This is a genomic window from Pseudomonas sp. MF08875 (assembly GCF_059862525.1).
Genome location: NZ_JCBCUW010000023.1, coordinates 1 through 55826, shown reverse-complemented (window position 1 = coordinate 55826; position 55826 = coordinate 1). Strand labels below are relative to the sequence as shown.

Below are 55826 nucleotides of genomic sequence, written 5' to 3'. Positions count from 1 at the left end.
ATCGACGAAACTCTCGCAATTGTCGCTACCCTGGCGCGGCAATGAGAACTCAAGCGAAGCGCGCGTATTCCAAATCTGTTTAAGAAATAGCCAGCGCAAACTGGACGCAACGCCATTGTGATCAATACTTGAGCTGTCGACGCGGCATCTCCCCCAAGTGTCGCGGCGATGAAGGTACCAACGGACCGCGTGCCTTTGTTTTACTCCTAATGGTCTTAACCCGGATTCACCCCCCAGAACCCGGGTTTTTTTTGCCCGCGATTTACCTTAGAACGGCTTGACCCGAGCCAGCGGGAACAACCGCTGGAAGTTCTCGCTGGTTTGGCGGGCAAACGCATCAAAGGGCTGGCCGCGCAGCATCGCCAGATACTGCGCCACTTCCCGCACGTACTGCGGCAAGTTGGGCTTGCCCCGGTACGGAATGGGGGCCAGGTAAGGCGAGTCGGTCTCTACCAGCAGGCGATCGGCCGGCACCTGGCGCGCCACATCGCGCAAGGCCTCGGCATTCTTGAAGGTGACAATCCCCGACAGCGAGATGTAGAAGCCCAGGTCCAGCGCGGCTTTGGCCATGTCCCAGTCTTCTGTGAAGCAGTGCAGCACGCCCGCTTGGGGCAACGCTGCTTCGCGCAGCAGGGCCAGGGTGTCGGCCCGCGCGCCACGGGTGTGGACGATCACCGGTTTGCCGGTTTGCTGGGCGGCCTCCAGGTGCAGGCGGAATGAGGCTTGCTGCAACTCGGCGGCTTCAGGTTCGTAGTGGTAATCCAGGCCCGTCTCGCCAATGGCCACGACACGCGGGTGGTTGAGCTCACGCAGCAGCCAGTCCAGCGCCGGCGCGGCGCCGGGCTGAACGTCGAGCGGGTGAACACCCACCGAACAATCGACATCGTCATAGCGCTCGGCCAGTGCCTTGACGTCGGCCGCGTTGTCGACACTGACGCCAATGCACAGGAAATGCCCGACGCCACATTGGCGGGCAGCATCCAGTGCTGCGTCCAGGGAGCCGCCGTGGGCAGCCAGGTCGAGGCGGTCGAGGTGGCAGTGGGAATCTACAAGCATAAAAAGTCGCAACTCGGTTCTGTGGATAAAAAAGCGCCGCGGGCGGCGCCGATCAACGGCGGCCGAGCAACCCCACCCATTGCACCAACAGGGCTTCGAGCAACAACACCCGATTGAGGTTGGCCTTACCCAGGACTTTCTGGCGCTGGGCGAGGATCCAGTCCTGGATCTCCAGGACCTTGCCCTGCGGGCTCTTTTGCGCCAGGTACTGCACAACCTTGCGCATGTCGGCCAGGCCCAGGCCAGCCTCGTCGTGGGTCAGTTGATAACGCAGGATCAGGCTCGACCAGTCGCAGAACCAGTCGAACAGCAGTAACAACGGGATGGCATTCCAGCCCTCGGCCAATTGGGTCGGCGATTGCTGTTGTTTGAGCAGTTTCTTCACCCCTTCAACCACCAACGCCCGCTGCTCGCGCACGCCCTGGGCCTGGAGGTTGACCGCCAACAGCGGCGAGCCGGCGGCCAGGGTCAGGAGTTCACCACGCTCATCCGTTGTGCAGTCGGGCAACGCCTGGGCCAGCCATTGCAGGCTCATGGCTGGGCTCGGCAACGGGCACGCCTGCTGCACGCAGCGGCTCTTGACCGTGGGCAGCAAGCGGCTTGGCTGGTGGCTGACCAGCAGCAGCACCGTGTCGCCGGAGGGTTCTTCGAGGCTTTTGAGCAAGGCGTTGGCTGCGTTGTGGTTCATCGCCTCCACCGGCTCGATCAACACCACTTTGCGCCCGCCCATTTGCGCGGTCTGCACCACGAAACTCACCAGGTCACGGACCTGATCGACCTTGATCGCCTTGTCCGCCTCTTCCGGCTCCAGAATGTAGTTGTCCGGATGGCTACCGGCCTTGAGCAGCAGGCAGGATTTGCACTGGCCGCAAGCCTCCAGCCCCTCGGGTCGTTGGCACAACAGGCTGGCCATCAGGCGTTCGGCCAGGGCGCGCTTGCCGATACCCATGGGGCCGTGCAGCAAATAAGCGTGGGCGTGCTGGCTGCGGCCGGCCAATTGCTGCCAGAGGCTGTCCTGCCACGGATAGGCTTCAGCCACGATGGCGCTCCAGCAGGGTCGGCACCAGGGCATCCAGCGCACGTTGAACCTGCGCCAGGGGTTGAGCGGCGTCCACCAGCAGGTAGCGCGCCGGGTCCGCCTTGGCTCGGGCGAGGAACGCGCTGCGAACCGCGTCGAAAAACAGCCGATCTTCCAGCTCGAAGCGGTCCAGCCGCCCACGGGCGCTGGCCCGGGCCATGCCGATTTCCACCGGCAGGTCGAACACCAGCGTCAGGTCCGGGCGCAGATCGCCCTGAACGAACGTTTCCAGCGCCGCGATACGCTCCACGGACAAACCGCGGCCGCCGCCTTGATAGGCGTAAGTGGAGTCAGTAAAGCGATCACACAGCACCACCGCGCCCCGTGCCAGCGCCGGGCGGATCACTTGTGCCAAGTGCTGGGCCCGTGCGGCGAACACCAGCAGCAGCTCGGTGTCCGGGTTCATCACTTCATCGATGGGCGCCAGCAGCACCTCGCGGATGCGTTCGGCCAGCGGTGTGCCGCCCGGTTCGCGGGTCAGTAACACTTCAATGCCGGCGGCGCGCAGGCGCTCGGCCAGGTATTCGCGGTTGGTGCTTTTGCCGGCGCCTTCCGGGCCTTCCAGCGTGATAAACAAACCAGTCACGGGCAGTCCTTAATCAATGTCATTGCGGGCTTTGCGGCGGGTTGGCGTCCAGCGCGGGCTCATCATCCTGGGGCGGCACGACGCCTTCAGGAGCAGCCTGCGGCACCTGCAGTGGCGCCGGACTGGAGCGGTAGTCGGCACGACGCTTGAGCTGATACTCGTGCACGGCGGCGTTGTGCGCATCCAGGTCGTCGGAGAACACATGGCTGCCATCGCCACGGGCGACAAAGTACAGGCTGCTGCCAGCAACCGGGTTGAGCGCGGCGTTGATTGCTTCGCGCCCGACCATAGCAATGGGCGTCGGCGGCAACCCGAAGTTGGTGTAAGTGTTGTACGGCGTTGGTTCGCGCAGGTGGGAGCGGGTCAGCTTGCCGTTGTAGCGCTCGCCGAGGCCGTAGATCACCGTCGGGTCGGTTTGCAGCATCATGCCGGTGCGCATGCGGCGCACGAACACCCCGGCAATCTGCCCGCGCTCCTGGGGCACACCGGTTTCCTTCTCCACCAGCGAGGCCATAATCAGCGCCTGATAGGGCTGGGTGTAGGGCAAGTCGGCAGCGCGCCGGCTCCACTCCTTGGCCAGCACCTCCTCAAGACGCTCGTAGGCTTTTTTCAGCAACTCGGCATCGCTCATGCCGCGCACGAAACTATAGGTGTCGGGAAAGAACCGTCCCTCGGGGAACACCCCGCCATGGCCCAGTTTTTCCATCACTTCGCTGTCGCTCAGCCCCGCCAGGGTCTGCTCCAACTTGTCGTTCTTGCTCAGGGCGGAGCGCACCTGGCGGAAGCTCCAACCCTCAACCAGGGTCAGGCTGTATTGCACCACTTCGCCGCGCTGCCACAGGCCAATCAAGCCCTGGGCGGTCATGCCCGGCAGCATGCGGTACTCACCGCTGTGCAAAGGCTGGCCAGCAAGGTTAAAACGCCAGTACAGGCGCAGCCAGAAAGCATCCTCAAGCACGCCATCGGCTTGCAGGCGATTGAAGGTTCCCGTGGGGGTCGAACCGGCCGGGACTTCCAGCAGTTCTTCGGTAGCCAGGTTCAGCGGCTGCTCCAGTGCCGAATACAGCTTCCAGGCAGAAGCGCCCAGCAGCAAGCCTGCCAGAACCAGTCCGGTTTCCAGCAGCAGCAAAAATTTACGTCTCACGAATCAAACATCCAGTAGCGCGCGGGCAATGCTCTGCAGTTTACGGGTGAGCGGGCCAACCGGCCAGCTCAGCGCTGCATAAGCGCGCACAGGCCAGACGCCATACACGCTATTGCACACAAAGACTTCGTCGGCCCGCTGCAAGTGCTCTAGCCCCAAGTCCGCGACCTGCACGGCGATGCCCAGGGACTCGGCTTGGAACAGTAACTCGGCGCGCATCACACCGGCCACGCCGCAACGGCTCAGGTCCGGCGTCAACAGCACAGCATCACGTACCAGGAACAGATTGCTGAACACCCCTTCGATCAGACGACCCGAAGTGTCGAGCATCAGGCCTTCGGCGTGCTCGGCGTCCTGCCATTCGGCGCGGGCGATGACTTGTTCGAGGCGATTGAGGTGCTTGAGGCCGGCCAGCAAGGGTTGCTCGGCCAACCGGGTGGTACAGGGGAATAGGCGCACGCCGTGCTGCGCGTGAGCAGAGGGATAGACGGCGGGCGGGTTGCCTTGCAGGATCCGCCGAGGCTGGGCGCCGGGCGGCGCGGCATAACCGCGCAGGCTATCGCCGCGGGTGAGGATCAGCTTGAGCACGCCCTCCCCCAGCACCGCCGCGTAGGCCAGCAGTTCACTGCGGATCAGCGCCGCATCGGCGTTGATGCCCAGGCGTGAACAGCCTTCGGCCAACCGCAGCAAGTGCCGCTCCAGCAACACGGGCCGACCGCCCTTGACGGCGACGGTTTCAAACAACCCGTCGCCGTAGGCCAGGCCACGATCCTTGAGTGGCAGAGCGCTTTCGGGCTGACCGTCAACCCAGCTGTGCATCAGTCAACGAACCGGCGGAACACCAGGGAGCCATTGGTGCCGCCAAAGCCGAACGAGTTGGACAACACCACATCAATGGGCATGCGCCGCGCTTCGTGGGGCACGAAGTCGAGGTCGCAACCTTCGTCCGGTTCGTCCAGGTTGATGGTGGGCGGCGCGATCTGGTCGTTGATCGCCTTCACACTGAAGATCGCCTCGATCGCGCCCGCGGCACCAAGCAAATGGCCGGTCATGGACTTGGTCGAGCTGACCGCCAGTTTGTAGGCGTGCTCGCCGAACACCGACTTGATCGCCTGCACTTCCGCCAGGTCACCCGCCGAGGTGGAGGTGCCGTGGGCGTTGATATAGTCCACGTCTTGCGGGGCAATCCCGGCATCGCGCAGTGCATTGCTCATGCAGCGCGCGGCGCCCGCGCCATCGGCCGAAGGCGACGTCATGTGGTACGCGTCGCCGCTCATGCCAAAGCCAATCAACTCGGCATAAATGGTCGCGCCACGCGCCTTGGCGTGCTCCAGCTCTTCGAGTACCAGCGCACCGGCGCCATCGGATAGGACAAAGCCATCACGACCCTTGTCCCAAGGGCGGCTCGCGCGGGCTGGCTCGTCATTGCGGGTCGACAAGGCACGCGCCGCGCCAAAACCGCCCATGCCCAAGCCACAGGCCGCCATCTCAGCGCCGCCGGCGATCATCACATCCGCTTCACCGTAGGCGATGTTGCGTGCAGCCATACCGATGCAATGCGTACCCGTGGTGCAAGCCGTGGAAATAGCGTAGTTCGGCCCCTGAGTGCCCAAGTGGATGGACAGGAAACCGGAGATCATATTGATGATCGAGCCAGGCACGAAGAAAGGAGAGATCCGGCGCGGCCCCTGCTCATGCAGGGTGCGGCTGGTTTCTTCGATATTAGTCAGGCCGCCAATACCCGAGCCCATGGCCACGCCAATGCGCTCGCGGTTAGCGTCGGTAACTTCCAGGCCCGCATGGTTGACTGCCTGGAAACCAGCGGCCAGGCCATACTGGATGAACAGGTCGAGCTTGCGCGCTTCCTTGGCCGACAGGTATTGCTCGACATCGAAGTTCTTTACCGAGCCGCCAAAACGGGTGGAATAGGCAGAAAGGTCCGTGTGTTCGATCGGACCAATGCCACTGCGGCTGGCCAGAATGCCTTGCCAACTGCTCGAAACATCCGTGCCCAATGGCGACAACATACCCATACCGGTGACTACGACGCGTCTACGCGACACAGCACTCTCCTTTTTCTAATGACGACACTTTTGTATCAGGCCTAAAGAAAAAACCGCACGCCGTGATGGCAGTGCGGTTTTTCCATGACAGCTAGCAACGACTACAAACGATTAAGCCTGGTGGCTAGTAACGTAGTCGATGGCCGCTTGAACGGTAGTGATTTTTTCAGCTTCTTCGTCAGGGATTTCGGTCTCGAATTCCTCTTCCAGAGCCATCACCAGCTCAACGGTGTCAAGGGAGTCGGCACCCAGGTCTTCTACGAAGGAAGAATCGTTCTTCACTTCGTCTTCTTTAACGCCCAGTTGCTCGGCAACGATTTTCTTGACGCGCTCTTCGATGGTGCTCATACCTTGTTTTCACTCCTAATGGACAAATTCAGGCAGCTGGCCAGTGGGTAAGTGTATAGAAAGACTTTTCAGCTTTTCAACTGAAAGCTTCACTCCTCAAACCCTGCGACCATCTGCCTATAAATAGATTGCAGCTTTATAACGGATTTTAGACAGCTCGTATGACATTTTTTTGAAGCGATCCGTCACATTTAACTCATGTACATGCCGCCATTCACCGGGATTGTAGCCCCAGTCACGTAAGCAGCACCATCCGAAGCCAGAAAAGCGACCACTTGCGCGATCTCTTGAGCTTGCCCCAGACGGCCCAGGGGGATTTGCGCCTGCAAAGCCTCACGTTGCGCTTCTGGCAGCTCGCGGGTCATATCGGTGTCGATGAACCCCGGAGCCACTGCGTTGACCGTGATCGAACGCGACCCCAACTCCCGCGCCAGCGAGCGCGTGAAACCTTCCAGCCCCGACTTGGCGGCCGCGTAGTTTACTTGGCCCGCGTTGCCCATGGCACCCACAACCGAGCCAATACTGATAATTCGCCCCCAGCGTGCCTTGGTCATACCGCGCAGAACACCCTTGGACAGACGAAAGAGACTGTTCAAGTTGGTATCGATGACATCGTTCCACTCGTCATCTTTCATGCGCATCATCAGGTTATCGCGGGTGATACCGGCATTATTGACCAAGATCTCCGGCGCACCGAACTGCACCTGAATGCTCGCCAACACGGCGGCAACGGACTCATTGCTGGTCACATTCAACTCCAGACCAGTACCTTGGACGCCGTTTTCCTTCAGGGTCTGAGCAATGCGCTCGGCGCCCGAAGCAGTGGTTGCCGTGCCGATCACTACAGCGCCCAGACGCCCCAGCTCAAGCGCAATGGCCTGGCCAATACCACGGCTAGCGCCGGTCACCAATGCAACTTTACCTTGCAGACTCATGCAGGCTTCTCCTGATTCAAGCCAACGCTGCGCGAGCGGCAGCGAAAGCGTCGGGTGTATTGAGGTTTGCAGTCGAAACGCCTTCAGCGCAACGCTTGTTCAAGCCGGCGAGCACTTTGCCTGGACCGCATTCGACCAATTGGGTGGCGCCCTTAGCGGCCAGTGCCTGCACCGATTCCACCCAACGCACAGGCTTGTACAACTGTTCCAGAAGATCGCGCTTGAGGGTGTCCAGGTCTGCGGCAACCGCGGCGCTGACGTTTTGCACCACGGGGATCTGCGGCACCTGCCAATCAATGGCAGCGACGGACTCGGCAAACCGCTCGGCCGCCGGGCGCATCAGTTCGCAATGGGACGGGACGCTGACCGGCAACGGCATCGCGCGCTTGGCACCACGCGCCTTGCAGCCTTCGATGGCGCGCTCGACCGCAGCCTTGGCACCTGCGATGACGACCTGGCCCGGGGAATTGAAGTTGACCGCGCTAACCACTTCGCCCTGCGCCGCTTCGGCACAGGCTGTCAGCACATCGGCGTCTTCCAGGCCCAGAATCGCAGCCATGCCACCCTGCCCGGCCGGTACGGCCTCTTGCATCAACTGGCCGCGACGCTCCACCAACTTGGCAGCTTCGCCAAGGCTCAGGCTACCGGCCGCAACCAATGCACTGTATTCACCCAGGCTGTGGCCGGCGACGTAAGCCGGGCGCGCGCCACCTTCAGCCAACCACAAGCGCCACAAAGCGATGGACGCGGTGAGGATCGCTGGCTGGGTTTTGTCGGTCTGATTGAGCAGTTCTTCCGGCCCCTGCTGGGTCAACGCCCACAGGTCATAGCCCAGAGCATCGGAAGCCTCCTTGAAGGTTTCCAGAACCAGCGGATATTGCGCGCCAAGCTCGGCCAGCATGCCGAGGGATTGCGAACCCTGTCCGGGAAAGACGAATGCGAGGGAGGTAGACATGAAACAAGCCCCTAATGATCTTGTCGTCGAAGAATTGGCGCCACTTACTGTAGGCGCGAGAAACTGACAATTGGATGGCAATTTGAATCCAGCGGTCACATCGCCCCGCTGGCCTACGAAAAGCCGCTAAGGCAACAGCGCCTCCAAACGACCGTGCAAGCGCTCGGGCAGGTTCTCCTGAATCTCGATCAAGGCTCGCTGAATCGCACTTTGGAAACCCTGCACACCGGCCGAACCATGGCTTTTCACCACGATGCCCTGCAACCCCAAGAAACTGGCGCCATTGTGCCGCGCCGGGGCCAAGTCTTGCTGCAAGCGCCGCATCAATGGCATTGCCAAGGCTCCAACCATGCGCGACAGCAAGCCTTGCCTGAACAGCGCCTCGATGCGAGCCGCGATCATGGTGGCCAGGCCTTCGCTGGACTTGAGCAGGATGTTGCCGACAAAACCGTCGCACACCACCACATCGGCCTCGCCACGGTACAAACCGTCGCCTTCGACAAAGCCGATGTAGTTCAGGCCCGGGGCAGCCTGCAACAAGGTCGCGGCCAGCTTGACCTGTTGGTTGCCCTTGATGTCCTCAGTGCCGATGTTCAGCAACGCCACCCGCGGACGCACTACACCTAAAGCTTCGGCTGCCACCGACCCCATGATGGCGAATTGCAGCAGATGCTCGGCACTGCAATCCACATTCGCCCCAAGGTCCAGCAACTGGCAATAACCCGCCTGGGTCGGGATAGCCGCAACCATTGCCGGGCGATCAATGCCCGGCAGGGTCTTGAGCACGTGCCGCGCCAACGCCATCAACGCCCCGGTATTGCCAGCACTGACACAGGCCTGCACCTTGCCATCGCGCAGCAATTGCAACGCCACCCGCATGGAAGAGTCGGGCTTGCCACGCAATGCCTGCGACGGCTTCTCGTCCATGGCAATCACCTGCGTTGCCGGGATGATTTCCAGGCGAGCACGATCCACAGCCGAATGGCCAGCAATCATTTCTTCAAGGAGGGAGGGTTGACCGACGAGGGCCAGATGCAACGATGGCGTAGCAGACAGACAAGCAAGGCTGGCCTGGACAATGCTGCGGGGACCGAAGTCCCCGCCCATTGCGTCAATCGCGATGACTTGAGCGGACAAGGATTACTCGTCAGCGCCCTTGTCGATCACTTTACGGCCACGGTATACGCCTTCTGGCGATACGTGGTGACGCAGGTGAACTTCACCCGTGGTTTTTTCTACAGACAGGGTGCTAGCCTCGAGAGCGTCGTGGGAACGACGCATGTCGCGGGCGGAGCGGGATTTTTTGTTCTGCTGAACAGCCATAATTGATTAACTCCTAAACGTTTGGGTCACGCTTTAACTGCGCCAATACACTGAACGGGTTGGACCGCGTTACCTCGTCCTCGCTCGGTTCGGGCTCATCGAGACCCGCCGGCTGCTGGCATTCTTCCGGATGATGAGCAGGCACAATGGGCAAGGCGAGCAAAAGCTCCTCCTCGATCAGTGACTGCAGATCCAAAGGATCTTCGCCCAGTTCCAGCACGTCATAACCTTTCGGCAACGACTGGGTATTCGCACCCTCTTTCACCACGGCATAACTGCACTCGCTGTGGATCGGCAGGGTGACCAGCTCAAGACAACGCTGGCAAACCATTTTGACTTCGGTGTCGATAAAGCTGTGGATAACCACAGATTTACGTTCATCTCGCTCAAATACGAATTTGGCCTGCACCGTACCGACAGTGTCGGAAAGCGGGTCGCAGAGTCTCTCCAAATCGGCCAGCAGCACCTCACCTTGAAGGGTGGTGCCACGATCAGCCAATTTGCGCGGGTCAACGTGAGGTGGAATCGGGTCATTCAACATAGGCGCAGCATTATAGGGATGCCCCCAGCCATGTCAAAGGAAATTCAGCCCTGTGCGTCACTTGCCAGCCTGGCTAGAATTGCCAACCACTTTCTGGAGAACCGCATGCTGCCTTTATTACTTGCCTCAAGCTCGCTCTACCGCCGCCAATTGCTCGAGCGGTTACACCTTGAGTTCAGTTGCAGTTCGCCGGATATCGACGAAAGCCACCGCCCCGGCGAAGCCGCGACAGACTTGGTCAAGCGCCTCGCCCAGGAAAAAGCCCAAGCCCTCGCCACCCGCCACGATGCCCACCTGATAATCGGCTCCGACCAGGTCGCCGTACTCGATGGCCGCATCATCGGCAAGCCCCACACCTTCGAGAACGCCCGCGCACAACTGCTGGCCGCCAGCGGTAGCCGTGTGACCTTCCTCACCGGCCTGGCCCTGCTCAACAGCCAGACAGGCCACTGCCAGGTCGATTGCATCCCCTTTACCGTGCACATGCGCCACCTCGATGCGCCACGCATCGAGCGTTACTTGCGCACCGAGCAACCCTACGACTGCGCCGGCAGCTTCAAAGCTGAAGGCCTAGGGGTCAGCCTGTTCCAGAGCACCGAAGGGCCGGATGCCACCAGCCTGGTCGGCCTACCGCTGATTCGCTTGGTAGACATGCTACTGACCGAAGGCGTGCAGATCCCCTGAAGCAAAAATGGGAGCGAGCCTGCTCGCGATGGCGGCACTTCACAGGCACTGGCCGTGATACCACTGTCGCGAGCAGGGTCGCCCCCACTTGAATGACTGCGCTTAGCGCAAGGCTGGTCCCTGGAAGCCCATCCACATCGCCATCTGCTGCGCAATGCTGGCACCGAGCTTTTTCGAGAAGCGATCAAAGGGCGATTCCTGGACGGTGAAATCGACCAGCTCCTTCTCCTTGATGACATCCCGCGCCACCGAACTGGCGCTGCCCAGACCATCGATCAACCCCAACGGCAACGCCTGCTCGCCGGACCACACGAGGCCGGAAAACAACTCCGGATGTTCCTTGTCCTTCAAGCGCTCGCCACGGCCCTGCTTGACGCTGGCAATGAACTGGCGGTGCGTGGTGTCCAGCACGCCTTGCCAGAACTGCGTCTCTTCAGGCTTTTGCGGCTGGAACGGGTCCAGGAAAGACTTATGCTCGCCCGAGGTGTAGGTGCGCCGCTCGACGCCCAGCTTCTCCATGGTGCCGACAAAGCCGTAGCCCGCCGCTGTCACCCCAATGGAGCCGACCAGGCTGGCCTTGTCGGCGTAGATCTGGTCCGCCGCGCTGGCGATGTAATAGGCGCCGGAAGCGCCCAGGTCCGAAATCACCGCATAAACTTTGGTTTTTGGATACAGAGCACGCAAACGGAGGATCTCGTCGTAGACATAACCGGACTGCACCGGGCTGCCGCCAGGACTGTTGATGCGCAGCACCACACCCTTGACCTTCGGGTCCTCGAACGCAGCACGCAGGCTGGCGACGATGTTATCGGCGCTGGCCGCTTCCTTGTCGGCAATCACCCCAACCACATCGATCAGCGCGGTGTAGCCAGGGCCGCGGGCGGCGCTCTTTTCCATGTCCATCAGGGGCGAAAACAGCACCAACGCCAGCATCAGGTACACAAAGGTCAGCAGCTTGAAGAAAATCCCCCAGCGCCGCGAGCGGCGCTGCTCCTGCACACCCGCCAGGAGAGTGTTCTCCAGCAGTTTCCAGCTCTTGTCTTCACCGGCCTCGGCGCCTGCCTTAACGGGTTCCTTCCATTCATTGCTCATGCCATCTACCCCAAGCCACTACTTAATGGGTGCGCCCCGGCCTAGCCAGTCGCGCAACTCGCAGAAACGATCGATCACCCACCGCGGCTCGAAGGTGCGCAAAGCCTCCACCGATTGGGCTCCATAGCTGACCGCCACCGAATCCATCCCCGCATTGCGCGCCATCAGCAGGTCGAACGAAGAGTCCCCCACCATCAACGCCTGCCCGGCCGGAACACGGCAATGGGCAAGGATTTCCTCAAGCATCAAAGGATGGGGCTTGCTCGCGGTTTCATCCGCGGCCCGGGAGATGTCGAAAAAATCTTCCCAGCCATGAGCCTTGAGCACGCGATCCAGGCCTCGGCGCGCCTTGCCGGTGGCCACCGCCAAGTGATAGCCGTCGCGCCGAAAGCCCTCCAGCGACTCCACCACACCTGCAAACAAAGGCGAAGGCTCGGCCTCAAGGGCTATGTAGTGATCTGCGTAATGCTGCCGAAACGCCAGCAGCTCGACGTCGCCGATCTGCGGGTACAGGGTGCGAATCGCCTCGGGCAAGCCCAGGCCAATAATCCCCTTGACCGCCTCGTCGCTGCACAGCGGCAGGGACGAACGGGTGGAAGCCACATGCATGGCCTCGACAATCCGACCAACGGAGTCGGCTAGGGTGCCATCCCAATCGAAGATCAGCAGCTTGTAGTCAGCTTGCACTCAGGCGCTCCACGGTCTTGGCCCACATCTCGTCGACCGGCGCCTGCAACTTGAGCTCGCCACCATCGGGCAACGGCACTGTCAGCATGTAGGCATGCAGGAACAGGCGCTTGCCGCCCAAGTCGCGGATTTCCTTGCTGAACTCTTCATCGCCGTACTTGCTGTCACCGGCGATGCAATGCCCGGCGTGCAGCGTGTGGACGCGAATCTGGTGAGTCCGGCCGGTCACAGGCTTGGCTTCGACCATGGTGGCGAAGTCGCCGAAACGGCGCAGCACCTTGAACAGGGTCAGCGCCTCTTTGCCCTCCTCGTCCACTTCCACCATGCGCTCGCCGGAACGCAGGTTGCTCTTCTGCAACGGCGCCCGCACTTGCTTGATGGACGTCGCCCAGTTGCCGCGTACCAGCGCCATGTAGCGTTTGTCCACGCCATCGCCGCGCAATGCCGCGTGCAAGTGCCGCAGCATGCTGCGCTTCTTCGCGATCATCAGCAGGCCGGAGGTGTCGCGGTCGAGGCGGTGCACCAGCTCCAGCTCCTTGGTGTCCGGGCGCAACTGACGAAAGGCCTCGATCACGCCGAAATTCAAGCCACTGCCACCGTGCACGGCAATGCCAGCAGGCTTATTAATGACAATCAGGGCCTTGTCTTCAAAGACAATCGAGGCTTCCAGGCGCTGCAACAGTCCCTGGGCCAAAGGCACCGGCTCGTCGCGCTCAGGCACGCGCACAGGCGGCACACGGACGATATCGCCGGCTTGCAACTTGTACTCGGGCTTGATCCGGCCCTTGTTCACCCGCACTTCGCCTTTACGCAAAATGCGATAAATCAAGGTCTTGGGCACGCCTTTGAGACGGGCAAGCAGGAAGTTATCGATACGTTGGCCGGCATATTCCGGCGAGACCTCAAGCAGCTGGACGCTGGGGGTCGGGGGGGCAGTAGTCGTCATGCCGCGAATGATAACAATTTTTTATGGATTTGAAGCACTTAATGATTGCTGCTATAGTCGCGAACGCCGCCAAAAGCGGCCTGGGCAGCGCATATACGGTCAACCACCGGCCCTGACCAACGCAATTCATCAGGACGCGAGGCCGTCCTACGGGGCTTTCGCCACTTACAGGCAAGGTTCGCGGGTGTAACAAGCGCAGGTGACATGAGGCCTGAAGCGAGCGTGAGAAGCAGAGTCATTACTCGCCTTTTACGCCGATATTCACGGCCAGTTCACAAAGTGCAGTCAGTCGCGAATGAACCTTGGCGAAGGCTTCGGAAACAACGCCTAAATTAGCCATGATGCGTGACCTCCCCTTTCGGAGCTCACGGTAAATGCCAACCCGCTGCGGATTCTGCGCGCGGCAGCACCCGAATTATCAGGGATACGTGTAGGGTGGAGATGCACAACCGTCGGACCGTGTAGCACTAGGCTTATATTTAGACGCTTCATCTCGTCCACATCCGCCGGTTGATTCCTCCTCCTGACTGAGTGCTTAAGTAGCCACAGCAAGCAGGACGCGTAAGTCGCGACTTCGCCCCCTTTGGACGAACCTCGCCAGACACGGGAGTGGCCAACCACTCCTGACGCACCTGACACCGACCGTGAGAAGTCGTGTGTGCCGAACGCCGTTTCCGGCAGCCCGGAAACCGACGGTACTACATGAAAAGAATGCTGATTAACGCAACTCAACCCGAAGAGTTGCGTGTTGCACTGGTAGACGGCCAGCGCCTCTACGACCTGGACATCGAGTCCGGTGCACGCGAGCAGAAGAAGGCCAACATCTATAAAGGCCGGATTACTCGCATCGAACCAAGCCTTGAGGCTGCCTTTGTCGATTTTGGCTCTGAGCGCCACGGCTTCCTGCCCCTCAAAGAAATCTCCCGCGAATACTTCAAGAAAGCCCCCGAAGGCCGCGTCAACATCAAGGACGTCCTGAGCGAAGGCCAGGAAGTCATCGTCCAGGTCGAGAAAGAAGAACGTGGCAACAAGGGCGCAGCCCTGACCACCTTCATCAGCCTGGCCGGTCGTTATCTGGTACTGATGCCGAACAACCCGCGTGCCGGCGGCATCTCGCGCCGCATCGAAGGCGAAGAGCGCAACGAACTGCGCGAAGCCCTCAACGGTCTCGTGGCGCCTGCCGACATGGGCCTGATCGTGCGCACTGCCGGCCTTGGCCGCAGCAGCGAAGAAATGCAGTGGGACCTCGACTACCTGCTGCAACTGTGGACCGCCATCAAAGAAGCGTCCCTGGATCGCTCCGCGCCGTTCCTGATCTACCAGGAAAGCAACGTCATCATCCGCGCGATCCGCGATTACCTGCGCCAGGACATCGGCGAAGTGCTGATCGACAGCGTTGAAGCCCAGGACGAGGCCCTGACTTTCATCCGCCAGGTGATGCCGCAGTACGCCAGCAAGATCAAGCTGTACGAAGACAGCGTGCCGCTGTTCAACCGCTTCCAGATCGAAAGCCAGATCGAAACCGCATTCCAGCGCGTCGTCGAACTGCCGTCCGGCGGCTCCATCGTCATCGATCCGACCGAAGCCCTGGTGTCCATCGACATCAACTCGGCGCGCGCCACCAAAGGCAGCGACATCGAAGAAACCGCCCTGCAGACCAACCTGGAAGCGGCTGAGGAAATCGCCCGCCAACTGCGTCTGCGCGACATTGGCGGCCTGATCGTGATCGACTTCATCGACATGACTCCGGCCAAGAACCAGCGCGCCGTGGAAGAAAAAGTCCGCGAATGCCTGGAAGCCGACCGCGCCCGCGTCCAAGTGGGCCGCATCTCGCGCTTCGGCCTGCTGGAAATGTCCCGTCAGCGCCTGCGTCCGTCCCTGGGCGAAAGCAGCGGCATCGTTTGCCCACGCTGCAACGGCACCGGCATCATCCGTGACGTCGAATCGCTGTCCCTGGCGATCCTGCGCCTGATCGAAGAAGAAGCCCTGAAAGACCGCACCGCCGAAGTCCGCGCGCAGGTGCCGATCCCGGTCGCAGCCTTCCTGCTCAACGAAAAACGCAACTCGATCACCAAGATCGAACTGCGCACCCGTGCCCGCATCGTCATCCTGCCGAACGATCACCTCGAGACGCCGCACTTTGAAGTGCAGCGCCTGCGTGATGACAGCCCGGAAGCCCACATCAACCAGTCCAGCTACGAAATCGCCGCTGCCGCTGCCGAAGTGGAAGAAGTGCAACCGGCTGCCGCTACCCGCACCCTGGTTCGCCAGGAAGCCGCCGTGAAAACCGCGCCGGCCCGTGCCAACGCACCAGTACCGAGCGAAGCCGTCGCCGCCCCGGTCGCACCGGCCGTCGTGCCTGAGCCGAGCCTGTTCAAGGGCCTGGTCAAGTCCCTGGTCAGCCTGTTCGCTACCAAGGAAGAGCCTGCCGCACCGGTCGTGGTCGAGAAACCGGCCAGCGAGCGCCCTGCCCGCAACGAAGAACGTCGTAACGGTCGCCAGCAAAGCCGCAACCGCAACGGCCGCCGCGACGAAGAACGCAAGCCCCGTGAAGAACGTGCCCCTCGCGAAGAACGCGCACCGCGCGAACCCCGTGAGCCACGTGAAGACCGCGCGCCACGCGAAGCCCGTGAAGATACCCCGGCAGTCGCCCGCGAAGAACGCGCCCCGCGCCCACCTCGCGAAGAACGCACCCCTCGCGCCCCACGCGAAGACCGCAAGCCTCGCGGCGAGCGTGAAGAGCGCCCGGTACGTGAACTGCGCGAGCCCCTGGACGCCGCTCCAGCTGCTGCTGCCGCCGTTGCAGCCGTGAGTGAAGAGCGCCCGGCCCGCCAACCACGGGAAGAGCGCGCACCGCGCCCACCACGTGAAGAGCGCCAGCCACGTGCCGAAGAGGCCGTAGCCGCCGTTGCCGAAGAAGAACTGCTGCCTAATGAAGAGCAACTGCAGGACGACGGTCAGGACGGCGCCGAAGGCGATCGCCCACGCCGCCGCTCCCGTGGCCAGCGTCGTCGCAGCAACCGTCGCGAGCGTCAGCGTGATGCCAACGGCAACGTGATCGAAGGCTCGGAAGAGTCCGAGAACGGCGAAGAACCAAGCAGCGCCGACCTGGCTGCCGGCCTGGCCGTCACTGCCGCCGTGGCCAGCACCGTCATCAGCGCCCCGGCCGAAGCCCAGGCACACCAGCAAGCCGAACGCGCCACCGCTGCCATCGAAGACGCGCCGCAGGTCGAAGCGCCCGCCGTTGAAGCGACCACGCCCGTAGCAGCGCCCGTCGTGGCTGAAGTGGAAGTAGCCGCCGAGCCTCAGGCCGAACCTGAAGCCGTGGCCATCGCAGAGCCGGCTGCGGCCGGTATCGAAGCCTTGGCCCAAGTGCCAGTGGCAGAAGCCGCACCAGAGCCGGTTCGTGAAGAACAGACCGCGTTCAACTGGACCTCGGAGCCTGCTGTAGTCGAAGCCCCAGCCCCAGTGGCCGAAGTAGTGGTTGCCGAGCCTGTTGCTGAGCCGGCGCCAGCCGTCGAAGCCGCAGTCGAAGCGCCAGTGGTTGCCGAAGCCGCCGCGCCGGTCGCCGACGTGGCCCCAGCCGTGGTACTCAGCGAAAACGGCCGTGCGCCGAACGACCCACGTGAAGTGCGTCGCCGCAAGCGTGAAGCCGAGCGTCTGCAGAAGGAAGCCGAACTGGCTAGCGCTGCTGCGCCTGCTGCCGTGGAAGCGGCGCCGGTTGCCGAAGTGGTCGAGGCGCCAGCCCAGGCTAGCGAAGTGGCCGCCGAGCCTGCCATCGACGAAAACCTGCGTAGCGTCGAAGAAGTGGTCGAGCACAACCCGCAAGCCCTGGAAGCAGAACACGAGCCTAAACCCCTCGCCTGACGCCAACAGCTGTTGAAAAGCCCCGCCTGAGCAATCAGGCGGGGCTTTTTTATGGTTCAGAACACCAAGGCCTGCGGCTCGTCCACGTCCCACAGCACGCCCAGATCCGGCACCGCCACCTCGGCCACCCGCGCCGAAGCGAACAGGCGCTTGGCCCCACGGTCCCCACTCAGCCCCGCCAATGTCGCACCGAACCCTGCGCCAAACCCCACCGGGTGCCCGCGCTCGCCCTGATGCAGCGGCACCGCGATGCTGTCCGGCATCAACGCGGCAGCCACCTGCTCGATGCTCGCGGGCAACACAAATGGCATGTCCCCCAACACCAGCAACCAACCGCCCGCAGAAGGCCCGAGAGCGACCGCCGCAGCGATGCTATCGCCCATACCGCCCGGCTCGACGATCAGCACCTGGCAGCCATAGGCCCGCGCCAGGCTGGCCACTCCGGGGCGATCCGCCGTGGTCACCAGCAGCCGGCGCGTGAACTGCGCCGGCAGGTTGCGCAGCACCTGCTCGATCACCGGCCGACGATGGCCATCACGGCCGACACAAGGGGCCAGCAACTTGTCCTGCCCCGCCCCCGCCACCTCGCGAAAGCGCCTGCCCTGCCCGGCCGCCAGCACCACCACCAAAGGCGTCACGCTGCCGCCTCGTCCGCTCGCCGCATGCCGGCCTGGGCCACGCCGTTTTTGTGGGCGACGATTTGCGCCAGCAGCGACAGGGCGATCTCCGCTGGCGTGTGGCTGGCGATGTACAAGCCGATCGGCCCATGCAAGCGCTCGATGGCGGCGCCGGGCAAGCCCAGTTGGGCGAGGTTTTCCCGGCGTTTGCGGCTGTTGGCCCGCGAGCCGAGCGCGCCCACATAGAAAGCCCGGGACTCCAGCGCCGTGAGCAAGGCCATGTCGTCCAGGCGCGGGTCGTGGGTCAGGGCGACGATGGCAGTGCGTTCGTCGGTGTGGATGTTGAGCACCGCGTCATCCGGCATGCCCGCGACGAACCGCCCATGGGCCTCGTCCCAGCCGTGGCTGAACTCTTCGCGCGGGTCGCAGACCAGCACCTCGAAATCCAGCAACCGCGCCATCTGCGCCACATAGCGCGAGAGCTGCCCGGCGCCGATCAGCAGCAAGCGCCAGCGCGGGCCGTAGATCGCGCGCAAGGTGCGCCCATCGAAACTCAGGCTGTCGGCCCGCCCCGCCGCCAGCAACGTCACCCGGCCTGTGGCCAGGTCCAGCTCGCGGGCGACGATTTCGTGGGCCGCGCAGCGCTCCAGCAGTTGCGCGACCCAGGCCGGGTCGTCGAGCCGTTCCTGGGCCAGGCGCAAGGTGCCGCCACAGGGCAGGCCGAAACGGGCCGCCTCGTCGCGGCTGACGCCATAGGTCAGCAGCTCCACGGGCGGGCCGCTCGCCGCCAGGCGTCCGTCATGCAGGCGTGCGATCAGGTCGTCTTCGATGCAGCCGCCGGACACCGAGCCGATCACCACGCCATCATCGCGCAACGCCAGCATCGCCCCTGGCGGGCGGGGCGCGCTGCCCCAGGTCTGCACCACGCTGTAGAGCACCACCGCGCGGCCATCACGGCGCCATTGCAGCACGCTGCGCAACACGTTCAGGTCGACACTGTCCATCAGGCGCGCCATCCCTGGGCCTGTAAGCGCACCGGCAAGTTACGGATGCGCTTGCCGGTGGCGGCGAAAATCGCGTTGCACAGCGCCGGCGCGATGGGTGGCACCCCCGGCTCACCGACACCACCCAACGGCACCTCGCCGGGCGGGGTGACCAGGTGCACGGCGATTTCCCGAGGCGCCAGGGACATGCGCGCGATTTCGTACATATGGAAGTTGTCCTGCTGCACGCGGCCATCCTTGAAGCTGATTTCCCCCAGCACCGCGTTACCCAGGCCCATCACGCAGGCGCCCTCGAACTGCGAGCGGATGCGCTCGGGGTTGATCTGCGGGCCGCAATCGACGGCGATATCGGCCTTGTGCACGATCAAGGTGCCATCGTCCTGGACTTCCACTTCCAGCACCGCCGCCACGTAGGTGACGAAGCTGTAGTGCACCGCCAGCCCCAGCCCCCGGCCCCTGGGCAGTGGCCGGCCCCACCCGGCAGCCTTGGCCGCCACTTCCAGCACTTGGCGCAGGCGCCCGGTGTCGATGGGGTAGCGCTCGGGGGATTCGCCGTAGTTCCACTCTTCACTGAGGGTGCGCGGGTCGATCTGGCGGTCCGGGCCCAACAACTTGAGCTGGTATTTGAGCGGGTCCTGGCCGGCTTTATGGGCCAGTTCATCGACAAAGCTCTGGATGGCAAAGCCATGGGGGATGTTGGACACCGAGCGGTACCAGCCGACCCGGGTATGGGCCGCCGCCTCGGGGTTTTCCAGGCGCACGTTGGGGATCGCGTAGGCCATGTTGGTAAAGCCCATGCCCAGCTCGAACGCAGCCTCGTGGGCCATGCCTGGGGCGAACAGCGCGGTGATACTCGGCGCCACCGTGCGGTGCAACCAGCCCGACGGCAAGCCGTCCTTGTTCAGGCTGGCCTTGAGGTACTCGGCCGACACCGTGTGGAAGTAGGAAAAATGAATGTCGTCCTCGCGGGTCCACTGCACCCGCACCGCTGTGCCGGGGAAGGCCTTGGCCAGGATCGCCGCCTCTAGGATGAAATCCGGCTTGGATTTGCGGCCAAAGCCGCCGCCCAGCAGGGTGACGTTGACCCGCACCTGCTCAAAACCGATGCCCAGGCGTTCGGCAATGCGCTCGCGGGTCACCTGCGGTGCCTGGCTCGGCGCCCAGGCTTCGCAGTGGCCACCCTGGAAGCGGGCGATGGCCACCATCGGCTCCATCGGCGATTGCGCCAAGTGCGGCAAGTAGTAGGCGGCTTCCAGGCTGCTGTCAGCGCTGGCCATGGCCTGCTCGATGTCACCGCTGTTGCGCACCACTTTGCCGGGTTGGCGGGCGGCGGCTTCCAGCTCCTGGCGATAGGCGATGGAGTTGTAGCCGGCATTGGCGCCGTCGCCCCACTCGATTTTCAGCGCTTCGCGGCCCTTGATCGCGGCCCAGGTGTTACGGGCAATCACGGCGATACCGCCCAGGGGCTGGAACTCCGAGGGCAACGGCCGGCCCTCGATGGCCATGACTTTGATAACCCCGGGCACCTTGAGCGCCGCGCTGTCGTCCAGCGATTTGACCTTGCCGCCATACACCCGTGGCCGCGCCACGGTGGCGTAGAGCATGCCTTCAAAATGCACGTCGGCGCCGTAGATAGCCCGGCCGTTGACGATATCGGCGCCGTCGATGGCCCGCGTCGCCTCCTTGCCGATGTAGCGGTACTCGTCCGGGCCCTTGAGGCGCAGGCCATCACGCGGTGGCACGGGTAAGGCTGCGGCGGCGCAGGCCAATGCGCCGTAGCCCAGTTCGCGGCCACTGGGCGAGTGAATGACCTGGTGCAAGCGGGCCCGGCATTCGCCCACCGGCACCTGCCACTGGGCGGCGGCCGCCTGCTCCAGCATCGCCCGCGCCGCCGCCCCGCAACGGCGCATCGGCTCGAACCAATGGCGCATGCTGCGCGAACCATCGGTGTCCTGGTTGCCGAAGCGCGCTTCATCCCCCGGCGCCTGGGCCACGCTGACCCGCGCCCAGTCTGCTTCCAATTCGTCGGCCACCACCATGGCCAGGCTGGTGCGCACGCCTTGGCCCATTTCCGAGCGGTTGCACAGCACCGTGACCTGGCCGTCGGCGGCGATGCTCACGTACACCTTGGGGTCGTCTACCGCGCCGTGGGGCATGCCTTCGGCGCCGAACTTGGCTTCGTCGGCCAAGGCCTGCTGCCAGCCCCAACTGGCCGCCAGCACCAATGCGCCGGTGGCGCCGAGGCCTTTGAGGAAGCCGCGGCGGCTCAAGTTGCTCAGGGCAAAATCGCTGGGTAACGGGCTCATGCCTTGGCCTCCTGCAACCGGGCCACGGCCTGGTGGATGGCGGTCTTGATGCGGTTGTAGGTGCCGCAGCGGCACAAGTTGCCAAGCATGGCGTGTTCGATTTGTTCGTCGCTGGGGTTGGCCGTGGTTTTGAGCAACGCGGTGGCGGACATGATCTGCCCGCCCTGGCAGTAGCCGCATTGCGCCACCGCCACGTCGAGCCAGGCTTGCTGCACCACTTGGCCCACCGGGTCGTTGTGCAGGTTGTCGATGGTGCTGACGTTGCGCCCGGCCACCGAGCCGATGGGGGTGATGCAACTGCGCGCCGGGGCGCCGTCGATATGGACGGTGCAAGCACCGCACAGGCCCATGCCGCAACCGAATTTGGTGCCGCTGTAACCGATCACATCGCGGATGGCCCAGAGCAGGGGCATGTCTTCGGTGACGTCCAGGGGGTGGTCTTGACCGTTGAGTTTGAGTGTCATCATGGGCACGCCCGCCTTGTTTTTGGCTTTGGGTCGAGCCATCTGCCGCTCGGGGCGAGCGGTGTGGCAACGCAGATGGGCTCAGGCTAAGGGGAGGCTCTCTTGCGAAGACGGGTCTTCACCGGGCCTTTTAAGTACAACGAACGACGCATCGTTAGCAGGCCAAGTTAAGCAGCAATTGACAAAAAAGCCCTGGGATCGAAACGATCACAGGGCTTTGGATACCGCAGGTGCCGAGGCTAGTAGCGGTTGGGCTCCATCTCCAGTTGCACCTTGAAGCGTTGGGCGATGTCCTGCTGGATGCGCTGGGCCAGGTTCAGCAACTGCAACCCGGTGGCGCCGCCGTAGTTGACCAGCACCAAGGCCTGGAGGCGGTGCACGCCGGCATCGGCCTCGCGAAAGCCCTTCCACCCCGCGCGCTCGATCAGCCACCCGGCGGCCAGTTTCATCTGCCCGTCCGCCTGCGGATAAGCCACCAGGTCCGGGTAATCCACCTTGAGCTCGGCCACCAGCGCTGCCGGCACCAGCGGGTTCTTGAAGAAGCTGCCGGCATTGCCGAGCACGGCCGGGTCCGGCAGTTTTTCGCTGCGGATGCTGCAAATCGCCTGGCTCACGTCGCTGGCATTGGGCTGGGCGATGCCCAACTGCGCCAAGCGTTGGCTGACCGGGCCGTAGCCCAGGTGCAAATGCTCGACGCGGCTCAGGGCAAAGCGCACCCGCAGGATCAGCCAGCGCCCCGGCTGCTGCTTGAACAGGCTATCGCGGTAGCCGAAGCGGCAGGCGTGCAGGTCAAAGTCGCGCAACTCGCCGCTTTCGCGGTCCAGGGCGGTCAACCCGGCGAACACGTCCTTGATCTCCACGCCATAAGCGCCGATGTTCTGCATTGGCGCGGCGCCCACGGTGCCGGGGATCAGGCTGAGGTTCTCCAGCCCCGACAGGCCCTGGGCCAGTGTCCACAGCACAAAGGGGTGCCAGGCCTCGCCCGCTTCGGCTTCGACGATCACCTGCACGCCGTCATCGCTAAGGATGCGGATGCCCTGGGTGGCCATGCGCAGTACCAACGCGGGGATGTCAGCAGTCAGCAGCAGGTTGCTGCCGCCACCGATCACCAACAGCGGCAATTGCTGTTGCGCGCAATAGGCCAGCGCTTCGCGCACATCAGCGTCGCTGTGGGCCTGGGCGAACACCTGGGCGCGCACATCGACGCCGAAGGTGTTGAAGGCCTTGAGCGAAACCTGCGGTTCAAACACCAGGCTCATAGGCGCCCCTTGACTTCGATCACCAGCAAATCGCAGGCATGCTCGATCAAGTCCAGCACCTGCTCGAAGCCTTGCTCGGCGTCGTAGTAAGGGTCGGGCACTTCATCGACGCTGGACGCGTAGCGGCGCAGGAACAGGTCCAACTCCGCACGCCCCTGGGCCGGTTGCAGGGCCTTGAGGTTGCGCAGGTTGCTGTGGTCCATGGCCAGGATCAGGTCGTAATCGGCAAAATCGGCGCGGCTCACCTGCTGCGCGCGCTGGGCCGAGAGGTCGTAGCCACGGCGCAGGGCCGCGGCCTGGCTGCGTTTGTCCGGGGCGTTGCCGACGTGCCAGTCACCGGTGCCGGCCGAAGCCACTTGCACCTGCGCAGCCAACCCGGCCTCGCGCAATTTGTGGCGCAACACGCCTTCGGCGGTGGGCGAGCGGCAGATGTTGCCCAGGCACACGAACAAAACGCGCATCAGGCCTCCAGCAGACGTCGAACGCGTTCGAGGTCTTGCGGGGTGTCGACCCCGGCCGGTGGCGCTTCCAGGGCGTCGGCGACGTGGATGCGCACGCCGTGCCACAAGGCGCGCAGTTGCTCCAGGCACTCGGTGTCTTCCAGCCAGCACGGGCCCCAGTTGACGAAGTCATGAAGGAAGCCGACGCGGTAGGCGTAGATACCGATGTGGCGGCGGTACGGCACGCCGGCGGGCAGTTGCGTGCGATCGCTGGCGAAGGCATCGCGTGCCCAGGGCAAGGTGGCACGGCTGAAGGTCAGGGCCAGGCCGTTGCAGTCGCTGACGACTTTGACGACATTGGTATTGAACAGGGTTTCAACGTCTTCGATCGGTTCACAAAGCGTGGACATGCGCGCCTCGCCGTGGTGCGCCAGGTTGGCCGCCACCTGGTCGATCAGGGCCGGCGGAATCAACGGCTCGTCGCCCTGCACGTTGACCACAATGGCGTCGGGCGCCAAGCCCAGCGCCGTGGCCACTTCGGCCAGGCGATCGGTGCCGGAATTGTGGTCTTCGCGGGTCAGCACCACTTCGGCACCAAAGGCGCGGCAGGCGTCGACTATGCGCGCGTCATCGGTGGCCACCACCACCCGCTCGGCGCTGCTTTTGCAGGCCTGTTCCCAGACGTGCTGGACCATCGGCTTGCCGGCGATCAGTTGCAGCGGCTTGCCCGGCAGGCGGGTGGAGGCAAAGCGCGACGGGATGACAACGGTGAACGCGGTGCTCATTTATCCAGCCGCTCGTCGTTGCTCAGGGTGCGGGCCTCGGTTTCGAGCATCACCGGGATGCCGTCGCGGATCGGGTACGCCAGGCCGGCGCCCTTGCTGATGAGTTCGGTTTTGTCGGCGCTGAGTTTGAGCGGGCCTTTGCAGACCGGGCAGGCAAGGATATCGAGCAGTTTGGTGTCCATGAAAACTCCTTGGATAACAGCGTATTAAGGCAAGAGACGGGTGGGTAGCAGGCGCATCAATTGGGTATCGAACCAGGCGACGAAGGCCGGCGACGGCGCGGCATCCACGGCCAGGTACCACCAATCGGCCAAGGCAAAGGCCCGGCATTTGACCGCGTCTTTTTCGGTCATGACCAACGGCAGCGCAGGGGTGAAACTCAAGGCCTGCGGGCTGTACTGGGCATGGTCGGCGAAGGCGTGGGCCACGGGCCGCCAGTGTAGCGCTTGCAGGGTAGTGAAGAAACGCCGCGGGTTGCCGATGCCGGCCACCGCGTGCAGGGCCTGGCCCGGGGCGAAATGATCGAGGCCACGGCGCTCGCCGGTGAGCAGGTTGACCAGCGCCGTGGGTTGCAGTTGGAAGGCGTAACCCTGGGGGGTATCGCTGGCCGCGCCGTTGAACAACTGCGCGTCGACGCTGTGCAGACGCTCCACCGGCTCACGCAGCGGCCCGGCCGGCAGGCAACGGCGATTGCCCAGGCCCCGGACGGCGTCGACCAGCACCAGTTCCAGGTCGCGAGCCAAGCGGTAATGCTGCAAGCCGTCGTCGCACAGGATCAGGTCCAGCGGTTCGGCCGCCAGCAAGGCCTGCACGGCGCGGCTGCGGTCGGGGTCGATCATCAGCGCCACACCGGTGCGCTGCACGATCAGCAAGGGTTCGTCCCCGGCCTCGGTGGCGCTCTGTTCGGCGCGCACGCGCCACGGCAATTGCGCCGGTTTGGCGCCGTAGCCACGGCTGACCACACCCACCCGCAGGCCCTGGCGCTGGCAGTGTTCGATCATCCACAGGATCAACGGCGTCTTGCCGGTGCCGCCCACGGTGATATTGCCGACCACGATCAGCGGCACGGGTGCGCGGTAAATCGTGCCCTCCCCGGCCAGAAAACGTGCGCGCTTGCCCGCCACCACGCGCCGGTACAGCCATTCCAGGGGCTGCAACAGCTTCAGCGCGGGGTGGCCGGTGTACCAGGCGTCGAGCAAGCGATCGGAAAGTGCCATCAGGGAACCGGGGCCGCTTCGACCGTGGTCATGCGCAAATGGCTGAAGCCCAGTTTGCCGGCCGCGTCCATGGCGGTAATCACGGCTTGGTGCGGGGTCTTGCCATCGGCGCTGATGGACAGCGGCAGGCTGGTGTCGCCCGCCGACTCCTTCTGCAAGGCTTCCATCAGGCCGGCGAGGTCGTTCTTGGCCAGCAGTTGGTTGTTGACGCTGTACACGCCGTCGGCGCTGATGGCGATGTCCACCTGCTTGAGCACCTGGTCTTCGGCCGGCGAGCCGCTGACGGCCTCGGGCAGGTCGACGCGCAGTTGGGTTTCGCGGGTGAAGGTGGTGGTCACGACGAAAAACAGCAGCAGGATAAACACCACGTCGATCAGCGAGGCCAGGTTGATATCAACCGTCTCTCGCGGTTTGCGGCGAAATTTCACGCTTTGCCCTCGACCAGATCGACGTCCCGGTCGCCCTGTACCACCTCGACCAATTTGATCGCTTCCTGCTCCATGCCCACCACCAGTTCATCGACCCGGCGTTGCAGGAAGCGATGGAAGAACACGGCGGGGATGCCCACCATCAGGCCCGCGGCCGTGGTAATCAGGGCCTTGGAGATGCCGCCGGCGAGTACCGCGGCATTGGCGCTCATGCCCGTACCCATGAATGAGCTGAAAATATCGATCATGCCCAGCACCGTGCCCAGCAGGCCCAGCAGCGGCGCCATGGCGGCGATGGTGCCCAGGGTGTTGAGGTAGCGCTCCAGTTCATGAATGACCCGGGCGGCGGCCTCTTCGATGCACTCCTTCATGATCTCGCGGCCATGCTTGGAGTTGGCCAGGCCCGCGGCCAGGATCTCGCCCAGGGGGGAATTGGCGCGCAGCTCCTTGAGTTTTTCCTTGTTCAGCTGTTTGTCCTTGATCCAGCGCCACACCTGGCCCAGCAAGTGCTCGGGGGTGACACGGCTGGCGCGCAGGGTCCACAGGCGTTCGGCGACGATGCCCAGGCCCGCGATGGAACTCAGAATGATCGGCAGCATCATCCAGCCGCCGGATTTGACCAATTCCCACACAGTGACAGCCCCCTCGAAAAAGTGCGCCACTCTAACATAGCGCCGCAGGCCACCGAAGAACGTGATGTCGCATTGACCCCGCGTTTAATAACACCGGGTTATCTCAGGGCGCGCGCCAGAAGCGCCGTTGCTGGCGCAGGGTTTGCGCGGCGCTGAAGGTGCCCAGGTCGAGGCGGATGGCGCCCTGTTCGGCGCTGTCGTAAACGTCCATACCGAGGTAGTGGTAACGCGCCATCACCCGTGGATGAGGGTGACCAAAAGCGTTGCCCTGGCCACGGGAGATCAACACGGCGCCCGGTTTCAGGGCCTGGAGCAACGCCATTGAGGATGAGCTGCGGCTGCCATGGTGGGGCGCTTGCAACCAATGGGTCGGCACCGCCAGGGGGCTGGCCAGCAGCGCCCGTTCGGCCTCGGTGTCGATATCGCCGGTCAGCAGCAAGCGTTCGCCGCCGGCCTCCACCTGCAACACACAAGAGGTCTGATTGCTGTCGCGGGCGTCGGCCCAGCGCCAGAGGCGGAAGGTCACGCCATCCCATTGCCATTGCTGGCCACTGGTGCAGGCCTGGGCGTTCAAGAACGCCGGCAGCGCGGCCGGGTCGCCGCCGATCACCGCCGCCACCGGCAGGCCCCGCGCCACCGCGCCGGCACCGCCCGCGTGGTCGGCGTCGGCGTGGCTGAGGAGCATCAGGTCCAGGCCCTGGACCCCCAGGCTGTGCAACGCCGGCAGCACCACCCGCTCGCCCAGGTCGAATTCGCCCTGGCGCGGGCCGGCGTCGTACAGCAAGGCGTGCTGGCGCGTGCGCACCAGCACCGCCAGGCCTTGGCCGACGTCCAATTGCCAGACCTGCGCCTGGCCGTGGGCAATCTCCGGGCGCGGCGCATAAACCGCCATCAGCAGCATCGGCCAGCCGAGCCCGCGCAACGGCACGCCGGCGGGCAACAGCAATAACACCGCGCCCAGGGCAGTGATCGCCCACGCCCACCCCGCCAAGGCCGGCGGCGCCCAGGCCGGGCGTTGCGCGGCCAACAACGCGAGGGCGCGAAACAGCAGGTCGAGGGCGCCGCCAGCTAGCCACAACAGCCCCTCTCCGACAAAGGGCAGCGCCAGCAACGCCGTGCCGAGCAGGGCCAGGGGCAACACCAACAGGCTGATCCAGGGCACGGCCACCAGGTTGGCCAAAGGCCCGCTCAGGCTGATGGGCAAGCCCAACGCCAACAGCACCGGACCCAGGCCGATTGCGATCAGCCACTGCGCCCGCATCCAGGCCTGCCAGCCGCGCCAACGGCCCAGGCGAGCGCTGAAGATGAACACCAGCACCGCCACCGCCGCAAACGACAGCCAGAAACCCGGTTGCAGGCTGGCCAGCGGCTCCACCAGCAGCACGCCATTAAGCGCCAGCAACAGCGGCCACCCCGCGCCCAAATGGCGAAAGCGCAAACGCCATAACAGCACCAGGCCGATCATCAGGCAGGCGCGGCGCACCGGCACATCAAACCCGGCCAGCAGGCCATACCCCAGCGCCGCCGCGAACCCCAGGCCACAGGCCCATGGCAGCCACGGCCAGCGCCGCGGCCACAGGCCCAGGCGCGCCACCCCGGCCACCGCGCCATACACCAACCCCGCCAGCAAGCCGATGTGCTGCCCGGAAATCACCAACAGGTGCACGGTGCCGGTATCGCGCAGCACCTGCCAGTCGCTGCTGCCCAGGCCCGCGCCGTCCCCCAGCACCAACGCCGTCAGGGCTGCGTTGCGGCCCTGGGCATCGACCTGCGCCAAGCGCTGGCGCAGGCTGTCGCGCCAGGCCCCGTGCGCCGGTGCCAGGCGTTGGCCGTCCTTGACCGTACCGGTGGCGCCGATGCGCTGGGCCAGCAGCCAGGCGTCGTAATCGAAGGCGTGGGGGTTGAGCAGCCCGCTCGGGCGCTTGAGTTTGACTGCCAGGCGCCAGCGCTCGCCGCTGCGCACTGGTGGCCCGCCGTGCCAGGCCAGGCGCATCAACTTGGGCAAGCGGGCCTTGCGCGCCGTGGCCCCGGCCAGCTCGAAACGCACCACGCTGCCCGCCTCTTGCGGCAGCCCCACCACGCGGCCCTCGACCCAGCGGGTCTGCCCGTCCAACGCCGGGGCCAAGCGATCGGCCAAGGCCCAGTGGGCCGACACGCTGGCCCAACTCAGCCCCAGCAGGCACAACGCCAGTGGATAAGTGCGAAACGGCAACAGCATCAGCGCCAGCGTGACCGCCAGCAGCAATAACCCGACCGGCGGCAGTACCGGCAGAAAACGCAGCGCCAACAAACCCAGCGCCAGCGCCAGCATCCCTGTGCGCATAAGCCCGTCCTTGAGAGTCCACGACTGAGGAATAGCCGGGTCACACAGGCACGCGCTTATTAATTGTCACAAAGTCTGAATCGGCCTTCGGTAGATTCCGGGCATACTGCCCGCTTGAACCGACCGAGAATTCCCATGCCCCGGCGCTTATTCAAACGCTACATGCCCGACCCGACCAGTATCCGGGAACACAAGTCCTTACGCTTTCTCGGCAAATTGCTCCACGACCCCAACCTCTGGCACCTCAATCGCCACTCGGTTGCCCGCGCCATGGCGGTGGGCCTGTTTGCCGCGTTCATGCCGATCCCGGCGCAGATGCTGCTGGCCGCCGCCCTCGCGGTGTCGGTGCGCGGCAACATGCCGATTGCCGTGAGCCTGGTGTGGCTGACCAACCCCATCACCATGCCGCCGGTGTTTTTCTGCACCTACCAGCTCGGGGCCTGGCTGATGAACGTGCCGCCGCGCAGCCTGCCCGACGAGCTGACCTGGGAGTGGATCAGCAGCCAGCTTTCCACCCTGTGGCAGCCGTTCTTGTTGGGCTCGGTGGTGGCCGGCGTGGTACTCGGCGCCCTCGCCTATTGCCTGACCATGCTGTACTGGCGCTGGTGGGTGGGGCGCCAGTGGAAGCAACGCCAGAAAAAGCGCCAGTAAAAACGCAAACGGCCTCCAGATGGAGGCCGTTTTTCATTACGTATCAATTAGCTATTGACGCATCCCGCGCCCGCTCACCAGCAGCCGCGCGCAACCGATGTACAGCACCGCGGTGGCCACCAGCATAAAGGCGATGGCGACGCTGATCTTGATGTCCGACACGCCCAGGATGCCGTAGCGGAAGGCGTTGACCATGTGCAGCACCGGGTTGGCCAGCGACACGGTCTGCCAGAACGGCGGCAGCAGGCTGATGGAGTAGAACACCCCGCCCAGGTAAGTCAGCGGGGTCAGCACGAAGGTCGGGATAATCGAGACATCGTCGAAGTTGCGTGCAAATACCGCGTTAATGAACCCCAGAAGCGAGAAGATCGTCGCCGTCAGCACCACTACCACCACGGTCACGCCCAGGTGGTGGACCTGCAAATCGGTGAAGAACAGCGACAGCAGCGTCACGATCAACCCCACCATCAGGCCGCGCAACACGCCGCCCACGGTATAGCCGATGAGGATGGTGTGGGGCGACACCGGCGACACCATCAATTCCTCGATGGAGCGCTGGAACTTGGCGCCGAAGAAGCTCGACACCACGTTGCTGTAGGCGTTGGTAATCACCGACATCATGATGAGCCCCGGCACGATGTACTCCATGTAGGTGAAACCGCCCATGTCGCCAATCTGCCGGCCGATCAGGTTGCCGAAGATCACGAAGTACAAAACCATGGTGATCGCCGGCGGCAGCAGGGTTTGCGGCCAGATGCGGGTAAAGCGCCGCACTTCACGGTAGATGATGGTGTTGAGGGCAACGAGGTTGGGCCGCAGTTCCGAGTTCATATAGCCACCTTCGCCAGGTTTTTTTCCACCAGGGACACAAACAACTCCTCAAGGCGATTGGTTTTGTTGCGCAAGCTCAGCACTTCGATGTTCTGCGCCGCCAGTTGGCCGAACAGCGCGGTGATGCCCACGGCCTTGTCCACCTGGACTTCCAGGGTGTGGTTGTCCACCAGCCGATTGGGGTAGCCCACCAGCGCCGGTGGCGCTTGCAGGTTGTGCTTGAGGTCGAGCAAAAACGTCTCGACATGCAGTTGGCCGAGCAACTGACGCATGCTGGTGTTCTCGACGATGGTGCCGTGGTCGATGATGCCGATGTTGCGGCACAGCTGTTCAGCCTCTTCCAGGTAATGGGTGGTGAGGATGATGGTGATGCCTTTCTCGTTCAGCTCGGTGAGGAAGGTCCACATCGAGCGGCGCAGTTCGATGTCCACGCCCGCGGTGGGCTCGTCGAGGATCAGCAGGCGCGGCTCGTGGACCAGGGCGCGGGCGATCATCAAGCGCCGCTTCATGCCACCAGAGAGCGAGCGCGACGGCACATCGCGCTTGTCCCACAGGCCGAGCTGGGTCAGGTACTGCTCGGCGCGTTCCTTGGCGACTTTGGCCGGGATGCCGTAGTAGCCGGCCTGGGTCACGACGATGTCGAAGGTCTTCTCGAACTGGTTGAAATTGAATTCCTGCGGCACCACGCCGATGCAACGCTTGAGCGCCGCCGGGTTGCGGTCCAGGTCATGGCCGAAGATGTTCACCGTGCCGCTGGTCTTGTTGACCAGGGTGGAGAGGATGCCGATGGTGGTGGATTTACCGGCGCCGTTAGGGCCGAGCAAGGCGAAAAAGTCACCTTCGGCGACGTCCAGATCGATACCACTCAGGGCCTGGAAACCGTTGCCGTAGGTTTTGGTTAGCTGCCGGATGGACAGAGCGGAACTCATATCGGATTCATGCACCAAGAAGGAAGGAAAAGAGAAAAACCAGCGTGGGCCGCAAGCAATGCAGCGGCACCGACAGGCGCAATGGTGCTTGTCGAGGCCGCACAAGTACAGTCACCTGTGTTGATAGTCGGTATTAAGTCAACGCAGTCATCACCGCGTGGCGGTAGGCCGGGCGCTGTTTCAGGCGCTCGTACCAGGCGTGCAAATGGGGCAGCGGCGCGCGCTCGATGGGCATCTCGAACCAGGCGTAAATAAAACTGCCCAGGGGAATATCGCCCATGCCGATGGCCTCGCCCGAGAGGTAGGGTTGGCCAGCCAACGCCTGGTCCACACGGGCCAACAATTGCGCGCAGGTGTCGCGGGCGGCGTGAATGGCGGCCCAGTCCTGCTGCTCGGCGGGGGTGCGCAGCACGCCCCAGAACACCTGGCGGAAGGGTTCGGCAAAGGTCGAAGTGGTCCAGTCCATCCACTTGTCGGCGCTGGCCCGGGCCTGCACATCGGCCGGGTACCAGGGCGAATCGCTGGCGTGGCGGGCGCACAGGTAGCGCACGATGGCGTTGGATTCCCACAGCACAAAGCCATCGTCCTCGATCATCGGGATCCGCCCGTTGGGGTTGAGCGCCCGGTACTGCGGCGTGTCCACCACGCCAAAGGCACCGCCGGCGTCCAGGGCCTCGTAGGCCAAGCCCAACTCTTCGGCGCACCACAGCGCCTTGCGCACGTTGGATGAGTTTTTCCGACCCCAGATTTTCAGCATGAGCGCTCCCAGATGGCTAAATGCCCGGGCAGTCTACGCCGGATCAGGCGCGACTCAAATCGCTCTGCAAGTCCCCCAGCAGGCCGCTCTGATGTTCGGCGAACAAGTGCGGATAGCACTGGGCAATGTGGCCGAAGAACAACGCCTCGGGCACATCGGCGAACTGGCCGTGGTCCACCAGGTACTCCATCGACTGCTGCCCCTGGCGGTTGAAGGGGTGGAATACGCTGTCGTTGACCCCATCGAAATCCAGGGCCGGCACATCGAATAGGTCGCACAGTTTCTGGTTGAACGCAGGCGTGGCCTTGACCCAGCGCCCGTCCAGGTACAGCTCGGTGTAGCCGTGCATGGCGAACACGTCGCTTTTGAGCAGCTCGATCAGGCGCGGCGTGGACAGGTGGTTGCGCACATCGGCCAGGCCAATGCGCGCCGGTATCCCGCAATGCCGCGCGCACCCGGCCAGCAGGGTGGCCTTGGGCACACAGTAACTTTCGGCGCTGTCCAGGGCGTAGCTGCCGCGCAGGGTGTCGGGGTCGCGGCTGAAGGTGTAGGGGTTGTAGCGCACCGCTTCACGCACCGCGTAGTACAGGTTCACCGCTTGCTCGCGCGGCTCGCGAGCAGTGCCGCGATGTTTTTGCGCGAACTCCACCACCGCAGGGTGGTCACTATCGATGAACCGGCCGGGCTTGAGGTATTCGTGCATGGGAAGGCTCTCCTGGGGAAGCCCCGAGTCTAGCGACAGACCCCGCACACGGATAACGACGTTTCGGCCAAATATCAGGGATTGCCACCGGGGCAGGCGCCAGCACTCTTACATCTGCCGCCGACCCGACTGACAATCATCACGCACACTGTCCTACCCCGCTCTCACCGCCCCCGCTTCACAGATGCCGTCTACGCTCTGAGGGTGGTTTTGCCCCTGGCCTCATGGAGGATTGAATATGTTGCTGTTGTGGATACTGGTTCTGGTGCTCGGCATTGCTTACCTGGCGCATCGCCGGGTCGCGCCCCTGCCCGCGATGGGCGTGGTGGCCGTGTACCTGGTGGCCATGGGCGTCGCCAGCCACGCACCGGGTTGGCTGCTGCTGGTTTTCTGGCTGTTGCTGGCCGCCGTGGCCGCGCCCCTGCTGTTGCCGGACCTGCGCCGCAAACTGTTCACCGCGCCGCTGTTCAGCTGGTTCCAGAAAACCCTACCACCCATGTCCCAGACCGAACGCGATGCCATCGACGCCGGCACCGTGTGGTGGGACGGCGAGCTGTTCAGCGGGCGGCCCAATTGGGACACGCTGCTGGCCTACCCCAAGGTGCAGTTGAGCGAAGAAGAACAAGCCTTCCTCGACGGCCCCACCGAAGAACTCTGCGCCATGGTCAGCGACTGGCAGATCGGCCAGGACATGGACCTGCCGCCCCAGGCCTGGGAGCACATCAAGCAAAACGGCTTTTTCGCCCTGATTATCCCCAAAGAATTCGGCGGCAAAGGCTTCTCGGCCTACGCCCACTCCCAAGTAGCGATGAAACTGGCCACCCGCAGCGGCGACCTCGCGTCCACCGTGATGGTGCCCAACTCCCTCGGCCCGGCCGAGCTGTTGCTGCACTACGGCACCGATGAGCAGCGCAACCACTACCTGCCACGCCTGGCCCGGGGCGACGACATCCCCTGCTTCGCCCTGACCGGGCCGCTGGCCGGCTCCGACGCCGGCGCCATGCCCGACACCGGAATCATCTGCAAAGGCCAGTGGCAAGGCCAGGAAGTGCTGGGCCTGCGCCTGAACTGGGAAAAGCGCTACATCACCCTCGGCCCCGTCGCCACCCTGCTGGGCCTGGCGTTCAAGGCCTATGACCCCGAGCACTTGCTCGGCGACCAGGAAGACCTGGGCATCAGCCTGGCGCTGATTCCCACCGACACCCCCGGCGTGGAAATCGGCCGCCGCCACCTGCCCCTGGGCGCGGCGTTCATGAACGGGCCGAACTCGGGCAAAGACGTGTTCGTGCCGCTGGACTGCCTGATCGGTGGCCAGGAAATGCTCGGCAAAGGCTGGATGATGCTGATGAACTGCCTCTCCGTGGGGCGCTCCATTTCCCTGCCGGCGGTGGGCACCGGCGCGGCCAAGTTCACCAGCCTGGTGACCGGCCAGTACGCCCGGGTGCGCGAGCAATTCAACGTACCGCTGGCGGCGTTTGAAGGCATCCAGGAAGCCCTGGCGCGCATCGGCGGCAACGCCTGGCTGATGGACAGCGCCCGCATGCTCACCGCCAACGCGGTGGACCTGGGGGAAAAACCCTCAGTACTTTCGGCCATCCTCAAGTACCACCTCACCGAGCGCGGCCGCGAGTGCATCAGCCACGCCATGGACGTGCATGGCGGTAAGGGCATCATCATGGGGCCCAACAACTACCTGGGCCGCAGCTGGCAAGGGGCGCCGATTTTCATCACCGTGGAAGGCGCCAACATCCTCTCGCGCAACCTGATGATCTTCGGCCAGGGCGCGATCCGCTGCCACCCGTTCGTGCTCAAGGAAATGGCTCTCGCCGCCCGCGAAGACAAAGACCAGGCCCTGGTGGAGTTCGATGGCCTGCTGCTCAAGCACATCGGCTTTGCCGTGAGCAACGCTGCCAGCACCCTGGTGCTCAACCTGGGCCTGGGCCACTTTGAAGCGGCGCCCGGGGACAAGCTCAGCCAGGGCTACTTCCGCGACCTCAACCGCCAGGCTGCGGCCTTCGCCCTGCTGGCCGACCTGTGCATGATGCTGCTGGGCGGCGAACTCAAGCGCCGCGAGCGGCTGTCGGCACGCCTGGGGGATGTGTTGAGCAACCTGTACCTGGGCAGCGCCGCCCTCAAGCGCTACCACGACCTCGGCTCGCCCGACTACATGGAGCCGCTGCTGTGCTGGGCCATGGAGGAAAGCCTCGGCCAGGCCGAACGGGCGCTGGATGAACTGCTGAGCAACTTCCCCAACCGCGTGCTCGGCTGCCTGCTGCGGGTGGTGGTGTTCCCCTTCGGCCGGCGCCACACCGGGCCGTCGGACACACTGGCCGCGCAAGTGGCTGCGTTAATCGGCCGCGCCAAGGGCGACCCGGCCCTGGAAGAGTTGCTGCAAGGCTGCTACCGCCCGCAATCGGCGCAAGACCCGGTCGGCGCGCTGCAACACGCCTGCGACCTGCTCGACGGCGCCCAACCCTTGCAGAAAAAACTCCACGCCGCCCTCAAAAGCGGCCAGGTCACCCCGGCCGCCGGCGAGCATGCCATCGATGCCGCCCTGGAGGCCGGCGTGTTGCAGGCCGGCGAGGCGCAGACCCTGCGCGACGCGCAAACGGCGCAGCGCGCGGTGATCGACGTCGATGACTTCAGCAAAGAGGAACTGAGCGCCAGCGCCGGCAAAGTGCGCTGACCACTGCCCGCAAAGCGGGCGGGTAATGAAAAACGGGCGCCGCGGCTATATACTCCGGCGCCCGTTTTGCTTCAGTTCTAGAGGACCCTTCATATGCTCGACCAAACACTCGTCCAGCTCGACCTTCTGCGCAGCATCCTGGTCGCGGTAGGTGATGCCGAGCAGGTGCCGGAAGAGAGCCACGCCTTGTTCCTGGAACGCTTCGACGAACTGCGCGCCTCCTTGCCCATCGAGCCGATCGAAAGCCAATACCTGGGCCAGGACCTGCTGTGCCAGGTGATCCAGCGCTACCCGCAAATCGCCCACTTGGTGCCCCGCGACCTGCTCTGGTACTTCGCCGGCGACTGCCTGCACTACATGCCCGACGACGAAATCGACCTGTACCAGGCCCTCGAAGACCGCCGCTACGAAGCCGAGCAGAACGACGAACCCTTCGACTGGAACCAGGAAAAGCAACTGCTGGCCATGCCTGACGAGGGCAGCAAGCACTGATCCGCCGCCACGCTTGACCCAAGGCCCGCCAGCCCTGCGCTACGGGCCTTTTGTTTGCGCGGCTTTCCAGGGTGCCAACGTCGGCTCGCGGCCCAGGCATTCAACCAGATAGTCGATAAACACCCGCAACTTGGGCGGCAGGTAGCGGGTGGGCGAGTACAGCAACCAGGCGTCGCCCGTGTAGGAGGCGATGAAGTCCCAGTCCGCCAGCACCTGCACCAAGGTGCCCTGCTCCAGGGCATGGCGCGCGGTGAAGTACGGCAGGCTGGCGATACCCACATGCTGCAACGCCGCGTCCAGGCGCACGCCGGTGTGGTTGGCGGCATAGCGCCCGCGCACGGCCACCGTCACCGCGCGGCTGCCCTGCTTGAATTTCCAGCGTGCATCGCCCGGGGTTTCCCCCAGGTAAATACAGCTGTGGCCGAGCAAGTCCCGAGGCTGGCGCGGCGTGCCGTGCTCGGCCAGGTACTGCGGTGTGGCGCACAGCAAGTGGTCGATGGGCAGCAAGGGGCGGCCGATCAACCCCGGCGGCGGGCTGTCGGTGATGCGGATGCTCAGGTCGACGTTGTCGTCGATCAAATCCACCTGGCGGTCTTCGAGGATCAACTGCACGTCCACATTGGGGTAGCGGCGCAAAAACTCGGCCATGTGGGGGTGCAACACAAAACGCCCGACAGCCTTGGGCACACTGACCCGCACCAGGCCCTGGGCCTCCTGCACGTACTGGCCGCTGACCGCCAGCACCGCACGGGCGGCGCTGACCATGTCCTGGCAGCGCTTGAACACTTCTTCGCCGCTTTCGCTTAGGCGCAATTTGCGCGTGGTGCGTTGCAGCAGGCGCGTGCCCAGGGCCTGTTCCAGGCGCGAAATGCTGCGGCTCACCGCCGAGGGTGACAGGCCCAATTGGCGCGCGGTTTCGGAGAAGTTGCCGGTTTCCACCACCTTGACGAAGGTGGCCATCTCGGCCAACAGCGGTAACGGTAGATTGATGCCCATGGCGCATAAGTCCATTGAAATTTGCACGGATTATCCACTATCGCGCGCAAGTTTATACTGCGCCCCATACCGCTGATCGCCAGCCGCCGCACTCCCCGCCCTTTTGGAACCGCCATGCTCTCGACTTATCTGGGCGAATTCATCGCCCTGGCCACCATTCACCTGCTGGCCGTGATCGCCCCCGGCCCGGACTTCGCCGTGACCATCCGCCAAAGCGTGCGCTTCGGCCGCCTCACGGGCCTGTGCACCGCCCTGGGCATTGGCGCGGGGATTTCCGTGCACGTGCTCTACACCCTGCTGGGCGTGGGTGCACTGATGCACGCCCTGCCCTGGCTACTGACGGTGGCCAAGGTGGTGGGCGCTGGCTACATTTTGTATTTGGGGATCAACCTGCTGCGCAGCAAGGCCCGCAGCCAGTTGGAAGGCATGGCGCAAGCGGAACCCGATTCGCCCCGGCAACGCCTGGGCAAGGCCTTTATGACCGGGTTCCTGACCAACGCCACCAACCCCAAGGCGACGCTGTTTTTCCTGGCGATTTTCACCACCGTGGTCAGCGCCTCGACACCGTTGCAGGTGCAGGCGCTGTACGGGGTGTGGATGTGCCTGGTCAACGCGGCGTGGTTCGTCATCGTCGCGCTGTTTTTTTCCAGCGCCCGGGTGCGCCAGGTATTCCTGCGCCTGGGGCACTGGTTCGAGCGCAGCATGGGGCTGATCCTGATTCTGTTCGCCGGGCGCCTGATGTTGTCGCTGTAACCCCCGGCGAACCGCGGCGCTACAGGTCGTAGCGCAGCGCCAGGCCCAGGGTACGCGGGGCGCCGACGTCGATGATGTCGTCCACGCGGTTGTTGGTGACGTACTCCTTGTCAAAGGCGTTTTTCACGTAGGCAGAGACGGTGACGTTCTGGGTCAAGGGGTACTGGCCGTTGAAGTTGACCAGCACGTAGTTGTCGCTTTTGCGCTCGCCGGTCACCTTGCCCGCGTCGTTGAACTGGTACTGCGAAGGGCTCGCGGCCTGGTAGGTGACGTCGGTATTGAGGCTCAAGCCGTTGTCCAGGCGATAGGTGCCGCCCAGCGAGACCTTGTACTTGGGCGAATGGAGGAACGACTCGCCGCTCATGTCCTCGCCATTGCCGGTGACGAAATCCTTGTACTTGCCATCGGTCACCGCACCGCCGGCGGTCAGGGTCAGGTGGCGGCTCACGTCCTTCTCGACGAACAGCTCCAGGCCCTTGATCTCGCTGCGCCCGGCGTTATAGATGTGCACGAAGTTGCCCGCGTCATCCAGCACGCTAACCTGCTGGTCTTTCCAGTCGGTGTAGTAGAGGTTGGCGCGGGCGCGCAGGGTTTTTTCCTGCCACGCGCCGCGGTACGACAACTCGTAGGTGGTGGTGTATTCCGGGTCGTAGGCCGCGTGGCCGCCACCGGCGCGCACGTTGACGCCACCGCCGCGATAGCCCTTGCGCACCATGAAGCCGACAAATTGGTCGGTGGCCAACTCGTAGTCAATGCCCAGTTTGGGCAGCACGGCATTGAACGACTTGCTGACCTTGCCAGCGCTGGAGAAGTCGTCCTGGTCGATGTCGGTGTCGTTCTGTTCGTGGTCCAGGCGCAGGCCGGTAATCAGGGTCCAGCGCGGCACGAAGGTCCAGTTGATCTCGCCGAACAGGGCCTGGTTCTGGATCCGCGTATCGCCCTTGGTGGTGCCGCCCAGTACTTTGTCGAACAGCAGGCGATCGTGGAAGTTGTTGGTGGTGTTGCCGTAGTAGGCGCCGACGAAACTGCGCAGCGTCTCGGATTGATAACCCAGGCGCAGTTCCTGGCTGAACAGGTCACCGTCCTGCTTGCGCAGGACCACATCGTTGGCCGTCGCGCTCTGGTCGAAATCCAAGCGGGCGCTGTAGTCCGAATGCGTGTTGGCGGTCAGGCTGGTCAGGGTCCAGGCGTCGTTCAAGCGGTAATCGACCTTGGCGCTGAGGGTGTCTTGCTTGAGGTTGTCGAACGCCTGGGTGTCGGACGAAATCTTGTAGTACTGCACCTTGTCGTTGACCCGCATCACCGAGCGATCGCCCTGGCGGTGCTCGTTGTGGGCGTAGGTGAACAGTACGTCAACATCGTCTGTCGGCAGAATCAGCAATTTGCCGCGGGCATTGCTGGTGCGACGAGGGTTGGCGTCGTCGTGCAGGTCGACGTTGCGAATAAAGCCGTCGCCTTCCTGGTAGTCCACGGCAATGCGCCCGGCGATCTTGTCTTGCACAAGCGCACCGCCACCGGCCACGGCAGCACCGTGTTCGCCGTAGTTACCGACGTTGGTCTGCGCGGAAAAGCTGGGCTCGAATGTAGGATTCTTGGTTTGGATCACCACCGCACCGGCCAGGGAGTTACGCCCCTGGGTGGTCGATTGCGGGCCAAGGAACACTTCCACCTGCTCGGCGTCCCACAGCGGCGTGGGGCTCAGGGTCAAGGCGCGGTTGGGCTGCTGGGCGCCGTCAACGTATACCGAAATGGCGCCATTGAGGGTGGCCGGGCCCTGGTCATCGAAACCGGACACCGGCACGCCGCGAATACCCCAGGTTTCATTGCCGGCCTGGTTGTAGACGCCGGGGGTGCGGGCGAAGACGTCCACCAGGTCTTTATCGCCGTGTTCGCGCAGCTTTTCTTCGGTGACCACCACCACGCTGGACTGGGTCTGCGCCAGGGTGCGGTTGATTTTTTCCCCAGTCACCGTGATCGGCGCGATTTCCAGCACGTTCGTGACGGTGTCAGCCCAAGCGCTAGGCGCCAGGTAATACGCCGACCCGATGGCCAGCACCCAGGTGCGTCTCTTGAAAGGCATGCCCTGCTCCCCTGCGACAGATCGTTGTTTTTTTTGTCTGCAAACTGGCACTTGGCGCCAGCGGGGCGGAGTCTAAGGGAAAATCAGGCGCAGAGAAACAGATTGATAATCCGTCTCATTAACACCGAAATCGACAAATCGCGCACAAACAAAAACGCCGCTCTATTGAGCGGCGTTTTCGTGAAATGGAGCGGGAAACGAGACTCGAACTCGCGACCCCGACCTTGGCAAGGTCGTGCTCTACCAACTGAGCTATTCCCGCAAATGGCGTCCCCTAGGGGACTCGAACCCCTGTTACCGCCGTGAAAGGGCGGTGTCCTAGGCCACTAGACGAAGGGGACACGCTAACTGGAACACATGGTGTGTATCCCAGTGCCCAGACCCTCACCCGAAGGCTTGGTCCTGGTTTCACTCAGTGCCGCCCGAAAGCAACACCGTTTAAAAATGGAGCGGGAAACGAGACTCGAACTCGCGACCCCGACCTTGGCAAGGTCGTGCTCTACCAACTGAGCTATTCCCGCAATGGCGTCCCCTAGGGGACTCGAACCCCTGTTACCGCCGTGAAAGGGCGGTGTCCTAGGCCACTAGACGAAGGGGACACACGTACAACATTCACTGCTTACTGCGTGTTGGCTGTGTGCTTTACGCTGTAAGTGGCGCGCATTCTATGGATGGATTCGGGGGTCGTCAACCCCCAACTATAAATTTATTTAAATCAATGACTTCGGGGTGGTTTCAGGGCGCTCCCCGGGATTTGTGCCGCCCGGTGTTTGGCGCCTATATTCTGGCGCCCGACAAGACGCTATAGTTCACCGAGCCAGATGATGGCAAAGTGCACCCATCGTTTACTACCCTTATATAAGCAGCGAAGCGACCGGCTCCAACTCGTCGTACGGGCCTATGCGCCTATAGGCTAAGCCACTACACTCGCACGCCAATCCCCTGAAGAGGCCTTACCGGTGACACCACTCATGATCGCCCTGCTAGTCATAGCCGGGATTGTCCTATTGATTGCCATTGGCTACATGAACCATGTGGTGGAAAACAACAAACTGGAAAAGGCGCGTACCCGGGTAGAACTCAATGACCGTATCCGCCGTTGCGGCGAAATCACCGAGACCTTTCCCGGCCAGTTGATGACGCCAGCCCTCAAGTTGCTGCTCACGCGCCTGGAACTCAATGTCACCCAGCGCCTGCTCAACCTGAACAAGTCCGACCCGTCCATCAAAGCGCGGATTGCCGAACTCCAGGCGTTGGTGGCCCAGGGCGAATCGATCCCGGTCAACAACCCGCCGGGGCCGATCCTGACCGAAGCCAAGGCCAAGGACGTGCGTTTCCTGCTCGAAGCGCTGCACGGCCAGGTCACTCGCGCGGTGCAAGATGGCTTTCTGCCCACCAACGAGGCCAAGCACTGGCTGCGGGAAATTCGCCACCTGCTGGTGCTGCTGCACATCGAGTTCTTCAATAACCTGGGCCAGCACGCCCTGCAGCAAAACCAACCGGGCCAGGCTCGCCTGGCGTTCGAGCGCGGCGCCCAATACCTGCGCAAGCAGCCGGACCCGGCGGTGTACAACGAGCAGCTCAAGTACCTGGAAAAACTCCTGGCCCGCGCTAACTCCATGGTGCTGACCAACATCCAGCCTACCGAAGACGAAGCCAACGAACTGACCGAAGGCCTCAAAGCGGCAGAAGCCGACGCCGACTGGAAGAAGAAAGTCATCTACGACTGACGGCCAATGCCCGCCCACGCTCACCGACGTGGGCGGGCGCTCTCCCCCCGCCCGCAATACCGGCCTGCTACAGGCGAAAGTGCTCCACCATCCCCTGCAATTGCCCGCCCAACTGCGCCAACTCGATGCTCGAGGTGGCATTGCCCTGCATCGCCAGTGACGAATGCTCGGCACTGGCGCGGATGCTGGTGACGCTGCGGTTGATTTCCTCGGCCACCGAACTCTGCTGCTGCGCCGCCGCCGCAATCTGCTGATTCATTTGCTGGATCAACGACACTGCCGCCGCAATGCTGCCCAAGGCACTCTCGGTCTGCAATGCATCGCTGACAGCCAGCTTCACCAACTCACCACTGCCTTGGATCTGCTGCACCGAAGCACTCGCCGCTGCGCGCAAGGTACTGACCAGGCGTTCGATTTCCTCGGTCGATTGCTGCGTACGCCGGGCCAGCGCGCGCACCTCGTCCGCGACCACGGCAAAACCCCTGCCCTGCTCGCCCGCGCGCGCCGCCTCGATGGCCGCGTTCAGCGCCAGCAGGTTGGTCTGCTCGGCCACGCTCTTGATGACCTCCAGCACCGTACCGATGTTCTGGATCTGCGCACTGAGGCTCTCGATGCTGTTACTGGCCGCCGTGGCCGAACCCGCCAGTTGCTCGATGCGCTGCAAACTCTGGCGCACCACCTGCTGGCCGCCCTCGACCTTGTCGTCCGCAGTCTGCGCGGCCTGGGCCGCTTGTTCGGCGTTGCGCGCCACATCATGCACGGTGGCGGTCATCTGGTTCATGGCCGTCGCCACTTGTTCGGTTTCTTCTTTTTGGCTACTGACTTCCCGGTGCGTCTGCTCGGTGACCGCCGACAGCGACTGGGCTGCACCGGCCAATTGTTCGATGCCTACCTGCAACCCGCTGACCATGCGGCTCAGGTCCTCGCCCATCTGCGCCATGGCCTGCATCAACTGGCCCATTTCATCGCGCCGGGTGACGGGAGCCATGGCCGTCAAGTCCCCCGCGGCGATGCGCTGGGCAACCGCAATCACGCTGCGCAACGGCGCCACGATCAAACGGGTGATCCCCCATGCCGCCAGCAACCCCACCAGCAACGCCAGCACCGAGGACGCGCTAATCAACAACATGCTCTGCTTGATGCGCGCCTGCATGGCCTGGTCCTCGACGCCATAGGCCTGATCGACCCGCGCCACCACCTCGGCGGCCCGCTCGTGCAATTGCTGGTACACCAGGCTCTCCCGGGCCAGCAGCGCCGTGTATTCGCTGAGTTTTTCACCGAAGCTGGCGATGTGCCCAGACACCTCGCCCAATACAGTCCGGTAACCGTCGTCCGTAACCAAGCCTTTGAGCTGCTCGACCTGTGCCAGCGCCTGCTGCGCTTGCTCGATCTGGCCTTGCCCGGCGTCCTCGCCCTTGCGGTTCTGATCCAGGCGCAGCCGCGCTTCGTTCATCGCTTGCAGCATTAATTTCGACACCTGGCTGATCTGGCTTGCCTGCTCGACGAATGCGGCGCCGTCCTTGCCCTGGGTTTCCTTAAGGGTGTAAGTGCCATCATCGATCAGGCCGGCCTGGAGCACGTCCAGGTTATTGGCCACGCTGGACACCGACCAACTGGCCATTTCCAGGGCCAGTTCCTTGGCTTGAGTCAAATCGACAAACTCGTCGAAGGCCTGGCGATAGGCGCCCAGGGATTGCTCGACCGCCGCCATAAGCTGACCGTTGGCGGGCGAATCGGCCTTGAGCTGCCGCGCCTGCACCACCAAGGCGTCTGTGCCTTCGTGCAGGGCTTCGACGGTTTTCGGGTCACCACGCAAGGCGTATTCCTGCTCCAGCAGTCGCACCGCGAGCAAACGGCTATTAAGGGAAGACATTTGTTTGAGCCCGTCGAACTGGCGGCCAATGGCCTGCAGGGACCACACACCTATGACCGCCACCACAGCGGTCAGCAACAACACCAGCACAAAACCGATCGCCAGCTTCTTCGCCATGCCCAGGTTGGCGAAACGCCCTTCAATGGCCGTATTCATTGCGTGCGATCCCCTTGCCTTGCTCAATGGCAATACGCCATTTCTCTACCTGCAGAGTCGCAACGAGCCAACCCCGAGCACAAGCCTTAGCCATCGCAACAATGGCAAAAAGCTATGCCGAGGTCGTTTTCAGGACAGTGCGCATCACTGCGACGGCAACATTGCCTGGAAGAATGCCAGGGCCCGCGGATCGCCGGCATAGGCCACATTGATCCGCAGCCAAGGGCTAGACTCGGCCTGCACATGGAACGCATCGCCCATCGACGGCAGCACGCCGCATCTAGTGGCCTGCTCGCGCACCTGCGCCTCATCGCCCTTCGCCGGCCGTGCCCAGATGAACATGCCGCCGCCAGGGCGGGTGAACACCTCCCACTCGGCATCTTCGAGGGCTTGCAACGTGGCCGCCATTTCCTTATTAAGGCGCTGGCGCAAGCGCTGGGTCAGCTTTCGATAAGCCCCGGTGGCCAACATGCTCGCCACCACAGACTCACAGAACCGCGAGGTGCCCAGGCTGGTAATCATCTTGACCTCAGCCAGGCGTGCCACCAGCTCGGGGCTGGCGACCAGGTAACCCAAGCGCAATGAGCTACTCAGGGTTTTGGACAGGCTGGCGATGTAGATCACCCGGCCCTCGGTGTCCATCGCCGCGAGCCGAGCGAATGAGCCGTTCTGGAAGTCGGCGTAGGCATCGTCTTCGACCAGGTAGCAATCGTATTCGCTGGCCAATTGCAGCAGACGCCGAGCAACCGTGGGCGTGAGGCTGCTGCCGGTGGGGTTGTGGTACAGGCTATTAATGAACACCGCGCGGGGCCGGTGCTCAGCCAGCAAACGTTCGAGCTCCTCCAGATCCGGGCCGGTGCGGGTACGCGCAACCTCCAACAGCGTGGCACCGCAAAACGTGAGCAGGCGATGGAGGTTGGCAAAACCGGGGCGTTCAATCACCACGCAATCGCCTGGGCGCAACAGGGTCCGCACCAACAGGTCGAGGCCGTGGCTGGCGCCCTGGGTGGTCAGGATCTGCTGCTCTTGCACGCAAATGTCGACCTGCTTGAGGTGCCGGCGTAGCTGCTGGCGCAAGGCCGGCAACCCCAGGGGCGTGCTGTAGCTAAAGAGCCCCGCCATGTCAGTGCGGGTGACTTCACGGATCGCATAGCTGAGGTCATCCGTTTCGCGCCAACTCTCCGGAAGCCAGCCGCATCCCAGTTTCAATTCGCCCATCGGGCTCTCGTCCACCCGCCCCCACGCCAGTTCTGCGCCCGCAGGCGCAGCTTCGCGCTCCGTGAGCGAAGTCGCGCAGGCCACGTAAAAGCCCAGGCCATGGCGCGAAGCCAGCACGCCCTGGGCAACCATTCGCTCATAGGCTTGCACCACACAGGACTGGCTAAGCAAATTCTCCCTAGCCAGTTGCCGAATGGAGGGCAGGCGCGTTCCCGGTTGCACGTTGTCCTGGCGGATCCAACTGGCCAATCCGTTGACGATTTGCTGCACCACGGGCACGAGCGCCTGCCGATCAATCTTCAGATCCATGAGTAAGCGATTCCTAACTGTTTGTTTTGTTTCCAAAAAAAGAAGTTAAGCACAGGTGCCCCGTCACTGAAGCCCCTAAAGGCGTCGGAAACAGCCATTCCTAACCCCTTGAAACACAATCTCGGGATCGTGACCGAAAAAGCCAGAAATATGGCCCAAGGAGCCAATGCGCAGTCAGGATGTGCCTACTTTTCCCGCAGAGGGCCAGGCATGCTTCCCATAGCAAAACGCCCCGCCCCCGGTGAAGGGGGCGAGGCGTTCGGTCACGGCATTCGATTGCGGTGAGCGCGTGAAGTCAGAGTTTCGCCGCGTGTCGCTGATGCCGCTCCATGTAGCGCTCTACATAAGAGCAAGAAGGAATGACCGTGTAGCCCATGCGATCGGCGTATTCCAGCGCCTGCTCGGTCAATGCCGCCGCGATACCACGCCCACGCAGGGCGTTGGGCACAAAGGTGCGATAGATATCCAGGGTCTGTTTACCCAGGTCCATATAGGTCAAGTAGGCACGATGACCGTCCACATTGGTCTCGAACTGATGACCAACCTGGTCATGGTGGATGGACAACGCCTCGCTCATCACTACTCCTCGCGGGTCTGGGTTAGCGACCCTACCTTACCGATGTTTTTCCGGCGAAGGAACATCTACGCCACCCCGTGCCTGCCAGGCACCAAACAAGACCTGTCGATTCTGCGCAGCCGAGCACGTATCAAATAGTAGGCGCCATTGCCGCAAATGCTCAAGGCGCGCTCGTCATTGCAACGTTGGCTGGCCAAACGTGCCGGGGGGACTATAGAAGGGGCTCGACCCAATATGCCGGGTCGATAGCCCGCACATTGCCGGATATTGAGACTTAAGACGAACCAGCACTCTTAAAGTCACCTCAATATGGATAAAGATACGAGAGCCCGACCACAGATTCAGAACTACAGTCTAGACAAATCAATAAAGAATGACTGTTGGCAACACTGCACGGCGCCTACAACCATCGCCCTGCCCGGAGCGCAGGCCTGCGTTTTTTTAAACAACGCTGTGAAAAGTTGCTCAAAAAAGAATCAACGCCTACAATTTTTTTGCTTCTTGCGCTACGTCAGTTTACTTACTACAAGTAATGGGTAGTATGTACGCCGGCTATTTCCTCACTCTGAGGAAGTGGCTACTTAATTGAAAGTCCTTGAAGGGGAACACGATGAACAACGTTCTGAAATTCTCTGCTCTGGCTCTGGCCGCAGTTCTGGCTACCGGTTGCAGCAGCGTCTCCAAAGAAACCGAAGCACGTCTGACTGCAACTGAAGACGCAGCAGCTCGCTCCCAGGCTCGTGCAGACGAAGCCTACCGTAAAGCTGATGAAGCTCTGGCTGCTGCTCAAAAAGCACAACAGACTGCTGACGAAGCTAACGAGCGCGCTCTGCGTATGCTGGAAAAAGCTAGCCGCAAGTAATAGTCCTTAGGGATTGTTATCAAGCCGATCCATTTTTGGGTCGGCTTTTTTATTGCCCGCTTTTTACCCAGGCAATAAAAAACCCGCCAACACGACTCCGTGCTGGCGGGCTCTAGGCAGGCGCCTACTGCAGCTCGACCGGGGTACTGCTCATCATGGGCGCAGTGGTCGGCACCGCAATCTCCACCGGCAGGCCATCTTCGGCCGCGACTACGTCACGCACCACGTCCCAGTTCATGCGCAGGCTGTTGGCCAGGTCTTCACGCTTGAGCAAGGCGTTGATGACGGCGGTGTGCTTGTCCACCACCGAGGGGTTGCCCTTGTCATCCAGCGGTGTATGCGCCTCCAGGTACACCTTGCCACCACTGAGGCCGAACTTGTAGGGCTCGCTGATGATCCGCACGGACGTACCGACTGGCACCATGCCCGCCATTTCCAGCACGTTATTGTTGAGCATGCGGAAGCAGCCGTGGCTGGTGCGCATGCCGATGCCGAACTTCTTGTTCGAGCCATGGATCAGGTAACCCGGGGTGCCCAGGGTGAACTTGAAAGGCCCCAAGGGATTGTCCGGGCCGGCAGGCACCACGTTAGGCAGCGGATCGCCATCAGCCGCGTGCTCGGCCTTGATAGAGGCCGGCGGCGTCCAGGTCGGGTTTGGCGTCTTGGCTACGATACTGGTGTGGGCGATCGGTGAGCCCCAGCCTTCGCGGCCGATACCCAGCGGGAACGTGTAGACCACGTTCCGCCCCTTGGGGAAGTAATACAGGCGGTATTCAGCCAGGTTGATGACGATGCCTTCGCGCGGCCCTGGCGGCAGGATGAAGCGGGTCGGCAACACGACTTCGGTACCCGCCCCCGGCAACCACGGATCGACCCCAGGATTGGCCGCGACCATTTCCAGGTAGCCCAGGTCGTAGGCGGTGCCCAGGTCGGCAAAAGTGTCTTCGTACTTGGCCTTGATGACCTGCACCTGGCCCACGATGTCTTCGCCCGGCGGCGGCAACGGCAGCTCCAGGGCAGCAACGGGGCCAGCCACACACAGGGCGGCAAGGGTCAGGCAGCGGGTGACGGCAGGAAAGCGCGGCAACATCCGGAAAGTCCTTCGCAGGGTCAAGAGGTCAAAAGAGGCGATTGTACACCGCGGCCCGGGGCTTGGGGGGTGTCAGCGGGCGGGGTGGCGGGTTACAGCTCGAAGCGCAGCTCCGGCCAGATCGGCGGCGTACCGCGCTTCTGGGATTCGAGGATAGCCCGACATAGCGGGCACAGGCGTTGGTCCTGGAAAATTTTGCGGTCTACCGCCGACCACCGCGGCTGCGCGGGCAACAACGTGCCGCACAGGGTTCGATCCGCTGAGCCGCCCAGTTCCAACTGCCGTGTCACCAGGTGCACCCGCACTTCCTGGCAGGCGAACAGATCCAGCTGTTCATCAGGCTCGATCAGTTGATAGGCAAACAGGGACCAGGCGGGACGTGGCATCGGGGGCTCCAAATCGGGGCGCCACCTTAGCCGAAAGACCGCCGCTAGAAAAGTCTCAAAGCAGCGGTTTCAGCGTCGGCCAGACATTTTCCAGCAACTGGCCCTGGGCCGCTGCGGCCGGGTGGATGCCATCGCGCTGCATCAGCTCCGGATGGCCACCCACCCCTTCGAGGAAAAACGGCACCAGTGGCACTTTTTTCTCGCTGGCGAGGTGGCTGTAGACCTCGGCGAAGGCCTTGGTGTAGCGCACGCCATAATTAGGTGGCAACTGCATGCCCAGCAACAACACCTTGGCACCGCTGGCACGGGCACTGTCGATCATCGACGCAAGATTTTGTTGCAATTGCGTGGGCAACTGCCCGCGCAGGCCATCGTTGCCGCCCAGCTCCAGGACCACCAGCGCCGGCTTGTGCTCTGCAAGCAGTGCCGGCAGGCGCGCCTGGCCCCCTGCACTGGTGTCGCCGCTGACGGACGCGTTGACCACCTTGTCGTCGAACCCCTCGCGCGCCAGGCGCTGCTCCAGCAAAGCGACCCAGCCTTGGCGGGTATCCAGGCCGAAAGCCGCGCTGATACTATCGCCCACGATCAGGACTGTACCCGCCGCTGCGTTCTGGGCCATGCACACCAAGGCCAGGCCAGCACTCAAAAACCACACACGCATCGGACTCTCCATGGGCGCAAGCATTCTCACTGCGCGGAACCTTAGCAAAGTGGTTCCCAGCGCGGAAGGTGAACTGACCATCCTGCACGAACTCAGCCTGGAACTGAACAAGGGCGATAGCCTGGCCATCGTCGGCGCTTCCGGCTCCGGTAAATCCACCCTCCTGGGGCTGCTCGCCGGCCTCGACTTGCCCAGTGGCGGCGAAGTGGTGCTGGCCGGCCAGGCCCTGAGCACCCTGGACGAAGACCAACGCGCGCGAGTCCGGGCCGAACACGTGGGCTTCGTGTTCCAGTCATTCCAGCTGCTCGACAGCCTCAACGCACTGGAGAACGTCATGCTGCCGCTGGAACTGGATGGGCGCAAAGACGCCCGCGCGCGCGCCACCGAGCTGCTCGAACGGGTCGGCCTGGGTCGGCGCCTGAGCCACTCGCCACGCCAGCTCTCCGGCGGCGAGCAACAACGGGTGGCCATCGCCCGCGCCTTTGCCGCCGAGCCCGACGTGCTGTTCGCCGACGAGCCCACCGGCAACCTTGATAGCCATACCGGCGAGCGCATCAGCGACTTGCTATTTGAGCTCAACCAGGAACGCGGCACCACCCTGGTGCTGGTGACCCACGACGAACGTCTGGCCCATCGCTGCCGACGCCTGATCCGCCTTGAAGCCGGCCTGCTGGTCGCGCCATTGGAGCCTTGATGGCACGCCTGCCGCTGTTGCGCCTGTTCAGCCTCGCCGTCCGCCAACTGCTGCGCGATGCCCGCGCCGGTGAGTTGCGGGTGTTGTTCTTCGCCTTGCTGGTGGCCGTGGCTGCCAGCACTGCCATCGGCTATTTCGGCGCCCGCCTCAATGGCGCCATGATGCTGCGCGCCACCGAGTTCCTCGGCGCCGACTTGCTGCTGGAAGGCAGCTCGCCAGCGCGCCCGGAGCAGACCCAGAGCGGTCTCGACCTGGGCCTGGAACACGCGTCGGTGGTGGAATTTTCCAGCGTCATCGCCACCGACAACGGCATCCAGTTGTCCAGCGTAAAAGCGGTCAGCCCGGCCTACCCGCTGCGCGGAGAACTGAAAAGCGCCAGCGCACCCTTCGCACCAGAAGCGCTCGGTGGCGGCCCCCAGCCCGGCGAGGCCTGGGCCGAGGCGCGGCTGTTGACCGCCCTGGAACTCAAGATCGGCGACAGCATCGATGTAGGGGTCAAGACCCTGCGCCTGAGCCGTGTGCTGACCTACGAGCCCGACCGCGCCGGCAACTTCTATAGCCTCACCCCGCGCGTGATGATGAACCTCGCCGACCTGCAAGCCACGGGCGTGGTGCAACCGGGCAGCCGCGTCAGCTACCGGGAACTGTGGCGCGGCGAGGCCAGTCGCCTGGAAAGCTATCGCCAATTGATAAAACCGGGGCTGGCCGCCAACCAGCGCTTGCAGAATGCCCGCGACGGCAACCGGCAGATCGGCGGCGCCCTGGGTAAGGCCGAGCGCTACCTGAACATGGCGAGCCTGGTGGCGGTGCTGCTGTCCGGCGTGGCCGTGGCCCTGTCCGCCGCCCGCTTCGCCGCCCGGCGTTTCGATGCCAGCGCGTTGCTGCGCTGCCTCGGCCTGTCGCGGCGCGAAGCCCTGCTGCTGTTCAGCGTGCAATTGACCGTCCTCGGCCTGCTTGCCAGCCTCAGCGGTGCCCTCCTCGGTTGGCTGGCCCAACTGGGCCTGTTCGCCCTGCTCCACGATTTGCTGCCCAACGATGTTCCACCGGGCGGGTTGCTGCCGGCAATCGCCGGCATCGGCACCGGGCTGGTAGCCTTGGCCGGGTTCGCCCTGCCACCGCTGGCCGCCCTAGGCCGCGTGCCGCCGCTGCGGGTGTTGCGCCGCGACATGTTGCCCATCCCCTCCAGTAGCTGGGTGGTGTACGGCGCAGCCTTGGCCGCCCTGGGGCTAATTATGTGGCGCCTGAGCCTGGACCTGGTGCTGACCTTCGCCCTGCTGGGCGGCGGCGTAGTGGCTGCGTTGGTATTGGGTGGCCTGTTGCTGCTTCTGCTGCAAAGCCTGCGGCGCCTGCTGGCCAAGGCTTCGCTGCCCTGGCGCCTGGGGTTGGGGCAACTGCTACGCCACCCCTTGGCTGCAGCCGGGCAAGCCCTGGCCTTTGGCTTGATCCTGCTGTCGATGGCGCTGATTGCGCTGCTGCGCGGCGAGTTGCTCGACACCTGGCAAAACCAGTTACCCAAGGACGCGCCCAATTACTTCGCCCTCAACATCCTGCCCGCCGATAAAGATGCCTTCAGCGCACGCTTGAGCGAGGCGTCGGCGCAATCGGCGCCGCTCTACCCGGTAGTGCCGGGGCGACTGATTAGTATCAATGGCGAGCCGGTGCGCGAGATCGTCACCAAGGAATCGAGCGGCGATCGCGCCGTGCAGCGCGACCTGAGCCTGACCTGGGCCACCGACCTGCCGGCAGGCAACGCCATCACCGAGGGAGCCTGGTGGCCGGCCCAGCCGCCCGATGACTTGCCAGGCGTGTCGGTGGAAACCAAGGTGGCCGAAAGCCTCAAGCTCAAACTCGGCGATCACTTGGTGTTCACCGTGGCCGGAGTCAATCGCGAGGCGCGGGTCACCAGCCTGCGCAGCATCAACTGGGATAACTTCCAGCCCAACTTCTTCATGATCTTCCAACCCGGCACCCTCAAGGATTTGCCGACCACTTACCTGACCAGTTTCTACCTGGCCCCGGGCAACGATCAGCAGATCATCGACCTGTCCCGCGCCTTCCCGGCGGTGACCATCCTGCAAGTCGAAGCCTTGCTCGAACAGCTGCGCAGCATCCTGGCCCAGGTCACGCTGGCGGTGGAGTACGTGCTGCTGTTCGTTCTGGCGGCGGGGATGGCGGTGCTGTTTTCCGGGTTGCAGGCCACCCTCGACGAGCGCATTCGCCAGGGCGCCCTACTACGTGCCCTGGGGGCGGAGCGGCGCTTGCTGGTCAAGGCGCGGCGCATCGAGTTCGGCTTGCTCGGCGCGGTCAGCGGCCTGTTGGCCGCGCTGGGTTCGGAAGTGGTGAGCCTGGTGCTGTACCGCTACGCCTTCGACCTGCCCTGGCAACCGCACCCCTGGTTGCTGGTGCTGCCATTGATCGGCGCACTGCTGATCGGTAGCGCCGGCGTCTTCGGCACGCGACGGGCGCTCAATGCCAGCCCCCTGACAGTCCTGCGCGAGGGTTGATAGACTCGCGCCCACTCCGCCCTCCGCACAAGAAGCCGCAATGAGCCGCTACCGCCCTCCCCGCACCGCTGGCACCGCCCTGATTACCCCCGAGGGCGAGGCGCGGATGCGGGCCGAGTTCCATGAGTTGTGGCATGTGCGCCGCCCCCAGGTCACCCAATCGGTGAGCGAGGCGGCGGCCCAGGGCGACCGCTCGGAAAACGCCGAGTACACCTACGGTAAGAAAATGCTGCGGGAAATCGATAGCCGCGTGCGCTTCCTGACCAAGCGCCTGGAAGCTCTGAAAGTGGTGAGCGAGCGGCCCAGCGACCCGAACAAGGTCTACTTCGGCGCCTGGGTGACCATTGAGGATGAGAGCGGCAAGGAGGCGCGCTACCGCATCGTCGGCCCCGACGAACTGGACCTCAAGCAAGGCCTGATTAGCATCGACTCCCCCTTGGCCCGCGCCTTGATCGGCAAGGCGCTGGACGCCGAAGTGCGGGTGCAGACGCCGACGGGCGAACAGTGCGTGTATATCGTGGCGATTGACTATCCCTAGCCTCAACGGCGGGTAATCAGACCCTGACGGCTGACGCGCACCAGTTGTTTAATCATCTCGTTGGCATCTGCGCCGCTGGGAGCTTGGATAACGGCCAGGTCGAAGCTATCGCTGGCAAAACGCGCCAGGGATTCGCCATCGGCCACGAACTGGATCAGGAACGCCGAAGGACGCCCCGTACGGCGCGGCCAGCCATCGAGATAGCGCAGCAAGGTGGGCTGATGCTTGCCACCGAGAAGGATTTTTGGATTGTGCTGGGGAAGGTTCGCCGTAATCGGCGCAAGACGTACAAGGGGGCTGGGTGCATTCATCGTGTCGTGTCTCTGCCTCAAATTTCTGCCGGGCAGGTGAGAGGCAACACCGAACCAGCGCTTTAGCGGTATTTCGAAGCCAGTATCAAGCTTCTATCGGTGACCTTTCGGTCCCCTGGCGCCCCGCAAGTAGCTGTTTAAATCGGCGCATGGGCACATCCTAGAGAAGCTGGCCAGTTAGTGTCAACCACCGCGTTCAGTGCTTTAGTCCGCGTGTTTGCGCCGCCCTTCAGCCCCCCGGTACCGCCTCGCGCCCGGAGAACCGCTCCCGATAAGCCTGGGGCGTGACCCCCAGGGCCTTGAGGAAACTGCGCCGCAAGGTCTCTTCGCTACCAAAGCCGCACTGCACCGCCACGCGCTTGACCGCCATGCCCGTGTCACACAGCAGGCGCCGGGCGCTTTCCACACGGATTGCCTCGATGGCCCGGGCCGGGGTCTGGCCGGTTTCCTGGCGGTAATGGCGTACGAAACTGCGCTCGCTCATCCCCGCCTGTAGCGCCAGGCTGGGGATGTTCAAGTCTAGCTTCAGGTTTTCTGCGATCCAGGCATGCAATTCATCAAAACGGCTGCCGTCCTGCTGCAAGGCCAGGGTCACGCTGAACTGGGATTGGCCTCCCGGGCGCTTGAGGAACACCACCAATTGTCGCGCCACTTCCAGGGCCATGGCCCGCCCCAAGTCCGCCTCCACCAGGGCCAACGCTAAGTCGATGCCCGCCGTCACTCCGGCGGAGGTCCACACCGGCCCATCGTTAATGAAAATCGGGTTGGCCTCCACTTGCAGGCTTGGATACAGCTGCGCCAACTGCTCGCAGCGGGTCCAGTGGGTAACCACCCGGCGCCCGTCGAGCCAGCCACTGGCGGCCAGCAAAAACGCCCCGGTGCACACCGACGCCACGCGCCGCGACTGCGCCGCTCGCTGGCGCACCCAGGCCACCAGCGCGGCGTCTTCGGCGGCGGCATACACGCCCCAGCCACCAGCGACGATCAGGGTGTCACAAGGCTGGCCGGGTGGTGGCAACTGCGCCGACACTAGCGCCAACCCCGCCGACGACATCACTGGCTCCAGTCCCGGCGCGATCACCCGTGGCACATAGGGCGGCGGCAAGCCTTGCTGGCGCGCCAGGTCATTGGCCGAGGCAAACACCTGCAGCGGCCCGGTGACATCTAGCAACTGCACGTTGGCAAACGCGAGTACATCAATAGTCTTGGGCATATTTGGCGTAATTCGTGGGCTAATTGGCGGATACGCCAAATCCTAGGCTCCTAGAGTGAAACCGTCCAGCCATGTCGGGTGGGCCGTCTCCCAAGGAAAAAGCGCCATGCCCCTGCAGATCGGTTTCCTGTTGTTCCCGCAAATTCAGCAATTGGACCTGACCGGCCCTTATGACGTACTGGCGTCGCTGCCGGACGTGAAGGTGCACTTGATCTGGAAGGACCTTGCCCCGATCACCTCCAGCACCGGCCTGGTGCTTCTGCCCACCACCACCTACGCAGACTGCCCAGCCCTGGACGTAATCTGCGTGCCCGGTGGCGCCGGCGTCGGCCCGCTGATGGAAGATACCCCGACGCTGGCCTTCATCCAGCGCCAAGCAGCCCAGGCACGCTACATCACCTCAGTGTGCACCGGCTCCCTTGTCCTTGGCGCCGCCGGGCTGCTCAAGGGCAAGCGGGCCACCACCCATTGGGCGTACCACGACTTGCTCAAGCCTTTGGGCGCCATTGCGGTGAAGGACCGGGTGGTGCGCGACGGTAACCTGCTGACCGGCGGCGGCATCACCGCGGGCATCGACTTTGCCTTGGTCTTGGCGGGTGAGTTGTATGGCACGGAGTTGGCGCAACTGGTGCAGTTGCAACTTGAATACGCCCCAGCCCCGCCCTTCCATGGCGGTACACCGGACACCTCCCCGGCCGTCGTGCTGGAGCAGGCCCTGCTGCGAGTGGCACCGTCGCTCAAGGCTCGCGAGGAGATCGTCGAGCGCGTGGCCCAGGGCTTGGCGTGAAAAATCGCGACCATGAAAAAACCCGCCGAAGCGGGTTTTTCCAGACCATTTACGACTCCCTGTCGCAGCATTCCTTGCCTATGGTCGATCATCCTTGATCCTGAGCGCATCCTGCGCTGCAGTTGACGGAGGCCAGATTAGCGCGGGCATTGCGCAGGCAATAGACGACATACCACTGCTCTGGTGTAAGCCTTTGGCTAGAGCCTTTGAGAGCCCGGTACCTGTCAGGGCTGCCACCGGGTGTTGACCACCACATCGCGCGGCTCGTCATAGGAGCCGTCGGAGTATTTCCCTTTGAACAGGTGTTAAGGTTCAGCACTACAATCAGATGCTCGTCGACCTTGTAGTTGGCCGTTGGCCAACCATCGCGTAGATGAGTGGATGCGGCATTGAACTATTGGAGCGAAACTGGCCAGCGCTTAACCACAAAGGAGCCTTCCCCGTGCCCGCACTCAACGGCAGTTGTCTATGCAATACCGTGCGATATCAAATAGATGGCCTGGACATGCCCATCAGCCACTGCCATTGCCACACCTGCCGCAAGGCCCACGCAGCGGCGTTCGCCACCACTGCCGGAGTGCTGCGTGAGCACTTTCGCTGGCTCGCGGGGCAAGAGGCGTTAGGTACCTTCGAGTCATCACCAGGCAAGTTGCGGTATTTCTGCACGCGCTGCGGATCGCACCTGATGGCCGAACGCCCGGCCCAGCCCCATGTGATCCTGCGGGTCGCCACCCTGGACGACGATCCCCAACTAACTCCTGCGGCGCACATCTGGACCGAACACGCGGTGCCTTGGCTGTCCGATGAGGCCCTGCCCCGCTGGCGCCAATGGCAGGGTGACTGAGCCCCACTGTCTTAAAATTGCCTGCTAGGATAATCGGCCATTGGCTTAACCGCTTCAGCCGCGCCCAGACAGGGACACCCCCTGATTTTCGACCCCGACGGCACCCTGGCCGACACCGACCACTGGCACCAAGTGACCCTGCAGCAGCTCTTGCAGGAAGAAGAGAGACGTCGCATCCGGCATGGGAGCTTCCTTGAAAAATGCAAAAAACCAGAGGCGAACCTTAGCACTGTCCGCTGCTGACCAACGGTGAGGATTCGGGTGCACTTGCGCGCTTTTCCATCGCGCAAAACAAAACCCCATCTGCTTTCGCAAATGGGGTTTCGGAATTTAATCTTGACGATGACCTACTCTCACATGGGGAAACCCCACACTACCATCGGCGATGCATCGTTTCACTGCTGAGTTCGGGATG

At 63.4% G+C, this 55826-nt stretch carries 54 protein-coding genes, 4 tRNA genes, 1 rRNA gene and 2 pseudogenes (1 of these 61 running past the window's edge); 14 read left to right on the top strand and 47 right to left on the bottom strand.

The window, feature by feature from the left end; all coding sequences use genetic code 11:
* Positions 1-45, top strand: partial view of an aminotransferase class V-fold PLP-dependent enzyme gene (locus AC19YT_RS15230; protein ID WP_500610544.1) — the end only. Its footprint begins 1089 nt before the window's first position; 45 of the gene's 1134 nt are visible here — the last part of the coding sequence; its start codon lies beyond the left edge, outside the window; its stop codon occupies positions 43-45.
* Positions 46-267: 222 nt separating this feature from the next.
* Here the strand turns inward: AC19YT_RS15230 and AC19YT_RS15225 are convergent, their stop codons facing one another.
* From AC19YT_RS15225 to AC19YT_RS15170, 12 genes are all read right to left on the bottom strand, one after another.
* On the bottom strand, positions 268-1056 hold the full coding sequence (locus AC19YT_RS15225) for a TatD family hydrolase (protein ID WP_095110849.1): 789 nt from the start codon (positions 1054-1056) through the stop codon (positions 268-270).
* A 52-nt stretch (positions 1057-1108) separates the two neighbouring features.
* Positions 1109-2095: a DNA polymerase III subunit delta' gene (locus tag AC19YT_RS15220; RefSeq protein WP_095110848.1), complete on the bottom strand. Its 987-nt coding sequence runs from the start codon at positions 2093-2095 to the stop codon at positions 1109-1111.
* Entirely contained in the window at positions 2088-2720 is a 633-nt protein-coding gene (tmk, locus tag AC19YT_RS15215) for a dTMP kinase (RefSeq protein ID WP_095110847.1), read from the bottom strand. The genes AC19YT_RS15220 and tmk overlap by 8 nt, the downstream gene beginning before the upstream one ends.
* Before the next feature lie 19 nt (positions 2721-2739).
* Positions 2740-3864 (bottom strand): endolytic transglycosylase MltG, encoded by a 1125-nt coding sequence (gene mltG / locus AC19YT_RS15210; protein WP_500610543.1) that lies wholly within the window; start codon positions 3862-3864, stop codon positions 2740-2742.
* 3 nt (positions 3865-3867) lie between these two features.
* Complete coding sequence (gene pabC / locus AC19YT_RS15205) at positions 3868-4683, bottom strand: aminodeoxychorismate lyase (protein ID WP_500599138.1); 816 nt, start codon at positions 4681-4683, stop codon at positions 3868-3870.
* Positions 4683-5927, bottom strand: a complete 1245-nt coding sequence (gene fabF, locus AC19YT_RS15200; protein ID WP_095110844.1) for a beta-ketoacyl-ACP synthase II — start codon at positions 5925-5927, stop codon at positions 4683-4685. Before fabF ends, pabC begins: the two co-directional genes overlap by 1 nt.
* Positions 5928-6038: 111 nt before the next feature.
* Complete coding sequence (acpP, locus tag AC19YT_RS15195; RefSeq protein WP_095110843.1) at positions 6039-6275, bottom strand: acyl carrier protein; 237 nt, start codon at positions 6273-6275, stop codon at positions 6039-6041.
* A 191-nt stretch (positions 6276-6466) separates the two neighbouring features.
* On the bottom strand, positions 6467-7210 hold the full coding sequence (fabG, locus tag AC19YT_RS15190) for a 3-oxoacyl-ACP reductase FabG (protein ID WP_095110842.1): 744 nt from the start codon (positions 7208-7210) through the stop codon (positions 6467-6469).
* A 16-nt stretch (positions 7211-7226) separates the two neighbouring features.
* Positions 7227-8165, bottom strand: coding sequence for an ACP S-malonyltransferase (fabD, locus tag AC19YT_RS15185; RefSeq protein ID WP_500610542.1), 939 nt, complete (start codon positions 8163-8165; stop codon positions 7227-7229).
* Positions 8166-8291: 126 nt separating this feature from the next.
* Positions 8292-9302 carry a phosphate acyltransferase PlsX gene (gene plsX, locus AC19YT_RS15180; RefSeq protein WP_095110840.1) on the bottom strand — a complete coding sequence of 337 codons (1011 nt, stop codon included), beginning with the start codon at positions 9300-9302 and terminating at the stop codon, positions 8292-8294.
* 3 nt (positions 9303-9305) lie between these two features.
* Positions 9306-9488 carry a 50S ribosomal protein L32 gene (gene rpmF / locus AC19YT_RS15175; protein WP_003179396.1) on the bottom strand — a complete coding sequence of 61 codons (183 nt, stop codon included), beginning with the start codon at positions 9486-9488 and terminating at the stop codon, positions 9306-9308.
* 13 nt (positions 9489-9501) lie between these two features.
* Positions 9502-10029 (bottom strand): YceD family protein, encoded by a 528-nt coding sequence (locus AC19YT_RS15170; protein WP_017475815.1) that lies wholly within the window; start codon positions 10027-10029, stop codon positions 9502-9504.
* A gap of 105 nt (positions 10030-10134) precedes the next feature.
* Here AC19YT_RS15170 and AC19YT_RS15165 point away from each other — a divergent pair, with 105 nt between their 5' ends.
* Positions 10135-10713, top strand: a complete 579-nt coding sequence (locus AC19YT_RS15165; protein ID WP_500599130.1) for a Maf family protein — start codon at positions 10135-10137, stop codon at positions 10711-10713.
* Between the two features lie 102 nt (positions 10714-10815).
* Here AC19YT_RS15165 and AC19YT_RS15160 read toward each other — a convergent pair whose 3' ends face one another.
* The 3 genes from AC19YT_RS15160 to rluC are packed head-to-tail and all read right to left on the bottom strand — an operon-like array spanning position 10816 to position 13438.
* The gene (locus AC19YT_RS15160; protein WP_095110838.1) at positions 10816-11805 is read right to left on the bottom strand and encodes a S49 family peptidase; all 990 of its coding nucleotides are present in this window, start codon (positions 11803-11805) and stop codon (positions 10816-10818) included.
* Between the two features lie 18 nt (positions 11806-11823).
* On the bottom strand, positions 11824-12492 hold the full coding sequence (locus AC19YT_RS15155; protein WP_500610541.1) for an HAD-IA family hydrolase: 669 nt from the start codon (positions 12490-12492) through the stop codon (positions 11824-11826).
* Positions 12482-13438 (bottom strand): 23S rRNA pseudouridine(955/2504/2580) synthase RluC, encoded by a 957-nt coding sequence (rluC, locus tag AC19YT_RS15150; protein ID WP_500599129.1) that lies wholly within the window; start codon positions 13436-13438, stop codon positions 12482-12484. Before rluC ends, AC19YT_RS15155 begins: the two co-directional genes overlap by 11 nt.
* A gap of 702 nt (positions 13439-14140) precedes the next feature.
* Between rluC and rne the strand changes: the two genes are divergently transcribed.
* Entirely contained in the window at positions 14141-17305 is a 3165-nt protein-coding gene (gene rne, locus AC19YT_RS15145) for a ribonuclease E (RefSeq protein WP_500610540.1), read from the top strand.
* A gap of 56 nt (positions 17306-17361) precedes the next feature.
* Here the strand turns inward: rne and AC19YT_RS15140 are convergent, their stop codons facing one another.
* From AC19YT_RS15140 to AC19YT_RS15085, 12 genes are all read right to left on the bottom strand, one after another.
* Entirely contained in the window at positions 17362-17943 is a 582-nt protein-coding gene (locus AC19YT_RS15140; protein ID WP_500610539.1) for a nucleotidyltransferase family protein, read from the bottom strand.
* Positions 17940-18926, bottom strand: a complete 987-nt coding sequence (locus tag AC19YT_RS15135; protein ID WP_095110891.1) for an XdhC family protein — start codon at positions 18924-18926, stop codon at positions 17940-17942. The genes AC19YT_RS15140 and AC19YT_RS15135 overlap by 4 nt, the downstream gene beginning before the upstream one ends.
* On the bottom strand, positions 18926-21232 hold the full coding sequence (locus AC19YT_RS15130) for a xanthine dehydrogenase family protein molybdopterin-binding subunit (RefSeq protein ID WP_500610538.1): 2307 nt from the start codon (positions 21230-21232) through the stop codon (positions 18926-18928). Before AC19YT_RS15130 ends, AC19YT_RS15135 begins: the two co-directional genes overlap by 1 nt.
* On the bottom strand, positions 21229-21699 hold the full coding sequence (locus tag AC19YT_RS15125) for a (2Fe-2S)-binding protein (protein WP_500610537.1): 471 nt from the start codon (positions 21697-21699) through the stop codon (positions 21229-21231). The genes AC19YT_RS15130 and AC19YT_RS15125 overlap by 4 nt, the downstream gene beginning before the upstream one ends.
* A gap of 236 nt (positions 21700-21935) precedes the next feature.
* Positions 21936-22955, bottom strand: a complete 1020-nt coding sequence (gene murB, locus AC19YT_RS15120; protein ID WP_095110831.1) for a UDP-N-acetylmuramate dehydrogenase — start codon at positions 22953-22955, stop codon at positions 21936-21938.
* Entirely contained in the window at positions 22952-23416 is a 465-nt protein-coding gene (locus tag AC19YT_RS15115; RefSeq protein ID WP_500599123.1) for a low molecular weight protein-tyrosine-phosphatase, read from the bottom strand. Before AC19YT_RS15115 ends, murB begins: the two co-directional genes overlap by 4 nt.
* Positions 23416-24180, bottom strand: a complete 765-nt coding sequence (gene kdsB, locus AC19YT_RS15110; RefSeq protein WP_500599122.1) for a 3-deoxy-manno-octulosonate cytidylyltransferase — start codon at positions 24178-24180, stop codon at positions 23416-23418. Before kdsB ends, AC19YT_RS15115 begins: the two co-directional genes overlap by 1 nt.
* On the bottom strand, positions 24177-24362 hold the full coding sequence (locus tag AC19YT_RS15105; protein ID WP_095110828.1) for a Trm112 family protein: 186 nt from the start codon (positions 24360-24362) through the stop codon (positions 24177-24179). Before AC19YT_RS15105 ends, kdsB begins: the two co-directional genes overlap by 4 nt.
* A gap of 24 nt (positions 24363-24386) precedes the next feature.
* Positions 24387-25397, bottom strand: a complete 1011-nt coding sequence (gene lpxK / locus AC19YT_RS15100; RefSeq protein ID WP_500610536.1) for a tetraacyldisaccharide 4'-kinase — start codon at positions 25395-25397, stop codon at positions 24387-24389.
* Complete coding sequence (gene pocB / locus AC19YT_RS15095; RefSeq protein ID WP_095110826.1) at positions 25397-25825, bottom strand: flagellar polar localization protein PocB; 429 nt, start codon at positions 25823-25825, stop codon at positions 25397-25399. The genes lpxK and pocB overlap by 1 nt, the downstream gene beginning before the upstream one ends.
* Positions 25822-26457, bottom strand: a complete 636-nt coding sequence (gene pocA / locus AC19YT_RS15090; RefSeq protein WP_176465160.1) for a flagellar polar localization protein PocA — start codon at positions 26455-26457, stop codon at positions 25822-25824. Before pocA ends, pocB begins: the two co-directional genes overlap by 4 nt.
* Before the next feature lie 103 nt (positions 26458-26560).
* Complete coding sequence (locus tag AC19YT_RS15085; RefSeq protein ID WP_500610535.1) at positions 26561-28780, bottom strand: DNA internalization-related competence protein ComEC/Rec2; 2220 nt, start codon at positions 28778-28780, stop codon at positions 26561-26563.
* 135 nt (positions 28781-28915) lie between these two features.
* On the opposite strand from AC19YT_RS15085, the gene AC19YT_RS15080 reads away from it, so the two are divergent.
* Positions 28916-29431 carry a DUF2062 domain-containing protein gene (locus AC19YT_RS15080; protein ID WP_095110823.1) on the top strand — a complete coding sequence of 172 codons (516 nt, stop codon included), beginning with the start codon at positions 28916-28918 and terminating at the stop codon, positions 29429-29431.
* Positions 29432-29482: 51 nt separating this feature from the next.
* Here the strand turns inward: AC19YT_RS15080 and AC19YT_RS15075 are convergent, their stop codons facing one another.
* The 4 genes from AC19YT_RS15075 to AC19YT_RS15060 all read right to left on the bottom strand — a co-directional run bounded on the left by AC19YT_RS15075 (position 29483) and on the right by AC19YT_RS15060 (position 32651).
* On the bottom strand, positions 29483-30262 hold the full coding sequence (locus AC19YT_RS15075) for an ABC transporter permease (RefSeq protein ID WP_095110822.1): 780 nt from the start codon (positions 30260-30262) through the stop codon (positions 29483-29485).
* Complete coding sequence (locus tag AC19YT_RS15070) at positions 30259-31191, bottom strand: ABC transporter ATP-binding protein (RefSeq protein WP_095110821.1); 933 nt, start codon at positions 31189-31191, stop codon at positions 30259-30261. The genes AC19YT_RS15075 and AC19YT_RS15070 overlap by 4 nt, the downstream gene beginning before the upstream one ends.
* Positions 31192-31324: 133 nt before the next feature.
* Positions 31325-31948 (bottom strand): glutathione S-transferase family protein, encoded by a 624-nt coding sequence (locus AC19YT_RS15065; protein ID WP_500599117.1) that lies wholly within the window; start codon positions 31946-31948, stop codon positions 31325-31327.
* A gap of 43 nt (positions 31949-31991) precedes the next feature.
* On the bottom strand, positions 31992-32651 hold the full coding sequence (locus AC19YT_RS15060; protein ID WP_095110819.1) for a transglutaminase-like domain-containing protein: 660 nt from the start codon (positions 32649-32651) through the stop codon (positions 31992-31994).
* A 238-nt stretch (positions 32652-32889) separates the two neighbouring features.
* On the opposite strand from AC19YT_RS15060, the gene AC19YT_RS15055 reads away from it, so the two are divergent.
* Both AC19YT_RS15055 and AC19YT_RS15050 read left to right on the top strand, forming a co-directional pair.
* A complete protein-coding gene (locus AC19YT_RS15055) occupies positions 32890-35337 on the top strand; it encodes an acyl-CoA dehydrogenase (RefSeq protein WP_500610534.1) in 2448 nt (815 codons plus the stop codon).
* 93 nt (positions 35338-35430) lie between these two features.
* Positions 35431-35829: a PA2817 family protein gene (locus AC19YT_RS15050; protein ID WP_095110817.1), complete on the top strand. Its 399-nt coding sequence runs from the start codon at positions 35431-35433 to the stop codon at positions 35827-35829.
* Between the two features lie 39 nt (positions 35830-35868).
* Here the strand turns inward: AC19YT_RS15050 and AC19YT_RS15045 are convergent, their stop codons facing one another.
* Entirely contained in the window at positions 35869-36825 is a 957-nt protein-coding gene (locus AC19YT_RS15045; RefSeq protein ID WP_095110816.1) for a LysR family transcriptional regulator, read from the bottom strand.
* A gap of 114 nt (positions 36826-36939) precedes the next feature.
* Here AC19YT_RS15045 and AC19YT_RS15040 point away from each other — a divergent pair, with 114 nt between their 5' ends.
* Positions 36940-37578, top strand: coding sequence for a LysE family translocator (locus AC19YT_RS15040; protein ID WP_095110815.1), 639 nt, complete (start codon positions 36940-36942; stop codon positions 37576-37578).
* 19 nt (positions 37579-37597) lie between these two features.
* On the opposite strand, the gene AC19YT_RS15035 is transcribed toward AC19YT_RS15040, so the two are convergent.
* The 5 genes from AC19YT_RS15035 to AC19YT_RS15015 form a co-directional block, all read right to left on the bottom strand.
* The gene (locus AC19YT_RS15035; RefSeq protein ID WP_500610533.1) at positions 37598-39658 is read right to left on the bottom strand and encodes a TonB-dependent receptor; all 2061 of its coding nucleotides are present in this window, start codon (positions 39656-39658) and stop codon (positions 37598-37600) included.
* Between the two features lie 186 nt (positions 39659-39844).
* Positions 39845-39920 (bottom strand) — tRNA-Gly (locus AC19YT_RS15030).
* A gap of 3 nt (positions 39921-39923) precedes the next feature.
* Positions 39924-39999, bottom strand: a tRNA-Glu gene (locus AC19YT_RS15025).
* Positions 40000-40103: 104 nt separating this feature from the next.
* Positions 40104-40179 (bottom strand) — tRNA-Gly (locus AC19YT_RS15020).
* A gap of 2 nt (positions 40180-40181) precedes the next feature.
* A tRNA-Glu gene (locus AC19YT_RS15015) sits at positions 40182-40257 on the bottom strand.
* Between the two features lie 360 nt (positions 40258-40617).
* Here AC19YT_RS15015 and AC19YT_RS15010 point away from each other — a divergent pair.
* Positions 40618-41388, top strand: a complete 771-nt coding sequence (locus AC19YT_RS15010) for a hypothetical protein (protein ID WP_095110813.1) — start codon at positions 40618-40620, stop codon at positions 41386-41388.
* Between the two features lie 67 nt (positions 41389-41455).
* On the opposite strand, the gene AC19YT_RS15005 is transcribed toward AC19YT_RS15010, so the two are convergent.
* From AC19YT_RS15005 to AC19YT_RS14990, 4 genes and pseudogenes are all read right to left on the bottom strand, one after another.
* Positions 41456-42298, bottom strand: coding sequence for a methyl-accepting chemotaxis protein (locus AC19YT_RS15005; RefSeq protein ID WP_371856252.1), 843 nt, complete (start codon positions 42296-42298; stop codon positions 41456-41458).
* A 15-nt stretch (positions 42299-42313) separates the two neighbouring features.
* Positions 42314-42517 (bottom strand): annotated as a pseudogene (locus AC19YT_RS15000) (HAMP domain-containing protein); the annotation flags it as partial.
* Between the two features lie 1012 nt (positions 42518-43529).
* Positions 43530-44944: pseudogene (locus AC19YT_RS14995) on the bottom strand (aminotransferase-like domain-containing protein).
* Between the two features lie 295 nt (positions 44945-45239).
* Positions 45240-45521: a GNAT family N-acetyltransferase gene (locus AC19YT_RS14990; protein ID WP_022640086.1), complete on the bottom strand. Its 282-nt coding sequence runs from the start codon at positions 45519-45521 to the stop codon at positions 45240-45242.
* Between the two features lie 610 nt (positions 45522-46131).
* Between AC19YT_RS14990 and oprI the strand changes: the two genes are divergently transcribed.
* Entirely contained in the window at positions 46132-46383 is a 252-nt protein-coding gene (gene oprI, locus AC19YT_RS14985) for an outer membrane lipoprotei OprI (protein ID WP_003172710.1), read from the top strand.
* Positions 46384-46507: 124 nt separating this feature from the next.
* Here oprI and AC19YT_RS14980 read toward each other — a convergent pair whose 3' ends face one another.
* The 3 genes from AC19YT_RS14980 to AC19YT_RS14970 form a co-directional block, all read right to left on the bottom strand.
* The gene (locus tag AC19YT_RS14980; RefSeq protein WP_095110810.1) at positions 46508-47473 is read right to left on the bottom strand and encodes a L,D-transpeptidase family protein; all 966 of its coding nucleotides are present in this window, start codon (positions 47471-47473) and stop codon (positions 46508-46510) included.
* A gap of 92 nt (positions 47474-47565) precedes the next feature.
* Positions 47566-47859: a hypothetical protein gene (locus AC19YT_RS14975; protein WP_095110809.1), complete on the bottom strand. Its 294-nt coding sequence runs from the start codon at positions 47857-47859 to the stop codon at positions 47566-47568.
* Between the two features lie 55 nt (positions 47860-47914).
* Positions 47915-48520 (bottom strand): arylesterase, encoded by a 606-nt coding sequence (locus AC19YT_RS14970; RefSeq protein ID WP_500610532.1) that lies wholly within the window; start codon positions 48518-48520, stop codon positions 47915-47917.
* A 10-nt stretch (positions 48521-48530) separates the two neighbouring features.
* Between AC19YT_RS14970 and AC19YT_RS14965 the strand changes: the two genes are divergently transcribed.
* The 3 genes from AC19YT_RS14965 to greB are packed head-to-tail and all read left to right on the top strand — an operon-like array spanning position 48531 to position 52256.
* Positions 48531-49214, top strand: a complete 684-nt coding sequence (locus AC19YT_RS14965) for an ABC transporter ATP-binding protein (RefSeq protein ID WP_095110807.1) — start codon at positions 48531-48533, stop codon at positions 49212-49214.
* Positions 49214-51718, top strand: a complete 2505-nt coding sequence (locus AC19YT_RS14960; protein ID WP_500610531.1) for an ABC transporter permease — start codon at positions 49214-49216, stop codon at positions 51716-51718. The genes AC19YT_RS14965 and AC19YT_RS14960 overlap by 1 nt, the downstream gene beginning before the upstream one ends.
* Positions 51719-51758: 40 nt before the next feature.
* Positions 51759-52256 carry a transcription elongation factor GreB gene (gene greB, locus AC19YT_RS14955; protein ID WP_095110805.1) on the top strand — a complete coding sequence of 166 codons (498 nt, stop codon included), beginning with the start codon at positions 51759-51761 and terminating at the stop codon, positions 52254-52256.
* A gap of 2 nt (positions 52257-52258) precedes the next feature.
* On the opposite strand, the gene AC19YT_RS14950 is transcribed toward greB, so the two are convergent.
* Entirely contained in the window at positions 52259-52567 is a 309-nt protein-coding gene (locus AC19YT_RS14950; protein WP_500599101.1) for a class I SAM-dependent methyltransferase, read from the bottom strand.
* A 229-nt stretch (positions 52568-52796) separates the two neighbouring features.
* Positions 52797-53780, bottom strand: coding sequence for a GlxA family transcriptional regulator (locus AC19YT_RS14945; protein ID WP_500599100.1), 984 nt, complete (start codon positions 53778-53780; stop codon positions 52797-52799).
* A gap of 106 nt (positions 53781-53886) precedes the next feature.
* Between AC19YT_RS14945 and inhA the strand changes: the two genes are divergently transcribed.
* Positions 53887-54567, top strand: a complete 681-nt coding sequence (gene inhA, locus AC19YT_RS14940; protein WP_095110802.1) for an isonitrile hydratase — start codon at positions 53887-53889, stop codon at positions 54565-54567.
* 442 nt (positions 54568-55009) lie between these two features.
* Positions 55010-55411: a GFA family protein gene (locus AC19YT_RS14935; RefSeq protein ID WP_256576648.1), complete on the top strand. Its 402-nt coding sequence runs from the start codon at positions 55010-55012 to the stop codon at positions 55409-55411.
* Between the two features lie 334 nt (positions 55412-55745).
* Here the strand turns inward: AC19YT_RS14935 and rrf are convergent.
* Positions 55746-55826 (bottom strand): 5S ribosomal RNA (rrf, locus tag AC19YT_RS14930); the annotation flags it as partial.

Bases quoted from the DNA above. Each gene is read 5' to 3' on its own strand.
- AC19YT_RS15225 (WP_095110849.1), bottom strand. From the start codon at position 1,056: ATGCTTGTAGATTCCCACTGCCACCTCGACCGCCTCGACCTGGCTGCC.
- pabC (WP_500599138.1), bottom strand. From the start codon at position 4,683: ATGCACAGCTGGGTTGACGGTCAGCCCGAAAGCGCTCTGCCACTCAAG.
- acpP (WP_095110843.1), bottom strand. From the start codon at position 6,275: ATGAGCACCATCGAAGAGCGCGTCAAGAAAATCGTTGCCGAGCAACTG.
- fabG (WP_095110842.1), bottom strand. From the start codon at position 7,210: ATGAGTCTGCAAGGTAAAGTTGCATTGGTGACCGGCGCTAGCCGTGGT.
- fabD (WP_500610542.1), bottom strand. From the start codon at position 8,165: ATGTCTACCTCCCTCGCATTCGTCTTTCCCGGACAGGGTTCGCAATCC.
- rpmF (WP_003179396.1), bottom strand. From the start codon at position 9,488: ATGGCTGTTCAGCAGAACAAAAAATCCCGCTCCGCCCGCGACATGCGT.
- AC19YT_RS15170 (WP_017475815.1), bottom strand. From the start codon at position 10,029: ATGTTGAATGACCCGATTCCACCTCACGTTGACCCGCGCAAATTGGCT.
- AC19YT_RS15165 (WP_500599130.1), top strand. From the start codon at position 10,135: ATGCTGCCTTTATTACTTGCCTCAAGCTCGCTCTACCGCCGCCAATTG.
- AC19YT_RS15160 (WP_095110838.1), bottom strand. From the start codon at position 11,805: ATGAGCAATGAATGGAAGGAACCCGTTAAGGCAGGCGCCGAGGCCGGT.
- rluC (WP_500599129.1), bottom strand. From the start codon at position 13,438: ATGACGACTACTGCCCCCCCGACCCCCAGCGTCCAGCTGCTTGAGGTC.
- rne (WP_500610540.1), top strand. From the start codon at position 14,141: ATGAAAAGAATGCTGATTAACGCAACTCAACCCGAAGAGTTGCGTGTT.
- AC19YT_RS15135 (WP_095110891.1), bottom strand. From the start codon at position 18,926: ATGGACAGTGTCGACCTGAACGTGTTGCGCAGCGTGCTGCAATGGCGC.
- AC19YT_RS15130 (WP_500610538.1), bottom strand. From the start codon at position 21,232: ATGAGCCCGTTACCCAGCGATTTTGCCCTGAGCAACTTGAGCCGCCGC.
- AC19YT_RS15125 (WP_500610537.1), bottom strand. From the start codon at position 21,699: ATGATGACACTCAAACTCAACGGTCAAGACCACCCCCTGGACGTCACC.
- murB (WP_095110831.1), bottom strand. From the start codon at position 22,955: ATGAGCCTGGTGTTTGAACCGCAGGTTTCGCTCAAGGCCTTCAACACC.
- AC19YT_RS15115 (WP_500599123.1), bottom strand. From the start codon at position 23,416: ATGCGCGTTTTGTTCGTGTGCCTGGGCAACATCTGCCGCTCGCCCACC.
- kdsB (WP_500599122.1), bottom strand. From the start codon at position 24,180: ATGAGCACCGCGTTCACCGTTGTCATCCCGTCGCGCTTTGCCTCCACC.
- AC19YT_RS15105 (WP_095110828.1), bottom strand. From the start codon at position 24,362: ATGGACACCAAACTGCTCGATATCCTTGCCTGCCCGGTCTGCAAAGGC.
- lpxK (WP_500610536.1), bottom strand. From the start codon at position 25,397: ATGGCACTTTCCGATCGCTTGCTCGACGCCTGGTACACCGGCCACCCC.
- AC19YT_RS15085 (WP_500610535.1), bottom strand. From the start codon at position 28,780: ATGCGCACAGGGATGCTGGCGCTGGCGCTGGGTTTGTTGGCGCTGCGT.
- AC19YT_RS15080 (WP_095110823.1), top strand. From the start codon at position 28,916: ATGCCCCGGCGCTTATTCAAACGCTACATGCCCGACCCGACCAGTATC.
- AC19YT_RS15075 (WP_095110822.1), bottom strand. From the start codon at position 30,262: ATGAACTCGGAACTGCGGCCCAACCTCGTTGCCCTCAACACCATCATC.
- AC19YT_RS15070 (WP_095110821.1), bottom strand. From the start codon at position 31,191: ATGAGTTCCGCTCTGTCCATCCGGCAGCTAACCAAAACCTACGGCAAC.
- AC19YT_RS15065 (WP_500599117.1), bottom strand. From the start codon at position 31,948: ATGCTGAAAATCTGGGGTCGGAAAAACTCATCCAACGTGCGCAAGGCG.
- AC19YT_RS15060 (WP_095110819.1), bottom strand. From the start codon at position 32,651: ATGCACGAATACCTCAAGCCCGGCCGGTTCATCGATAGTGACCACCCT.
- AC19YT_RS15055 (WP_500610534.1), top strand. From the start codon at position 32,890: ATGTTGCTGTTGTGGATACTGGTTCTGGTGCTCGGCATTGCTTACCTG.
- AC19YT_RS15050 (WP_095110817.1), top strand. From the start codon at position 35,431: ATGCTCGACCAAACACTCGTCCAGCTCGACCTTCTGCGCAGCATCCTG.
- AC19YT_RS15045 (WP_095110816.1), bottom strand. From the start codon at position 36,825: ATGGGCATCAATCTACCGTTACCGCTGTTGGCCGAGATGGCCACCTTC.
- AC19YT_RS15040 (WP_095110815.1), top strand. From the start codon at position 36,940: ATGCTCTCGACTTATCTGGGCGAATTCATCGCCCTGGCCACCATTCAC.
- AC19YT_RS15035 (WP_500610533.1), bottom strand. From the start codon at position 39,658: ATGCCTTTCAAGAGACGCACCTGGGTGCTGGCCATCGGGTCGGCGTAT.
- AC19YT_RS15005 (WP_371856252.1), bottom strand. From the start codon at position 42,298: ATGGTCAGCGGGTTGCAGGTAGGCATCGAACAATTGGCCGGTGCAGCC.
- AC19YT_RS14990 (WP_022640086.1), bottom strand. From the start codon at position 45,521: ATGAGCGAGGCGTTGTCCATCCACCATGACCAGGTTGGTCATCAGTTC.
- oprI (WP_003172710.1), top strand. From the start codon at position 46,132: ATGAACAACGTTCTGAAATTCTCTGCTCTGGCTCTGGCCGCAGTTCTG.
- AC19YT_RS14980 (WP_095110810.1), bottom strand. From the start codon at position 47,473: ATGTTGCCGCGCTTTCCTGCCGTCACCCGCTGCCTGACCCTTGCCGCC.
- AC19YT_RS14975 (WP_095110809.1), bottom strand. From the start codon at position 47,859: ATGCCACGTCCCGCCTGGTCCCTGTTTGCCTATCAACTGATCGAGCCT.
- AC19YT_RS14970 (WP_500610532.1), bottom strand. From the start codon at position 48,520: ATGCGTGTGTGGTTTTTGAGTGCTGGCCTGGCCTTGGTGTGCATGGCC.
- AC19YT_RS14965 (WP_095110807.1), top strand. From the start codon at position 48,531: ATGGGCGCAAGCATTCTCACTGCGCGGAACCTTAGCAAAGTGGTTCCC.
- AC19YT_RS14960 (WP_500610531.1), top strand. From the start codon at position 49,214: ATGGCACGCCTGCCGCTGTTGCGCCTGTTCAGCCTCGCCGTCCGCCAA.
- greB (WP_095110805.1), top strand. From the start codon at position 51,759: ATGAGCCGCTACCGCCCTCCCCGCACCGCTGGCACCGCCCTGATTACC.
- AC19YT_RS14950 (WP_500599101.1), bottom strand. From the start codon at position 52,567: ATGAATGCACCCAGCCCCCTTGTACGTCTTGCGCCGATTACGGCGAAC.
- AC19YT_RS14945 (WP_500599100.1), bottom strand. From the start codon at position 53,780: ATGCCCAAGACTATTGATGTACTCGCGTTTGCCAACGTGCAGTTGCTA.
- inhA (WP_095110802.1), top strand. From the start codon at position 53,887: ATGCCCCTGCAGATCGGTTTCCTGTTGTTCCCGCAAATTCAGCAATTG.